The organism is Sphingopyxis sp. LARHCG72 (genome assembly GCF_052871675.1).
Map to the genome: position 1 here is coordinate 277501 of NZ_JBIXJU010000001.1, position 54551 is coordinate 332051.

Sequence of the window (54551 nt, forward strand, 5' to 3'; positions counted from 1 at the left end):
AAGCTCCGAAATGAAGCCCAGGTAAACGGCGGCCGTAACTATAACGGTCCTAAGGTAGCGAAATTCCTTGTCGGGTAAGTTCCGACCTGCACGAATGGCGTAACGACTTCCCCACTGTCTCCAGGAGATGCTCAGCGAAATTGAATTCTCCGTGAAGATGCGGAGTACCCGCGGTTAGACGGAAAGACCCCGTGCACCTTTACTGCAGCTTCAGAGTGGCATTAGGAAAGAACTGTGTAGCATAGGTGGGAGGCTTTGAAGCACTGGCGCCAGCCGGTGTGGAGCCATAGGTGAAATACCACCCTGTTGTTTTCTGATGTCTAACCTCGATCCATGAAACTGGATCAGGGACCCTCTGTGGCGGGTAGTTTGACTGGGGCGGTCGCCTCCTAAAGAGTAACGGAGGCGCGCGATGGTAGGCTCAGGACGGTTGGAAACCGTCTGTTAGAGTGCAATGGCATAAGCCTGCCTGACTGCGAGACTGACGAGTCGAGCAGAGACGAAAGTCGGTCATAGTGATCCGGTGGTCCCGAGTGGAAGGGCCATCGCTCAACGGATAAAAGGTACGCCGGGGATAACAGGCTGATGATTCCCAAGAGCTCATATCGACGGAATCGTTTGGCACCTCGATGTCGGCTCATCACATCCTGGGGCTGGAGCAGGTCCCAAGGGTTTGGCTGTTCGCCAATTAAAGTGGTACGTGAGCTGGGTTCAGAACGTCGTGAGACAGTTTGGTCCCTATCTGCCGTGGGCGTCGAAATTTGAGAGGAGTTGACCCTAGTACGAGAGGACCGGGTTGAACATACCTCTGGTGTACCTGTCGTGGCGCCAGCCGCGCAGCAGGGTAGCTATGTATGGACGGGATAACCGCTGAAAGCATCTAAGCGGGAAGCCTCCCTCAAGATAAGATTTCTTAGAGCCGTGGAAGACCACCACGTTGATAGATCGGATGTAGAAGCGCGGTAACGCGTGGAGCTAACCGATACTAATTGCTCTATTCGCACTTAAGAGTCCCGCCATCAACGACAAGCCTGACCGGTTTGTCCGCGAATGACGGATGATTGATCAGACAAATATTGCACGGACATCGATTGAAACCCTTTTTGACCCTACGCCGGCTTCATTGCTTGGTGACCATGGCGTCAGTGACCCACCCGATCCCATCTCGAACTCGGCCGTGAAACCTGACAGCGCCGATGGTACTACCGCTTAAGCGTTGGAAGAGTAGGACGTCGCCAGGCATTGCAGCCGACGTAAGGTCGAAACGGAAACCCATTCACAAAGTTAGAGGCCGGCAGCGATGCCGGCCTTTTGCTGTTTCGGCGGTCCCTATGGCGATCGCCGTTGGTTGGCGCGGGATGGAGCAGCCCGGTAGCTCGTCAGGCTCATAACCTGAAGGTCGTAGGTTCAAATCCTACTCCCGCAACCATCAAAAAGCCCGCCTTCCCTATGGGATGGCGGGCTTTTTGCTGTCTTGAAGCTGTGGCGGGCGGAGTGTTCGGGTTAGCGGGCCGGAAGGGGCGCCTCCACAAAGTCCAGGCTCCATCCTTTCCGGTTCCCTCCCAACGCAGACCCATCGTCGGGAGCGACAAATCGGACGGCCGCAGTGCTCATGGGTGTTTCAACCGCGAGTGTCGCTCGCTTGCCATCCCAGCTGGCTATCTTGACGCGTGCGCCGGCCAAACTGATCGTCCGCGGGAGGCTTCCGGGATCGACGGCCTCCGCCGGGCCAAAATCGAACGTGGAAGCGAGCCCCGTGTAAGCGAGAATTCGAAACTCGAGTTTTCCACCGACCAGATCGTAGGAAAGATATACCTCGGGCAGCCTGTAGGTGCCGCTTCTCGCCGGCTTTCGTTCGCGGGGGATGTAGCGATATGCGATGGCAGGGATCGTATCGAACTTGAGGAAGCGGTCGGGCTGGTCGGGGTCCAATGTCGTGAGCTGATCGAACGCGCCGTTCCCATCGGAATCCCGCAGGCATTTTTCAGTGCCAAAGCGCGATCGCCTCACGCAATATAGCCATCCTCTATGGTGAAAACGTCCATCCTTGGCCGAGACGCCAATCCACTCGGTCAAAGAGAAATTGTCACTCATATCCATGTCATATTTGCGTCGCGCTTCCTTCTCCTGCTCCCGATCCGCAAATTCGAGAAAGCCGTCGAATGTGATTTGCTGTGCATAGAAGGGCCGGCCAGGTTTGACGGGGCGTTCACCGGGAAGCCCGTTCTCCGCAAGCACCTGGACCCGAAGCAAGCGGTCCGATACGAAATCCTGCGGCGGAAGCGCTGACGCAGCGGCAGCAAAAGCAAGCGCGAACATCCAAATAGTCCCTCCCGCGACCCGATTTTCATATAATCAAATGGCTGTCTAGATCAGCTCCCGCCAAACGCCAAGCATCCGCCACCGGCCGAGCCGGGCGTCGGCTTCCCAAAACAAAGGGGGCGAAAACGCCCCCTTTGCCTCCCCGGTATCATTCGCCTATTCGGTCGGAAAACCGCGCTTTTTCAGCAGCGCCTTCACGTCGGGATCGCGGCCGCGGAAGGCGCGGTACGCCTCGGCGCGGTCGGTCTCGTTGCCCGTCATCAGCAGGATCGTGCGGAACTTGTCGGCGACGCTGCGATCCCACGGGCCGCCCGCTTCGGTGAACGCCGCCCAGGTGTCGGCGTCCATCGTTTCCGACCAGAGGTAGGAATAATAGCCTGCCGAATAGGCGTCCGAACTGAACAGGTGCCCGAACTGCGGCAGGCGGTGCCGCATAACGATTTCCTTCGGCATGCCGATTGCGGCGAGCGTTTCGCGCTCGAACTTGTCGACGTCGGCGGGCGGCGTCTTGCGGTCGTGCAGCTTCATGTCGACGATCGCGCTCGAGAGATATTCGACCGTGGAAAAGCCCTGGTTGAACTTGTCCGAGGCGAGGATCTTGTCGACCAGCGCCTGCGGCATCGGCTGACCCGTCTTGTAGTGCGTCGCATATTTCGACAACACTTCGGGGGTCATCAGCCAATTCTCGTTCACCTGGCTCGGATATTCGACGAAGTCGCGCGGCACCCCGGCGAGCGCCGGGTAATAGATATGCTGCAGCATATAATGGATGCCGTGGCCGAATTCGTGGAACAGCGTCGTCGCGTCGTCGAGGCTGATCAGCGTCGGCTCGCCCTTCGCGGCTTCGGTGAAATTATTGTTGTTCGACGCGAGGACATTGCGTTCGCCGCCGAGCGTCTGCTGGCTGCGATAGGTCGTCATCCACGCACCCGAGCGCTTTCCGTCGCGCGCGAAATTGTCGAGGTAGAAGACGCCGACATTTTCGTTCGTCTTGAGATTATAGACCTCGAAGGTCCGGACCTTGGGGTCGAAGACGGGGATCGTGCCGGTATTTTCACGGAAGCCGAGGTCGTAGAGCTGGCCCGCCGACCAGAACATGCCGTCGACGAGCTTGTCGAGCTGGAGATAAGGCTTCACCTCGCTTTCATCGAGGTCGTATTTCGCCTTGCGGACCTTCTCGGCGTAGAAGCGATAGTCCCACGGCTCGATGGTGATCTTCGGACCCTTGCCAGCTTTCGCTTCGGCATCGGCGATCGCCTGCATGTCGGCGACCTCTTCCTTCACGCGCGCGACCGCGGCGGGCCAGACCTTCATCATCAGCCCCATCGCCGCCTCGGGGGTCTTCGCCATCGTGTCGGCCATGCGGTAATTGGCGTGGGTTGCGAAACCGAGCAGCTCGGCGCGCTGCTGGCGCAGCTTCAATATCTCGACGATCGTCGCATTGGTGTCGTTCGCGTCGCCATTGTCGCCACGGCTGACGAACGCCTTGTAAACGCGTTCGCGAAGCGCGCGGTTGGTCGCGCCCTGCATCACCGGCTGCGCCGACGAGCGGGTGTTCTTGATCGCCCACTGGCCGGGCTTGCCATTGGCTTCGGCGGCGGCGGCGAGCGAGGCGATGAAGCCGGGTTCGAGACCCGCGAGTTCGCCCTTGTCGGTGACGAAGGTGTAGAGCTTTTCGTCGCCGAGCAGTTTCGACGAGAAGGCGGAGAACAGGCCTTCGAGCTTCGAGTTCATCGCGACGAGCTTTGCCTTGTCGGCGGGCGACAGGTTCGCGCCGTCGCGGACCATTTCGTCATAGCTGCGCTCGACGATGCGGATCTGCTGCGCATTGAGCCCGCTCGAATGGCGCTTGTCATACACCGCCTTGTAGCGTGCGAAGAGCTTCGGCTCGAGGAACAGCTCGGTGTAGAAGGTGGTGAGCTTGGGGCTCCATTCGGCGTCGATGTCCTCAACGCGATCGTTCGACTTGTTCGACGTCTGCACGCCCCACAGCGCATAGACGCGGTCCATCATGTCGCCGGCAAGCTGCATCGGAACATGCGTATTCTCGAAGGTCGGCGCCGCGGGATTGTCGATCACCGCCTGCACCTGCGCCTTAACTTCGGCCATGCCTTTGGTGAAGGCGTCGGGGAAAAGTTCGGGGTCCATCTTGTCCCACGGCGGCACCCCTTCATAGGGGCCGGTCCACGGCGCGGTCATCGGGTTTGCGCCCGTGGGGGCGGGGGCGGCCGGCTTCGCGGCAGCGGTGGGTTCGGCGGCGGTTGCGGTGGTCATCTGGCTATAACCCACGATCATCGCGGTGGATGCAAGCATGATCGACAAATGACGGGCAAAAGGCTGCGCGGCGCGCGACATCGATTAATCTCCCCGGAGGATAAGGTTTCGGACGAAACCATGTCGAGGGCCGTCTTAACCAGATATGACAGGGGGGTGCAAGCCGCGGTCGGGCCAGAAATGCGGGCAGAGAGGCTCAAAAAGCGTCGCAGTAGAGGCGTTCGTTGTGCACCAGCCAATATTGGACGGGCAGGGCCAGGAGCGAGAGTGCGAGCACGACCACGTACGGAAGGCGCAGACGCCGCCACATGATCGCGAGCAGGCCCGACAGGAAAAGTCCGGCATAAACGAAATGAATCCACCCGAAGGCGTCCAGCGCAGGATCGCGGGTTGCGGTGCAGAAGATGCTGATCGCCCAAACGCCATTGAAACTGAGGATCGCGAGCAGCGCCTGCAAGGAAAGCAGGAGGATGACCCCCAATCGCTGCTCCGCTTCCGTCATCCCGCAAAGGCCGGCTGGGTCAATCCCGGCACGTCGACCTGGAATGTGAACACGCCGCCCGCGTGCGGCTGCGCTTTGCGCTCTTCGTCGGTCAGGTTCTTGCCCGCGCTGGTAACGAAGGCGGTCTGGAGGTCGGCGCCGCCAAAGGCGAGCATCGTCGGGCGCTGCACCGGAAGTTCGACCGTCTGGAGCAATTCACCCGCGGGCGAGAAGCGCACGATGCGCCAGCCGTCCCACATCGCCGACCAGTAGCAGCCCTCGGCATCGACCGCTGCGCCGTCGGGGCGGCCATTGCCGAATTCGAACTGGTGGAAGATGCGGCCATTGCTCAGCGTGCCTGCGGCCGGGTCGACGTCATAGGCGCGGATCGCGTGGGTCGGCGTGTCGGCGTGGTAAAAGGTGCGGCCGTCGGGGCTGAAGGCGGCGCCGTTGCTCGTCGTAAGCCCCCCCAAAATCTCGGTCAGGGAGCCGTCGGGATCGAGGCGATAGAGCGTCGCGGCAGGATTCGCCTTGTCGCTCGTCAGGCTGCCGACCCACAGGCGCCCTGCGGCGTCGACGCGGCCATCGTTGAAGCGCTGTTCGGGCTTGTCCGCGAGCACCGCCGGGCCGAAGGGGCGCGGCGCGGCGCCCCAGCCGTCGATCAGCGCACAACCATTCTCGAGCGCGGCGACGAGACCGCCCCCCGCGCGTGGCGCGATGCAGCCGACCTGCTCGGCGAGGTCCATCGTCTCGTCGGTACCCGTAGCGGGATCGGTGCGATGGATTTTACGGCCCTCGATATCGACCCAATAAAGACGGGCTTCGGCTGCATGCCAGAAGGGCGATTCGCCGAGCAAGGCGCCGGCATCGAGAAGCAGTTGGACCATGCGCCAAGCCTTAGCGCGGCCCGTCGATGCTGCCCAGCGGCTGCAAACCTATTCGCTGTGCCGCCGCTCCGCGCGTGTTTGACGCATCTTCGCTGCCGTAGCGGCATTTCTACTTGACGTGGACGTAAACGTAAGGTCATTTGGCCGGGAAAGATGCGGCCGACTCCCCGCTTGCGTTCGGCTGTTCTCAGGGAAAGGAACAATATGTCGCTCGATAATCTGTCGCGCTCCGCCTACTCCGAAGACCATGAGGCGTTTCGCGCCACGGTGCGCCAGTTCCTCGAAAAGGAAGTCGCCCCCAATGCGGCGAAATGGGCTGAGGACGGCATCGTGCCCAAGGACATCTGGCCGAAGGCGGGCGAGCTCGGCATGCTGTGCCCGACGGTGCCCGAGGAATACGGCGGGCTCGGCCTCGACTTCGGCTATAATGCCGTCGTCGACGAAGAAAGCGCCTATTATGGCCGCGCGACGACGGGCTTCTCGCTCCAGTCGGACATCGTCACCAGCTATATCGTCAAATATGGCAGCGAGGAGCAGAAGAAGCACTGGCTGCCCAAGATGGTGTCGGGCGAGGTGATCACCGCGATCGCGATGACCGAACCGGGCACCGGCAGCGACCTTCAGGGCATGCGTACGACCGCGAAGAAGGATGGCAATCACTATGTCATTAACGGGTCGAAAACCTATATCACCAACGGCCAGAACGCCGACCTGATCCTCGTCTGCGTCAAGACCGACACCGAGGTCCAGCCGGCGTGGAAGGGCGTGTCGATCGTGCTCGTCGAAGCCGACCGCGAAGGCTATGAGCGCGGGCGCAACCTCGACAAGATCGGACAGGACGAGGCCGATACGTCGGAAATGTTCTTCAACGATGTCCGCGTGCCGATCACCAACTGTCTCGGCGAAGAGGGGCAGGGGTTCATCTATCTGATGAGCGAGCTTCCGCAGGAGCGGCTGTCGATCGCGGTGTCGGCGCAGGCGTCGGCGCAGCGCGCGTTCGACGATACGGTCGAGTTCACCCGCGACCGCAAGGCGTTCGGCAAGCCGATCCTCGATTTCCAGAACACGCGCTTCGTGCTCGCGGATTTGAAGGCCAAGCTGCAGGTCGGCTGGGCGCACCTAGACTGGGCGCTGAACCGTCACATGAAGAAGGAGCTGACCCCCGAAGAAGGCGCTGCGGCGAAGCTGTGGCACACCGACCTTCAATGGGAAGTCATGGACAAATGCCTCCAGCTTCACGGCGGCGCGGGCTATATGAACGAATATCCGATCGCCCGCGCCTGGCGCGCCGCGCGCGTGACGCGCATCTTCGGCGGCACGAACGAGATCATGAAGGAACTGATCGGGCGCAAGCTCTGATCGCTTGAACCAGCAGGAAAGGAATTCTCCCATGGCTACTGCTTATATCGTCGACGCTGTCCGCACCGCGGGCGGCAAGCGCGGCGGCCGGCTCGCGGGCGTCCATCCCGTCGACCTCGGCGCCGCGGTGTTCGACGCGATTGCCGACCGCAATGATTTCGACACCAAGGCGATCGACGATGTCATCACCGGCTGCGTCAGCCAGGGCGGCCAGCAGACGATGGACCTCGGCCGCAACGCCGTGCTCGCGTCGAACCTGCCCGACTCGATCCCCGCAGTGACGATCGACCGCCAGTGCGGGTCGTCGCAGCAGGCGATCCAGTTCGCCGCGCAGGCGGTGATGTCGGGGACGCAGGACATCGTGCTCGCGAGCGGGATCGAAAGCATGACGCGCGTGCCGATGGGCGCCGTCGCGACGCTCTTCATGAAGGAAGGGCTCGGCCATTATAAGTCCGAGCGGCTCGAGGAAAAATATCCCGGCATCATGTTCAGCCAGTTCATGGGCGCCGAGATGATCGTCAAGAAACATGGCTTCACCAAGGACGACCTCGACGCCTATGCGCTCGAAAGCCATCGCCGCGGTGCCGCCGCGACCGAAGCGGGCCATTTCAAGCGCGAGATCGTCGGGGTCGAGATCGATACGCCGGAGGGCCGTCAGACGCACCTGATCGACGAAGGCATCCGCTTCGATGCGACGCTTGAAGGCATTGCCGGGGTCAAATTGCTCCAGGAAGGCGGCGCGATCACCGCGGCGTCGGCGAGCCAGATCTGCGACGGCGCGTCCGCAGCACTTGTTGTTTCGGAACAGGCGTTGAAGGATCATAATCTGACCCCGCGCGCGCGCATCCATCACATCTCGGTCACCGCGGGCGACCCCGTGATCATGCTCGAAGAACCGCTGTTCGCGACCGAACGCGCGCTGAAGAAGGCGGGCATGACGATCGGCGACATCGACGCCTATGAAGTCAACGAGGCGTTCGCGCCCGTGCCGCTCGCCTGGCTCAAATATCTCGGCGCCGATCCCGCGCGGATCAACCAGCATGGCGGCGCGATCGCGCTCGGCCACCCGCTCGGCGCCTCGGGTACCAAGCTGATGGCGACGTTGCTCGGCGTGCTCGACGCGACCGGCGGCAAGTACGGCCTGCAGACGATGTGCGAAGGCGGCGGCCAGGCCAACGTCACGATCATCGAGCGGCTGTAGTCAATCCGGCGTCGCCCCAGCAAAAGCCGGGGCCGCTATCCAACTGGGCGCTTCGTCGCCTGCGATCCCAGCTTTCACTGGGATGACGAACATTAGAGAGGACAATAAATGAAACTCGATTCCACCGTATCCGCCGTCGTCACCGGCGGTGCCTCGGGCCTTGGCGCCGCTACCGCGCGCGCGCTTGCCGCCAAGGGCGTCAAGGTCGCGATCTTCGACCTGCAGGAAGAAAAGGGCACGGCGCTCGCGGCCGAACTTGGCGGCGTTTTCTGCGAATGCAACGTCACCGACGACGCCTCGGTCGATGCCGCCTTCGAAAAGGCGCGCGCAGCGATCGGACAGGAGCGCATCCTCGTCAATTGCGCGGGCACCGGCAACGCGATCAAGACCGCGAGCCGCTCGAAAGAAGACGGCAGCATCAAGCATTTCCCGCTCGATGCGTTCAACTGGATCATCCAGATCAATCTCGTCGGCACCTTCCGCTGTATCGCCAAGTCGGCGGCGGGCATGATGACGCTCGACCCGATGGAAGACGGCGAACGCGGTGCGATCGTCAACACCGCCAGCGTCGCGGCCGAGGACGGCCAGATCGGCCAGGCGGCTTATTCGGCGTCGAAGGGCGGCGTCGTCGGCATGACGCTCCCCATCGCGCGCGACCTCGGCAACGAGAATATCCGCGTCAACACGATCCTGCCGGGCATCTTCGACACCCCGCTTCTCGCGGGTGCGCCTCAGAATGTCCGCGATGCGCTCGGTGCCTCGGTGCTCAACCCGAAGCGCCTCGGCAATCCGGTCGAATACGCCAATCTTGCGATGTGCATGATCGAGAATGGCTATTTCAACGGCGAGGACGTCCGCCTCGACGGCGGCATCCGTATGGCGCCGCGCTGACATGCCGAAACCGGAAAGCTGGCGGCTCGATGCCGCCAGCTACCCCGTTTGCATCGAGTTGCAGACGCGTTTTCAGGACATGGACATCAACGGCCACCTCAACAATGTGGCCTTTGCCGCCTTGTTCGAGAGCGGCCGCGTGCTGCTGAACCGGCAGGTGCGCCCGCTCGACGAGCGGCCCTCGAACGAGCGGACGATGGTTGCGGCGGTCGAGATCAACTATCTCGCCGAGGGCAATTTTCCCGACCCCGTGCAGATTGCGACCGGCATCGGCCGGCTCGGCACGTCGAGCTGGACGATCGTGCAGGCGATGTTCCAGAACGGCCGCGCGATCGCGACCTGCGATACCGTCGTCGTATGCCGCACCGACGGGCAGGCCAAACCGCTCCGCGCCGAAATGGTCACGGAGCTGACGGCGAATCTGGTGAAGCCGGTCTGATTTCCTTCTCCCTCGATGGGAGAAGGATACGGAGCCTTGTGCCGGAGGCGCTAGGCGCAGTTGGATGAGGGTGATGGTGCGACATGGCACCGTCGTTTCAGCCCGAAACCGCACCCCCACCGCTGCGACTAGCCAGCAAGCCGGCAAGTCTCGCTGCCTCCCCCATTAAGGGGGAGGACTCGAAAATCAGAGATTCTTGTCGGCGTCGGGGACCGAGCGGATCAGGTCGCGCGCGAAGCCGATCAGCCCGATCTGGCGGCGACGCTTGAGCCGCTCGGCGCGCAGGATCGCGCGGACCTCGTCGAAGCAACCTTCGACATGGTCGTTGATCAGCACATAGTCATAGCCGTCCCAGTGGCTGATTTCATTCGCGGCGCGCTCCATGCGCGCGGCGATGACCTCGTCGCTGTCGGTGTTACGCGAGCGCAGCCGCCGTTCGAGCTCCTCCATCGTCGGCGGCAGGACGAAGACGCGCACGACGTCGGGGCCGGCCTCCTGATAGAGTTGCTGCGCGCCTTGCCAGTCGATGTCGAACAGCACATCCTTGCCCGCGGCAAGCATCGCCTCGACCGGCGCGCGCGGCGTGCCGTAACGATGGCCGAAGACATGCGCCCATTCGAGGAATTCGCCGTCGGCCGCCATCTTCTTGAAGGTCTCGGTGTCGACGAAATGATAATGGACGCCGTCGATTTCGCCCGGGCGCGGCGGGCGCGTCGTTGCGGAGATCGACAGCGCGATATCCTTGTCGGCCTCGAGCATCATCCTCGAGATGGTGGTCTTGCCGGCGCCCGAGGGCGAGGAGAGGACGAACAACACGCCGCGGCGGTTCAGGTGGACGCTTTCAGCCATGGGCGCTATTCGCCTGACGAGGGGCGGCGGTCAAGGGGGCTCGGATGGCGGGAATTTCACGTACGGGCTGGCTGGTCGCCGCAGGACTGCTCGCGGTCTTCGCTGCCATCCTCTTTGCGATGGGGCGCCCGCCGATCTGCCCTTGCGGCGCCGTCAGCCTGTGGCACGGCGTGGTGCAGTCGAACCAGAACAGCCAGCAGATTTCGGACTGGTACAGCTTCAGCCACATCATCCACGGTTTCATATTCTTCGGCCTGTCACGCTGGCTGATCCCGCGCCAGCCGCTGTGGATTGCGCTCGCGCTGGCGATCGGGATCGAGGCCGCGTGGGAGATACTCGAAAACTCGCCCGTCATCATCGACCGCTATCGCGAGGTGACGATGGCGTATGGCTATTCGGGCGATTCGATCCTCAATTCGGTGAGCGACGCGCTGTTCATGATCCTCGGCTTCCTTGCCGCGAGCAAAATGCGCTGGTGGGTGACCGTGACCATCGCGATCGCGTTCGAGCTGTTCACCCTGTGGACGATCCGCGACAATCTGACGCTCAATGTGTTGATGCTGGTATCGCCGGTCGAGGCGATCAAGGAGTGGCAGGCGGGCGGCTGACCGGGCGGAGCGCTTACAGGCCTTTGCGGCCAAAGCTGCCGGGTTTCGTGGCCGGCAGATCGCCCGTGTCGGCGCCCGTGCGATTGGTCATATAGCGGGCAAGCGCAGCGTCGGGATCGAAATTCGTCTCGTCGGGATAGATATCGGCATATCCGGGCGTCGTGTCGGACGCCGCCTTCGTTTTGCGCGGCCCGCCCGGCTTGCCAAAGAACATCAGCTTGAGCGCCCAGATGAAGCAGGCGGCGGCCGCGATGAGCACGACGAGCGCGGACAGATGGTTGAAGAGGCGAACACCCGGATCGCCGGCGAGGTCGCCCGCGCGTTCGAGGATATTGCTGAGCGTCTTCAGCCCGAAGCCGAGCGCGAGCAGCATGACGGTGCGAAAGCCGGGCGGGTTGAAGGTCATGACCCGGCGATAGCGGGTCAGGGTGAGAATCGGGTTAATCCGGCGAAAGCGATATCAGTGCAGCGCGCCGCTGCGTCCGTTGGCGTCGAGCGGGATCGCGGGTGGCAGGGCGTCGCCCATCGTCTGCCCGTCGGGCGGCACGCCGGCGGTTCCGGCATAGCTGTCGACGACGCCCGCATTCACCAACGCGGGGTCGAGCGCATGTGCCTCCGCCGCGGCCTTGCGGGCCTCGGCGCGTTCGGCCCATTTCTTGGTGAGGTAGCCCGCCGCGACCGTCGCCGCGAGCACTGCGTAGCGTTGTGGGAACAGGCGCCGCGCCGCGAAGAGCGTGCCGGCGCCGATGACGGCGCCCGCGACGGGATGATTGCCCTTTGTGCGTCCGATGGCGCTGCCGAGAACGCCGCCTACGATACGACCGATCATCTTCCTCTCTCCTTCCCTTCAATAATCCCCGGAAGGCCCCGCGGGTTCCCCCTCAGCTCTCGGGCCCAAGCATCGTGCGCGGATCGACGACGCGATCGAAGGTCGCGGCATCGACATAGCCGAGATCGAGCGCGGCTTCCTTCAGCGTGCTGCCGGTTTCGTGCGCATGTTTGGCGATCTTGGCGGCCTTGTCGTACCCGATTTCGGGGGCGAGCGCGGTGACGAGCATCAGCGAACGGTTCATCAGCTCGTCGATGCGGCTGCGATTGGGCTCGATGCCGACGACGCAATGCTCGGTGAAACCCGCCATGCCGATGGCGAGTAGTTCGATTGAGCGCAGCACGTTCGACCCGATCAGCGGCTTGAAGACGTTGAGTTCGAGATGGCCCTGCAAACCGCCCACCGTCACCGCCTGATGATTGCCGATGACCTGCGCGGCGACCATCGTCAGCATCTCGCATTGGGTCGGGTTGACCTTGCCCGGCATGATCGAGCTGCCGGGCTCGTTCGCGGGCAGGTCGAGCTCGCCGAGTCCCGCGCGCGGGCCCGATCCGAGCAGGCGGATATCGTTCGCGATCTTGGTCAGCGCGACCGCAAGCGTATTCAGCGCGCCCGAAAAGAAGACGAGGCCGTCGTTCGACGCGAGCGCCTCGAACTTGTTTGGTGCTGGTTCAAAGGCGATGCCGGTGTTTTTCGACAGTTCGGCGGCGATCGCGGCGTCGAAACCCGCGGGGGCATTGAGCCCGGTGCCGACCGCGGTGCCGCCCTGTGCGAGCTTGCAGATATCGTCCGCCAGCGCGCCCTCGATCCGCGCACGACACGCGACCAGTTGCCGGACATAGCCCGAGAATTCCTGACCGAGGGTGAGCGGGGTCGCGTCCTGCAAATGGGTGCGGCCGATCTTGACGATATCGTCCCACGCCGCAGCCTTGGCGGCGAGCGCATCGGTGAGGGTGGTGAGCGAGGGCAGCAGGCGCTCGGTCGTCTCGACCGCGACCGCGACATGCAGCGCGGTCGGGAAACTGTCGTTCGACGACTGGCCCATGTTCACATGGTCGTTGGGGTGCACGGGCGACTTGCCGCCGCGCGTGCCCGCGAGCGCCTCGTTGGCGAGTCCCGCGATCACCTCATTGGCGTTCATGTTCGACTGGGTACCGCTGCCGGTCTGCCAGATCGCGAGCGGGAACTGGTTGTCGTGGCGGCCGGCGACGACCGCGTCGGCGGCCGCGGCAATCGCATCGGCGAGGCGGCTGTCGAGGCCATGCGCGCGGTTCACGCGCGCCGCCGCGCCCTTGATCCGCGCAAGCGCATGGACGATCGGGATCGGCATCCGCTCATGCGCCGGGAAGGCAAAATTGTGGCGGCTGCGTTCGGTCTGTGCCCCCCAATAGGCGTCGGAGGCGACCTCGATCTCGCCGATACTGTCGCTTTCGATCCGCGTGCTCATACCACCAGCATCCTTGTCACCAGCACCGACCCGGCCCAGATCATCGCGACGAGGCCAAGCAGCTGCCAAAATCCGCCTTCCCCGACGCGACGGCGCAGCCATGCCGCGGCGATCCACACGACGACGAGCGCCGGGGTCAGAATCAGCACGCTGAAGCGCAGCAGCCCGTCGGCAATCTGTCCGCGCGGAGTGGCGCTTTGCGCAAGGGCATAGCCTTCGACACCCCACCAGAAGGCGGCGGTGAGCACGAGCATGCCTGCGAGAGCCCAATATTGCCAGAAACGGCTGGGGGGCCAGAGTGGGCCGCCCATAGCGTCAGCGCTTCTTGCCGAAGTCCACCGTGACGACGTTCGACCCGTCCTCGCTGGTCACGTCGGGGCGGTCGTTGTCAGCCTCGTCATGTGGTTCGGGCTGCGCCGCGTCATCGTCGCTGACCTGGAACTGCAGCCCGAAATCGACCGACGGGTCGACGAAGGCGGTGATCGCGGCATAGGGGATCGTCAGCATCGACGGCGTCTGGTTGAACGACAGGCCGACGCTGAAATGATCGTCCGCGACGCTGAGATCCCAGAAACGGTTCTGCAGCACGATCGTCATTTCATCGGGAAATTTGGCGATCAGATGTGCGGGGATATCAACCCCCGGGGCCTGCGTCTTGAAGGTGATATAGAAATGATGCTCGCCCGGCAGGCTGTCATAGCCCTCGATCTGGCTCAGCACGCGGCCGACTACGGCGCGCAGCGCGTCCTGCACGATTTCGTCATAGGGAATCAGGCTGTCGCGGACATCGTCACTCATGCGCGACGGGATGAACGCGCGCCGCACGCCGGTCAAGGGGGGAGAGTCTCCTTGCGCCGCGAAAAAATGGCTCTATGGGGTCGGCCATGCGAACCGCCACTGTCCAGCGCACGACCAAGGAAACGGATATCGCGATCGCCGTCAATCTTGACGGAACGGGCGATTATTCGGTGTCCACCGGCATCGGTTTCCTCGACCATATGGTCGAACAATTGTCGCGCCACTCGCTGATCGACATCTCGATGCAGGTGAAGGGCGACCTTCATATCGACCAGCACCATACCGTCGAGGACAGCGCGCTCGCGCTCGGCGAAGCGGTTGCCAAGGCGCTCGGCGACAAGCGCGGCATCGCGCGCTACGGCGAGGCGCATGCGCCGATGGACGAAACGCTGACGCGTTGTGTTCTCGATATTTCGGGGCGCCCGCACTGCGTCTACAAGTCGAGCTTCTCGCAGCCGCGGCTCGGCGAGATGGACACCGAGATGTTCCCGCACTGGTTTCACAGTTTCGCGCAGGCGGCGGGGATCACGCTGCACATCGAGATGCTGTACGGCGAGAACAACCATCACATCGCCGAAAGCATGTATAAGGCGCTTGCCAGAGCGTTGCGCCAGGCGGTCGAGATCGACCCGCGCAAGGGCGATGCGATCCCCTCGACCAAGGGCGTTCTCTAGAGGCTGTTCATGAGCGTTGTTGCCCTGATCGACTATGGCGCGGGCAATCTTCGCTCGGTGCATAATGCGCTCGTCGCGGCGGGCGCGGACAATGTCGCCGTCACCGCCGACCCCGATGTCGTGGCACGGGCCGACCGGATCGTCCTTCCGGGCGTGGGAGCCTTCGCCGCGTGCATGAACGGGCTTTCCGCCATCGACGGGCTGGTCGAGGCGATGGAGCGGCGCGTGCGGAGCGACGGCACCCCCTTCCTCGGCATCTGCGTCGGCATGCAATTGCTCGCCGATGCGGGTGAGGAGCATGGGCGGCACGCGGGGCTCGGCTGGATCGGCGGCACGGTGCGCGCGTTCGACCCGCAGCCCGGCCTGCGCATCCCGCACATGGGCTGGAACGACGTCGTGCCCGCCTTCGCGCATCCGGTGATCGCCGCGGGCGAGGCCTATTATCTCCACGGCTATCATTTCGCCGATGCGGTCGATGTCGCCGCGACCAGCAGCCATGGCGCGACCTTCACCGCTGCGGTCGCGAAGGACAATATCGTCGGCGTCCAATATCACCCCGAAAAAAGCCAGGCCTATGGCCTCGCGACGCTCGAAAGGTTTCTCCATTGGCGTCCCTGACCATCTTCCCCGCGATCGATCTCAAGCGCGGACAGGTCGTACGGCTGGCCGAGGGCGATATGGCGCGTGCGACCGTCTATGGCGATGACCCGGCGGCGCAGGCGCGCCTCTTCGCCGATGCGGGCGCCTCGCACCTGCACGTCGTCGACCTCGACGGCGCCTTTGCGGGTGCAAGCGTCAATGGCGCGGCGGTCGAGAGCATCATCGCGGCCTTTCCGGGCAAGGTGCAGGTCGGCGGCGGTATCCGCGACCGCGCGGGCGTCGATCGCTGGCTGGCGCTCGGCGTCGAGCGCGTGATCATCGGCACCGCAGCGCTGAAGGATCCCGAATTCGTCAAATCGGCCGCGCGCGACCTGCCCGGCCGGATTGTCGTCGGCGTCGACGCGCGCGACGGCATGGTTGCGACCGAAGGCTGGGCCGATGTCTCCGACGTGCGCGTCGAGGATCTCGCGCGGCGCTTCGAGGATGCCGGGGTCGCGGCTTTGCTGTTTACCGATGTAGGCCGCGACGGGCTGCTCAAGGGCTGCAATGTCGAAGCGACGGTCGCGCTGGCGCAGGCGGTCGCCATTCCCGTGATCGCGTCGGGCGGCGTTGCCGATATCGGCGACATCCACGCGCTGCGCCCGCATGTTGCGAACGGCATCGAGGGCGTGATTACGGGACGCGCGCTCTACGACGGCCGGCTCGACCTTGCCGAAGCGATCGCGGCGGGGGCGGCGTGACGGTCCGCGTCCGCGTCATCCCTTGCCTCGACGTCGCCGACGGGCGCGTCGTGAAGGGGGTCAATTTCGTCGACCTCCGCGATGCCGGCGATCCGGTCGAAGCCGCGCGCGCCTATGACGCCGCGGGCGCCGACGAGCTTTGCTTCCTCGACATTTCGGCGAGCCACCAGGGCCGCGGCACCCTGCTCGACATGGTGAGCCGCACCGCCGAAGTCTGTTTCATGCCGCTCACCGTCGGCGGCGGAGTGCGCAGCGCCGACGATGCACGCGCGCTGCTGCTCGCGGGCGCCGACAAGGTCGCGGTCAACAGCGCTGCGGTGGCGCGTCCCGAACTCGTCGCCGATATCGCCGACCGCTTCGGCAGCCAGTGTGCGGTGGGCAGCATCGACGCACGGCGCGTGACAGACGGTCGCTGGGAAATCTTCACGCATGGCGGCCGCAAGCCCACCGGGATCGACGCGCTCGACCATGCCGTCCGCCTCGCCGAACTCGGCGCGGGCGAGTTGCTCGTCACCTCGATGGACCGCGACGGCACCAAGGATGGCTACGACCTCGCGCTCACGCGCGCGATCGCCGATGCGGTCAGCGTGCCTGTGATCGCGAGCGGCGGGGTGGGCGACCTCGACCATCTCGTCGCCGGGGTGATCGAAGGCGGCGCGAGCGCGGTGCTGGCGGCAAGCATCTTCCATTTCGGCGAGGCGACGATCGCCGAAGCCCATGCGCGGCTTGCCAAGGCCGGATTGCCCGTTCGCGCACATTAATCGTCGCGCGGGGTAGTCATGCGGAAAGCGGGCTGCAATAGAAGCGCATGACCTCCAAACTCCGCCTCGCCGACCGCACCAACGATCTCTTTCCGATCCTCGGCTTCCTCGCCGCGATGGCGAGCCTCGCGATGCCGCTCAATGCCTGGCTGGTCGCTTTCATCCTTGCGGGCGCGGTCGTCGCCGCGGTCCACCATGCCGAGGTGATCGCGCACCGCGTCGGTGAGCCGTTCGGCACGCTGATCCTCGCGCTCGCGGTCACGGTGATCGAGGTCGGGCTGATCCTGACGCTGATGCAGGCCGAGCCCGAAAAGGCGCAGTCGCTGGCGCGCGATACGGTGTTCGCGGCGGTGATGGTGATCCTGAACCTGCTGATGGGGCTATGCTTGCTGAGCGGGGCGATCCGGCACCACGAGCAACGCTTCCAGCGTACCGGGATCGGCGCCGCGCTCGCGACGTTGACGGTGCTCACGGTGGTGACGCTGGTTCTTCCCAATTTTACGTCGAGCATCCCGGGTCCCTTCTATTCGGCGACGCAGCTCGGTTTCGTCGCCGTGGTGTCGCTGATCCTCTACGCGACCTTTGCGCTGGTGCAGACGGTGCGGCACCGCGACTATTTCCTTCCCGATGGTGATGCGCAGGACGAACCCGACGCGCACGCCGCACCGCCAAGCATCCAGCGCACCGCGATTTCGGGCGCACTGCTGCTCGCAAGCCTCGTCGCGGTCGTCCTGCTCGCGAAGAATCTGTCGCCGATCATGGGGGCGCTGCTCGCCGACTGGGGCGCGCCGCCCGCAGTGCTCGGCGTGTTGATCGCCGCGCTGATCCTCGCGCCCGAAGGTTTGGCCGCCGTGCGCGCGGCGAAGGCCGACCGCCTGCAGACCAGCCTCAACCTAGCGCTCGGCTCGGCGCTTGCGACCATCGGCCTCACCATTCCGGCGGTCGCGATCCTGTCGATCATGACCGACCTGCCGATCAGCCTCGGCCTCGACGCCAAGTCGACCGTGCTGCTCTTCCTGTCGCTGATCGTCTCGGTTCAGACGCTCGCGAACGGGCGCACGACGGTGCTGCAGGGTGTGATCCACCTGATGCTGTTCGCGATCTACCTGTTCACGACGTTCGTGCCCTGAGCGTCGTCCCTGCGAAAGCAGGGCCGCAGTCGGCATGGCGCAAGGCTTCCAGCGGCCCCTGCGTCCGCAGGGGCGACGGCTAAAATCTCACGTCTTGCGAACGAACACCGTCCCCGCCGAATAGCCCGCGCCAAACGAACAGATGAGGCCGGTGTCGCCCGCCGCCATATCCTCATGGTTGAGGTGGAAGGCGATGATCGAACCCGCGCTCGACGTATTGCCATAGGTGTCGAGCACCGTCGGACTTTCGTCCTCGCTCGCCTCGTGCCCCAGCACGCGCTGCGCGATCAGGCGGTTCATATTGGTGTTCGCCTGATGCAGCCACAGCCGGCGCATGTCGCCGCCTTCGAGCCCCAACAGCTCCATCTGCTCGACGATCATGTTCGCGACCATCGGCACGACTTCCTTGAACACCTTGCGGCCTTCCTGGACGAAAAGCTTGTCGCTCTTCGGTCCCGACTGGTCGATCCCGCCGTGGCCGCGGTTGAGGAAACCGAAATTGTTGCGGATGTTGTTGCTGAACTGCGTCTTGAGCTTCGTGCCGAGAATATCCCAATGCCCCGCCGGCGCGATGGCCTTGTCCTCGACGAGGATCGCGGTGGCGACGTCGCCGAAGATGAAATGGCTGTCGCGGTCGCGCCAGTTGAGGTGCCCCGAACAGATTTCGGGGTTCACGACGAGCACGCTCTTCGCGTGGCCCGCGCGGATATAGTCGGCGGCGGTCTGGATGCCGAAGGTCGCTGACGAGCAGGCGACGTTCATGTCGAAACCGAAGCCGTCGATGCCGAGCGCGTCCTGGATTTCGACCGCCATCGCGGGATAGGGGCGCTGCATATTCGACGCGGCGCACAGCACGGCGTCGACGTCGCCCGCCTCGCGGCCGGCGCGGGAAAGCGCCTCCTTTGCGGCCAGAACGCCGATTTCGGCAAGGATCGACAGTTCGTCGTTGCTCCGCTCGGCGATGCGTGGCGCCATATGTTCGGGGTCGAGAATGCCCGCCTTGTCGACGACGAACCGCGATCCGATGCCGCTCGCCTTCTCGATGAATTCGACACTCGATTCAGTCAGTTCTGCGATTTCTCCCGCCGCGATCGCCGCTGCATTTTTACTATTGTGCAGCGCAACATACGCGTTAAAACTCGCGACAAGTTCTTCGTTGGAGATGCGTTCGGCGGGGGTGAAGAGGCCGGTTGCGGAAATGACCGGCTGCGGTGAATGCGACATGGTGGCTCTCGTGTGTCTTACAGATTCAAGACACGCTGATTAGGCTCCGTCGCGGCGCCGCGCAACGCCCCACCGCTTGCTGAACAATCGCCGACGACATGGTTAACCCGCCACTAACCATTTTGGTGGCAGACTGTTTGATGCAGGCCTCCGGGGGGATGGCTCCCCGGGCGCCGTGCGGGAGCATGACCATGGCGACGCGTTCGGGACCGGCAGCAGGCGACCTGTCGATATCGGAAATCAAGGAATTCGCGAGCTTCCCTGCGGCGACGCAGCGCTATATCCGCCGCTCGCTCGACATCGGGCTCGAGCGCGACGATGCGATCGCGCGCTGGTCGCGCGACATGGTCGAGGAAACCGCGATCCGCGTCCAGGCGCGCGTCTATCAGCGGCTCGTCGACGTACGCGCGCACATCCCCGACGACAGCGGCCTCGACGCGCTCGAACATTTCATGGCGCCGCTGATCGCGGTGTCGGCCTTCGACCTCGGGCAGGACCGGCTGCATGCGTTCGCGCCCTATCGCTTCCTCTACGAACGGCTGCTCGGCGCACATGCGCGGCCGTGGCTGCCCGGCGCCTTCTGTGCCGCGGCGTCGCTCCCTCACCTGCACCCCGACAAGCGCCGGGTGCTGCTCCAGTCGATCAGCGAAGCCGCCGCGACCGCGCCCGGCTGGTCGGCGCGCGAGCCGAGCTTCTATCCCGAATGGGTCGACAAGATCGACGAGACCCGGCCGGCGAATTAGGAGCCTCCGGCGCCAGCCTGAAAGATTCAGGTCAGCGCGCGATACAGGCCGAAGGCGCTGGTGGCGATCAGCACGATGCCGACCATGACGAGCATGACCTTCGGCGAGAAACGTTTCGCCATCATCGCGCCGAGCGGGGCTGCTGCGACGCCGCCGATGATCAGGCCGAGCGTCGGGCCAAGCACATCGTCGAGGCCGAGATGCCAGATGAAGGTCGCCGAGACTGCGATCGCCAGAAAGAATTCGACGCTGTTGACGGTGCCGACGACCTTGCGCGGTTCGCCGCCCTGGACGAGCAGGTTCGAGGTGACGACCGGGCCCCAGCCGCCGCCGCCGGCGGCGTCGAGGAAGCCGCCGACCAGCCCGAGCGGTGCTATGACCGTCGGCTTGCGGATCTTCGGCGGGTAAAGCAGCCCGCGCACGAGCAGCCAGATGCCGATGAGGACCAGATAGGCGAGGACGAAGGGTTTGACGGCTTCGGCGTGCAGCGACGCGAGGACGGTGGCGCCGAGGACGCCGCCGATCACGCCGGGGATGAGCAGCCGGAAGAAGAGCGGCCAGTCGATGTTCCGGTGAAACAGGTGGCTCAGCCCCGATGCCGCGGTGGTAAAGACTTCGACGACGTGGATACGCGACGACGCGGTCGCGGGCGGGACGCCGAGCACCGCGACGAGCAAGGTGTTACAGATAACGCCGAACGCCATGCCGAGCGCGCCGTCGACCAGCTGCGCCGCGAAACCGATGACGATGAAGGGCAGCAGGGACGCAAAGTCGATAGCCGCAAAATCGATCATAATTCATCCCAAGTCTTTTGATTGACAACCTGCTGCCGGGATTCACGGTGCTGCGCCAGCCCAATTTTTCTGCGCGCGGCAAAGGGATTTGTTTCTGCGCCTGATCGAACCGCCATCAACCGGTGATTTCGTCGGGTAGATATTCGCGCACATAATCGATGAAGGCGCGCAGCTTGGGCATCACCTGCTTGCGGCCGGGATAATAGAGGAAGAGGCCCGACGTTGCGGCGGCATAGTCGGTCAGCACCAGTTCGAGCTCGCCCGTCTCGACCATCGTCTTGGCCATCGGTTCGGCCATCATGCTGAGGGCAACGCCCGCCCGCATCGCGACGAACGCTGCGATCCAGTCGTTGACGATCACCGGCCCGGTGACGCCGACGTCGAACTCGCGATTTCCCCGCTCGAAGGTCCACGGCATCAGCGCGCCGGTGGCGAGGCGAAAGCGGATGCAGCGATGATCGCGCAAATCCTCGGGCGTTTCGGGGCGGCCATATTTGTCGAGATAGGAAGGCGCGGCGGCGACGACGAAACGGAAGGGGCCGGTCAGCCGCACCGCGATGACGTCGGCGTCGAGCGATTCGCCCATCCGCACCCCGGCGTCGAATCCGCCGGCGCTGAGGTCGGCGAGCGCGTCGTCGGCGTAAATCTCGAGCTCGATGTCGGGATAGGTTTCGCAAAAGCCGGCGATGATCGGTTCGAACAGCGGCTGGACCGCGCCGCGCATCAGGTTGATGCGAAGCCGGCCGGCGGGGCGGTTGCCGAGGTTGCGCGCCGCTTCATAGGCATCGGCCAGCCCGGTGTAGGCGGGCGCCGCGCGTTCGAGGAACATTTCGCCCGCCTGCGTCAGGCCGACGCTGCGCGTCGTACGCATGAACAGCGGCGCGCCGACGCGCGCTTCGAGGGCTTTGACGGTCTGGCTGATCGCCGAGGGCGAGACGCCGAGGTCGGCGGCGGCGGCGGAAAAGCTCCGCCTTTCCGCGACACGCAGGAAGGCTTCGATCCCGTCGAGCGCCCCATGAGGGATTGTTAAATCCTGCTTCAAAGCACTTGCAGATTATAGAGGATTATCTATCTGCGCAACCGCGCCTAAAAAGGTTGCACAAAGAAACGAAAGGAACTCTCTCCCATGGCCTATCAGCTCTCCTCTTATCGCCGTTTTCCTGCCGCTTTTGCCATCGTCGCCGCCTCGGCGCTCGCCTTCACCGGCCTCATCGCGACGGCGAGCCCCGCTTATGCCCAGTCGGGTAGCGACTATCGCTGCGCCGGCCTCGCCGAACAGGCTCATGTCGCCGCCAACGGCGCCGAAGCCGGCAAGCAGTCGAGCGCCAAGCGCTTCGTTTCGACCGGCAAGAAGCTGTGCGAAGCCGGCAACGAACGCGCCGCTGCCAAGCAGTTCCGCGCCGCGCTGAAGATCGCCGGCGTCGCCGAAGTCGAAACCGACAGCCAGATGGCGTCGCGCTAAGACAGACTGACACCAATCTCCGGACCGTCCTCTCCCTCTCCCCGACGGATCCACCAAACTGGGGCGGCACTCGCAAAGAGGCCGCCCCATTTGTTTGTGCGCCGTGTGTGTGTCAGGATGAGCTCCGACATGTCCGGCAAACCGCCCCGCCGCGAAACGCCCTCCGATCGCCCGGCCGCGAAGGCCGCGGTGCCGCTTTGCCGGTACGAAGAGCTGGCGATGCGCGAAAACAGGCTGCGGAAAGAGCAGCGCGCCGCCAAGCGCGAGACCGGAACAGACTAGCGCCGCCGGTAGCGGAAATACCAGACCTCGTGCCCCTGCGCGCGCGCCTTGGCTTCGTAGCGCGTTTCGGGCCAGCCGGCGGGGCGGACGAGGAAATCCTGTGCATCCTTTGCCAGCCATTCGAACTGATGGCGGTGGCGGCGCATCACCATCAGCGCGTGCGCGAGGTAGATCGGGTGGTCGGTGCCGAAGCGGAATTCGCCGCCGGGTTTCAGCTTTGCCGCGATCAGGTCGAGCGGGCCGTCGTTCATCATCCGCCGCTTCGCATGGCGCGCCTTGGGCCAGGGGTCGGGGTGGAGCAGATAGGCGAAGCTCAGCGCGCCGTCGGGAATGCGCCGCAGCACTTCCAGCGCGTCGCCATGGTGGATGCGGACATTGCCGAGCGGAAGGCTCGCACCATGATCGCCCGCGACATGGACGAGCGCCTGCGCGACGCCGTTGATGAAAGGTTCGGCGCCGATGAAGCCATGATCGGGCAACATGTCGGCGCGCCCCGCCATATGCTCGCCGCCGCCAAAGCCGATTTCGAAATGCAGCGGGCGGTCGTAACCAAACAGGCGCGTCGCGGTGACCTCGCCGTCGAGCGGTACCGCGATCTGCGGCAGTAGCGTATCGACGAGATCCTGCTGGCCCGCGCGCAGGGGCTTGCCCTTCGAGCGGCCATAGAGGCGGTTGATCGTCGTCGGATCGCCGGGCTTGTGCGCTGTCATGCCGCGCGCGTTAGCGCCGCGGCCCCGCCGCCGCAAGGCGGCACGTAGTAAAGGAGGCGCGTGGTCAAAGCGCGTCGCTGTTGACGCTGATCGACTTGCTGTTGCCCCATGTCGGAACGGTGGTGACGCGGCGGTTAGCCTTGACGATCTCGATGACCCGCTGCGGCGACGGCAGCCGGTCCTGCGCGACGAAGCCGACGTTCTGCGCAGCCGTGATGAGCGTGATCGAATAGCGCGGCGTCGCCGGAGCCTCCTTGTCGGCCATCGCTATGACCTTGGCACCCGGATCGGGACCGACCCAGATGCCGTTGCCATTGTCCCCCATCGCAAGCAGGTAATTTTCGGTGTCGGCGTTCTGACGATAGAGGGCCGCGTTGCCGCCGATATCCGGATCGCGGCACCAGTGCACCGCGGCGAGCGCTTTCGTCGATTCGGGCGTGGGTTTGGCCTTGGCCTTGCTTTGTGCCGTCGCCATGCCGAGCAGGCCCGACATCAGGTCGGCGCCGCCGTTTTTCGGGGCATCCTTTGCGGCTACCGGAAAAGCGAGCGGGGCGGGGCAATCGGTCACCGGCGCCGCCTCGGGCGCCGCCGGGATTTTTCGCGGCCATTGAACCTCGGCCAGCGCGGCGTCCATCCACTGCGCCAATTCGGCAGGCGAGCGGGTCTGCGACGAGGCGCGCAGCTTCACATACCAGCCCCCGACCGGAAGCATCATCACCCCCGAACTGCGATAGGGGCCGCTCTTCGGTTCATAGACGACTTTTAGCCCCGATGCGCTCGATTGCCCCGGCGGGACGAAGGCTTGCGGCCCGACGGCAATTGCCGGACGCCCGAATGTATTGCGGTTCTCTATCCCCCATTGCGCCTGCGCAAACCACACGGGCACCGCGCCGTTGGTGTTGCGAAAGATGTAGAAGGTGAGCGATTCGGCGGCATCACCGACCGTATAGGAGAGGCCGACGTCGAGGTCGTCGGCGGCATAGGCCATGCCGCGGTCGCGCGGCGCGCCGCCGAGCGTCGCGGGGACGCCGATACCGCTATGCTTGTGTTTCCACGCCTTGCCCGCCTTGAGCGGGAGCGGCTGTTGCGCCGCCGCCGGCGTGCCGGCAACCATTATCGCTGCCATGGCCCCCAAAAGGACCTTCAACCAATGGCTTGCCATGTGCGACATCCCCCCGATCCGCAGCCGAGGCTGTCAGATCGGGGCGATGTTGGCAAGCGCGGGTTGGCGCCTCAGGCGGCGATCGCGGCCTTCAGCTTGTCGACGAGGTCGGTGCGTTCCCACGGGAAGGCTTCGCCCGTCGCGGTGCGGCCGAAATGGCCATAGGCCGCGGTCTGCTTGTAGATCGGCTTGTTGAGGCCGAGGTGGGTGCGGATGCCCTTGGGCGTCAGGCGCACGAGCTGCGGGATCGCCTGTTCGATCGCCGCTTCGGTGACGCCCTCGGCCGCCGTGCCGTGCAGGTCGACATAGATCGACAGCGGTTCGGCGACGCCGATCGCGTAGCTGAGCTGGATCGTGCAGCGGCGCGCGAGGCCCGCGGCGACGATATTCTTGGCGAGATAGCGGGTGATATATGCGGCCGAACGGTCGACCTTCGTCGGGTCCTTGCCGCTGAACGCGCCGCCGCCGTGCGGGCTGGCGCCGCCATAGGTGTCGACGATGATCTTGCGGCCGGTCACCCCGGCGTCGCCGTCGGGCCCGCCGATCTCGAAACGCCCGGTCGGGTTGATGTGATAGACGGTGTTCGCGGTGAGCAGCTCGGCGGGCAGCACGTCGGCGATCACGCCAAGCACATATTTGCGCAGCTCGGTGTATTTCGCTTCGTCGCCTTCGCCATTGTGGAAATAATAGCCCGGTGCATGCTGCGTCGACACAACGATCGCGGTCGCCTCGACCGGGCGCTCATTGGCGTAGCGCAGCGTGACCTGGCTCTTGGTGTCGGGCTCGAGGAAGGGGGCGGTGCCCGCCTTGCGGTCGGCGGCCATGCGCTCGAGTATCTTGTGGCTGTAATCGAGCGTCGCGGGCATCAGGTCGGGGGTCTCGTCCGACGCATAGCCGAACATGATCCCCTGGTCGCCGGCGCCTTCGTCCTTGTCGCCGCTTTCGTCGACGCCCTGTGCAATGTGCGCCGACTGGGCGTGGAGGTTATTCTCGAAGCGGAAGCTTTCCCAGTGGAAGCCGTCCTGCTCGTAACCGATTTCGCGCACCGTGTTGCGCACGGTGGCTTCGATCTCTTCGAGCGCGCCCGGTGCCCATTCGTCATTTTCGAACACGCCCTTGCAGCGGATTTCACCGGCAAGGACGACGAGCTGGGTCGTGGTGAGCGTTTCACATGCGACGCGGGCTTCGGGATCCTTCGACAGGAACAGGTCGACGATCGAATCGCTGATCTGGTCGGCCACCTTGTCGGGATGTCCTTCGGACACGCTTTCGGAGGTGAAGAGGAAGCTGTTGCGCATGGAGAGCCTTCTGTGAACGGATATAAAGGAAGCTTTATGTGGGTGCGCTGTTAACGCCAGCGCCGACGAAAGGCAATGGCCAGCGCTAACAGCAGCAACGCAAACCCGACGGGCAGCATATTGCCGAACCGGGCGAAGAGGGTGGGGGCATGGGCGGGCGGCAGCACCGTGTCGATGCGTCCGGCCGTGTGCATGGGCAGCGACTCGAGCAGCCGGCCATCGGCGCCGATCACCGCGCTGATCCCTGTCGGCGTCGCGCGCACCACGGGCAGGCCTTCCTCGATCGCGCGCAGCCGTGCCTGCGCCAGATGCTGCGGCGGACCCCACGCGCCGAACCACGCGTCGTTCGACGGGTTGAAGATGAAATCGGGGCGATGGGCGCGGTCGACCACCTGTCCCGAAAAGATGATTTCGTAACAGATTTGCAGTCCTGCTCGCCCGAAGGCGCCGAGGTCGAGCGTGTGCGGACCCGGGCCGGGCCAGAAATCGATGTCTCCGGGGGCGAGCCGCGACAGGCCGATCGCCGACAGGACCGGCCGCATCGGGAGATATTCGCCGTAGGGGACGAGGTGCGCCTTGTCGTAGCGCGGGCCGAGCGTGCCGTCGGCGTGCACCGTCATCACCGCGTTGCGCGCGCCCACGACGTCGCCGGCCTTGTCGAGTTCGAGCTTGAGCGCGCCGAGCAGCATCAGGTCCTGCGGGTTCATCAGCCGGACCAGCCGCGCGCGCGCTTCGGCGGGTGTGCGGTCGTAATAGGGGAGCGGATAACCCGTTTCGAGATAGTCGGGCACCGCCGCTTCGGGCCACAGGATCAGACGCGGGGTGGCGTCCTTCGGCGCGGTCAGCCGCGCGAGCTTGGCGAAATTGGCGTCGGCCTTGCTGCCTTCCCACTTGTCCTGCTGGCCGACATTGGGCTGGACGACGGTGATCGGGACCCCGCGCGCGCCCTTCGAGCGGACCGCGGCGTCGGCGCTGCTCGTCATCTGCACCAGCGTTGCCGCACCCCAGAGCAGCAGCACCGAGGCGAACAGCCCGCCTGCGGCCCTGGGGCGACGCAGCCAAGCCAGCAGGAGGACGGCGGCAAGCAGGACGATCAGGCCGCTCATACCATAGGTGCCGATCCACCGCGCGGGTGCCGCAACATGGGGCACTGCGATCACCCCCAGCGGATTCCATGCAAAGCCGGTGAACACCCAGCTCCGCAGCCATTCGGTGAGCGTCCACAGCGCCGCAAAGGCGAGAAGGAAGGAGAGCGTCGTTGCGGGCGCGGTGCGCTGTGCAGTCCGGCCGACCAGCCAGGCACCCCACGCCGCGAGCGCGGGATAGACCGCGAGATAGAGCGACAGCAACACGACAGCGATCCACCCGAGCCATGCCGGCATCGCGGCCTGATAGGTGAAAGCGGTCGCGATCCAGCCCAGCCCGACGACGAAATGGCCGACGCCGAAGGACCAGCCGAGCCCGAAGGCGCGCCAGCCGCGCGGGCTCTGCGCCACGAGCGCCATCCACCCGCCAAGCGCGAGCAAGGTCAGCGGCCAGAGGTGAAGCGGCGCGAAGCCGGTCGCCGAAACAGCGCCCAGCAACAGGGCAAGAAGCTTTGGCCAATGGTCAGCGAAAGCGGCGATGCGGGAAGAGGTCGCGGTCACACGCGCTGCTTTAGCCGCGCGCCGCGATGGCGACAATGGCGCTTGCCAAATCCTGCGCCTTTGTCCAACTTCCGCGCCGGTCGCGCAGGGCAGGACATGGGCGGGAGACGCGTATGTGGTGGGCGATAGCGATGCTGCTGGCGGGCAGCTATTCGGACATGGTGCAGGATCCGGCGGCCGACGCCGCCGAGGCGGCGGTGGCCGATACGGACGCCGAAACCGCGGGCCATGCGATGCAGGCGCCGGGCTGGCTCGAGGCCTTGCCCGAGGCGCGTCGCCGCGAGGTGCGCTGCGTGACGCTCGCCGACCAGGTGCTGGAAGACGTCGGTGGCGGCCTTCGCAAGGACAGCCTGGGCCTGACCACCGCGAAAGCCGATATGCTCGCGGCGCGGCTGACCGAGGCGATCATGGTCGAGAATGGCTATAGCGAAGCGGGGGTGAACGCGATCTACAACGCCGATTTCGAAGTCATGTCGTGGCAGGATCAGGAGCGCAGCGCGGCGCAGCGTTCGGCCGCGATGGCGCAGGACATCGGCCGCTGCCGCGCGTTGTTCGACAGCATCGATCTTTCGGGCGGCACAGCGCGGGCACTGACCCCGGTCGCGTCGCCGAACGCCGCGCAATGCTATGCGATCGTCAATATCCTCGCCGACCGCGCCGAGCTCGCCAGCCCGGAACAGCGCAGGCTCGAGGCGGTCCGCACGCGCCTTGAAAAACGTCACTATGCCGATCGCGGCACGGGTGAAGCCGCGGATATGGAGCTGAACGACGAAGTCGTGCTTTTCAATCCCGAAGCCTTCGACGCGCTGCCCAAAACCCTTACCGAACCGCGGCGCGCGGCCTGTTTCGCGATGGCGGGCGGCTAGCCGCGATCAGAGCATATATTTCATCCTGATCGACTGGCGCATTTCGCCCGCGACCACAAAGCTCGCCGATTTGAAGCTCGGCGGGCCGACGGTGATCGTCGGGTTGCGCGAAAAGCCGAAGCCTTCCTTGGGCAGGAAGATCGCCGTATCCATCTTGTTGTTGCTATTCTCGTCGTGGACCACCGCGATCGCATAGGTGCCCGTCGCGGGCGCGTGGATCAAAAAATCGCCGGCATCGGCCGCCTTCACCGCCATGCGCACCGATCCCTTGTCCTTGCTGCAATCGGGAAAGGCCTTGCGATTGGTCGTCAGGCACACCAGCAGCTGCCCCTTCGTGCTGCGCAGTCCGGTGACGCTGACTTCAACCGTCGGCGGCGGTGCGCTGGCGGCGGCGGTGAGCAGCAGCAAAATCGCCAAGCCCGATATCGGTACCGCACGCCTTGTCCCAGAAGCGGAAATAGAGCCCATAATTCCCCCGGTAAGCGGCATGATGCTGTTCATGATGCGTCGCGGTTATCAGCCATCGCCCCGCGGGTCCATGCACCAGCGCGCGCGGGAACATCTCCCACCCCATATGATTGCCGACGCCCATGAGGGTCATGATCGCGAGCACGAGGCCGAGGACCGCGACGTGGATCGGGATGACGAAGACGAGCGCCGGGATGACGACCGCGCCGGTGACCGCTTCCAGCGGATGGAAACTCATCGCCGCCCAGGCGGTCGGCGGCCGGCTGTCGTGATGGACGCCGTGCGCGAGGCGGAACAGGCGTGGGCGGTGCATCCAGCGGTGCGTCCAGTAGAACCATGTGTCGTGGAGGAGGAGGTAAGCGAAAAGGCTGACCGGCAGATACCAGAGCGGCAGCGCGTCGATATCGACATAGATGCGCGTCCAGCCGTGCGCCTGCCACCCCCATGCGACGACGCCGGCCGGGACGCCATAGATCGCGGCGCTCGTAAGGCTCCAGCCGATCTCGCGCTTCATCTGGGGTTCGAGCCCGCGATAGAGGCCGGGATGCTTCAGCCGCGTTGCAAAGGCGAAGGCGCCGCTAGTGATCAGGTAACGCACGCCGACAATCGCGGTCATCGCGAGCGCGGAGAACAGGATCGCCCAGCCGGTCATGGCGCAAGGCTAGTCGCTCGGCGCGGCGTTGCAATGGCTTTCGCCGGGGCGGCAGGCGGGCTAGGGCAGGGGGATGGCGGGGCAAAGCATCGATAAATGCGATATCGCGATCGTCGGCGGCGGGCTTGCCGGCGGCCTCGCGGCGCTCGCGCTGGCGCGACAGCGGCCCGACCTTGACGTCCGGCTGGTCGAGCCCGGCCCTGTCGGCGGCAACCATGTCTGGTCCTTCTTCGACAGCGACATCGCGAAGAAGGATCGCTGGCTCGTCGCGCCGCTCGTGCGCTATCACTGGCCGCGCTACGACGTCACCTTCCCCGCGTATCAGCGCACCATGCGGATGGGCTACAAGAGCATCACCGGCGAGGCGCTGGCCGAGGCGGTCGCGGCGGCGCTGCCCGAAGGCCATGTCATCGTCGACAAGGCGAAGCACGTCGCGCCCGACCATCTGCTGCTGGCGCGCGGCGGGCGGCTTTCGGCAAAGCGCGTCATCGATGCGCGCGGCGCGGGCAAGTTTCCGACGCTCGACTGCGGCTGGCAGAAGTTTGTCGGGCAGGCGCTGACCGTGACCGGCGGACATGGCGTCGAACATCCGGTCGTGATGGACGCGACGGTTGAGCAGCAGGACGGTTATCGCTTCGTCTATCTGCTGCCCTTCGATGCCGAGACCCTGTTCGTCGAGGACACCTATTACAGCGACCACCCCGATCTCGATGTCCCCCTCATTCGCGAACGCATCGCGGCCTATGCTGCCGCGCAGGGCTGGGACGTCGCCGCCACGACGCGTGAGGAAAACGGCGTTCTGCCGGTAGTGATCGCGGGCGATTTCGACCGGCTGTGGCCGGCATCCGACCGCACAGCGCGGATCGGCGCACGCGCCGGGATGTTTCACGCCACCACCGGCTATTCATTGCCCGACGCCGTGCGCGCCGCCGCGGCGCTGCCGTCGCTGGTCGACCGCAGCGATTTCGCCGAGGTGCTGCGCGCCCGCGCCCGGACCTCGTGGCGGCGCCAGCGTTTCTACCGGATGCTCGGCGCGATGCTGTTTCGCGCCGCCGAACCCGATGTGCGATATCGGATCTTCGAGCGCTTCTACCGCCTGTCGCCGCACCTGATCGCGCGCTTCTATGCCGGTCGCTCGACCACCGCCGACAAGCTGCGCATCCTGTCGGGCAAGCCCCCGGTGCCGATCGGCCGCGCGCTCGCCGCGCTGGCGAAACGCGACTGGCGATGACGCGCCGCGCCATCGTCATCGGCGCAGGGTTCGGCGGGCTTGCGCTCGCGATCCGGCTCCAGTCGGCGGGGGTCGCTACGACGATCGTCGAGGCGCGCGACAAGCCCGGCGGGCGCGCCTATCATTGGGTGAAGGACGGTTTCACCTTCGACGCGGGGCCGACCGTCATCACCGATCCGCCGTGCCTGCAGGAATTGTGGGCGCTGACCGGACAGGACATGGCTACGGACGTCGACCTGGCGCCGGTCATGCCCTTCTATCGCCTCGACTGGCCCGACGGCACCAGCTTCGATTATTCGAACGACGAGGCCCTGCTCCGCGCCGAAATCGTCAAGCTTCACCCCGCCGATGTGGAGGGCTACGACCGTTTCCTCGCCTATTCGAAGGGCGTCCATGAACAGGGCTATGTGAAGCTTGGTGCGGTCGCCTTTCTCGACTTCGCGTCGATGATCAGGGCGGCGCCGGCGCTGATGAAATATCAGGCGTGGCGCAGCGTCTATTCGATGGTGTCTTCCTATGTGGAGGACGAACGGCTGCGGCAGGCCTTGTCGTTTCACACCCTGCTCGTCGGAGGCAATCCGATGACCACGAGCGCGATCTACGCGCTGATCCACACGATCGAAAAACAGGGCGGCGTCTGGTTCGCGCGCGGCGGCACCAATGCGCTGGTGTCGGGGATGGTGCGGTTGTTCGAGCGGCTGGGGGGCACGCTGCGGTTCGACGATCCGGTGACGCGTATCGAGACCACGGCCGACCGGGCCACGGGCGTGACGACGCGCAGCGGCTGGTGCGGCGATGCCGAAATGGTCGCGTGCAACGGCGACCTGATGCACAGCTATCGGGACTTGCTGGCGGGCCATCCGAGGGGCGCGAAGGCCGCGCAGAGCCTGTCGCGCAAGCGCTGGTCGCCCTCTTTGTTCGTCGTCCATTTCGGCGTGAAGGGCACTTATCCCGATATCGCGCACCACAGCATCCTGTTCGGCCCGCGCTACAGGGGGCTGCTCGACGATATCTACAGGAACGGCGTCGTGCCGGGCGATTTCTCGCTCTATCTCCACCACCCCAGCGCCACCGATCCCGGCATGGCGCCGCCCGGCCATTCGACCTTCTATGCGCTCGCTCCTGTCGCGCATCTCGGCAAGGCGCAAGCCGACTGGGACGGTGCCTTCGGGCAGCAATTTGCCGATGCGATCATCGAGGAAGTCGAGCGCCGCGTCGCGCCGGGGCTCCGCGCCAATCTCGTCACCCGCTTCCATTATACGCCCGCCGATTTCGGCCGCGACCTTTCGGCGCATCTCGGCAGCGCGTTCAGCCTCGAGCCTGTCCTCTGGCAAAGCGCGTGGTTCCGCGCCCACAACCGCGACGATGTGATTTCCAACCTTTACTTCGTCGGCGCGGGGACGCATCCGGGCGCGGGTATCCCGGGGGTCGTTGGCAGTGCCAAGGCGACCGCCAGTCTGATGTTGGAAAAATGATGAAACGCCTTGCCGTCTATTGCGGGTCCGCGACCCCCGAAGATCCGATCTATGTCGAAACCGCGCGCCACGTCGGCCGCACCTTGGCCGCGCGCGGCATTGGCGTCGTCTATGGCGGCGGCCGCCTCGGGCTGATGGGCGCGGTCGCCGACAGCGCATTGGAAGCCGACGGCGAGGTGATCGGCATCATCCCCGACGCGCTCGTCGGCGCCGAAGTCGCGCACCGCGGCTGCACCGAGTTGCACGTCGTTTCGGGCATGCACGAGCGCAAGAAGATGTTCACCGACCTCTCCGACGGTTTCCTGACCATTCCCGGCGGCGTCGGCACGATGGACGAATTGTGGGAAGCGATCAGCTGGGCGCAGCTCGGCTATCATGCCAAGCCTGTCGGGCTGCTCAACGCCGCGGGCTTCTATAACGACCTGATCGCGTTCAACCGCCATATGGTCGAGGTCGGCTTCATCCGGCCCGCGCACGCCGGGATCATGATCGTCGATGCGGGGCTCGACGACCTGCTCGACAAGATGGCCTCATACGAGCCGCACAAGACGATTTTCGCGATGAAGGCCGAAAATCTGTAATGATCGCGGCGGGGGCCTATGACGCACATGCCCTCCACGGTTTCGCGCACGACAGCATCGCGCGCGGATCGAAAAGCTTCGCACTGGCGAGCCAGCTCTTCGACCGCGAAACGCGCGAGCGAGTCTGGCTGCTTTACGCATGGTGCCGCGCCGCCGACGATCTGACCGACGGGCAGGATCATGGCGGCGCGATGAAGCCGGGTCATGATCCCGTTGCCGCGGTCGCGCATATCCGGGCGCAGACCGACAGGGCCTTTGCCGGCGAACCGACCGGCGAGATGGCGTTCGACGCGCTGGGCTTCCTGCTCACCGAGGTCGCGATCCCGCGCCTCATCATCGACGACATCATTGCGGGTTTCGAACTCGACGCGAAGGACTGGCGCCCGCGCAGCGAGGATGACCTGCTGTGCTATTCCTATCATGTCGCGGGCGCGGTCGGGGTGGCGATGGCGCTCGTCATGGGCATCGATCCCGCCGACGAAACGACGCTCGACCGCGCCTCCGATCTCGGCATCGCTTTCCAGCTCGCGAATATCGCACGCGACGTCGCCGAGGACGCCGCCGCCGACCGCTGTTACCTGCCCGTCGAATGGATGGTCGAACTCGACATCCCGCCGGGGCAGCATATGCACCCCGCCTTCCGTCCGCGCCTCGCCGTGATGGCGAAATGGCTCGCCGAAATGGCGGAGGAATATGAAGCGTCGGCGCGCTGGGGCGCGCGCAAGCTGCCCCCGCGCAGCCGCTGGGCGGTGCTCGCCGCCGCGGGCATCTATGGTGACATCGCGCGCGAGGTGCGCGCACGCGGCGACCATGCGTGGGACCACAGGGCGTCGAGTTCCTTGGGCGCGAAGCTCGGCTGGGTCGCGCGTGCCGGCTGGTCGGTGCTCCGCCGCCCGCCGCAGCGACGGATCAGCCGCGACGGCCTATGGACGCGCCCGCGCGGGCGGGCCAGCGCATGAGCTATATCGAGTGGATCGCCGCGGCGTTCGTGCTCACCAATGTCGCGCTCGTCGCGCTGCGCAGCGTGTGGAACTATCCCTTCGCGCTCGTCGCGGTGACGCTCTACGCCTTCGTCTTCTTCGAAGCGAAGCTCTACAGCGACATGCTGCTCCAGGGCTTTTTCTTCGTGCTCAACCTCTATGGCTGGGCGGCGTGGGTACGGGCGCGCGACGATAGCGGGGTTCCGGTGCGCTGGATGACCGATCGGGCGCGCCGCGGCTGGGCGGCGGCAACGATCGCCGCCTGGGCGTGCTGGAGCTTTGCGATGGATCGGTACACCGACGCCGCGGCGCCATGGATCGACGGTGCGATCGCGATGCTCAGCGTCACCGCGCAATGGCTGCTCGCGCGGCGCCGGGTCGAAAGCTGGTTCCTGTGGATCCTCGTCGACCTGATTGCGATCCCGCTGTTCGCGTCGCGCGGCCTTTATGCGACCAGCGCGGTCTATGTCGTGCTGCTCGGCCTCTCGATCGACGGGCTGATCCAGTGGCGCCGCGCCGCCGCGACGGGCAGGGCCGCGCTATGACGCGGCATATCTGTCTCCACGGTGCCGAAAGCACCGGCAAGTCGACGCTGGCGCCGCGCATCGCGCTCCGGCTCGGCGGGCTTGTCGTGCCCGAATATGGCCGCACCTATGCCGAGGCGAACGGCACCGATCTCGACGAGGCCGACCTGCTCGCGATCTTCGACGGCCACCGCGCCGCGACGCGCGCCGCGCTCGCACAACGGCCCGACTGGCTGGTTTCCGACACCGATCCACTGATGACACAGGCGTGGGCGATCATGCTCCTCGGCCGCCGCCTGCCCGAGATCGACCTGTGGGACGAGGTCGCCGACCTCTATCTCGTCCCCGCGATGGACCTTTCGTGGGAAGAGGATGGCACTCGCCTGTTCGGCAGCGAGCTCGCGCGGATGCAGTTCATGGAGGTCGCGATCGGCGAACTCGACCGGCGCAAACTCAAATGGGCGTGGGTCGAGGGCGAAGGCGACGCGCGGCTGGAGAATGCGCTGGCGGCGATAGCGGCGGAGTTGCCCTGACCGAATTTGCGGCTGGGGTCAGTGTCGGCTTTGGGGTGGAAAGCAGACGTTCCTCTAATCAACTATCTAATCGGATCAGCTCGCGATCAAAGCGATCCGCGAGTTCGAGAAATGCTCTTGCCCACCCACTACTCATACTCAGTTCTTGAAGCGGGCCGGTTGGGGCGAATAAAACAGCTATCTGCAATCTATCTGGCATCGAACCTACCCGCAGTTCCGCCCCCATCTCCGCGAGCGCATCGTTTCGGCCTTCCCAGCCGGACCAAGAGAAATCATTGTCCGGCTGAGATACAGCTGTCATCGCATCTTCAAATACTTTGACCAGCGCGGAAAAGCGTTCGGTATCCATCCTCAAGAGCTATCACAAGTTGACTGCCTTGCAACGTCCGCAATCGGTCGATTGCGGCCGATCGCTACTTGGCGTAGGCGTCGCGTAGCTCGCGCTTCAGCACCTTGCCGATCGGGCTGCGCGGCAGTTCGTCGACCACGGTGATCGCGCTCAGCCGCTGGGTCTTGCCGACCTTGGCATTGCAGTCGGCGCGCACCGCCTCGGCATCGGCGCCGGGTTTGAGCACGACGAATGCGACCGGCGTTTCGCCCCATTCCTCGCTCGGCATCCCGACCACCGCGGCTTCGACGACGCGCTCGTCGGCGATGAGAATAGCCTCGAGGTCGCTCGGGAAAATGTTGAACCCGCCCGAAATGATCATGTCCTTGGCGCGGTCCATCAGCGTCAGGAAACCATCCTCGTCGATGCGGCCGATATCGCCGTGACGATAGAAGAGATTTCCGTCGGCGTCGTACCAGTGCATCGCCTTCGTCGCGTCGGGGCGGTTGTTGTACCCCGTCATCATCGCCGGCGACCGGCCGACGACTTCGCCCACCGATCCTTGCGGCAATTCGTTGCCATCTTCGTCGATGACCTTTGCGATATGCCCGGGTGCGGGTTTGCCGACGGTGTGGAGCTTGTCGGGGAACTGATGCGCTTCGAGGATGAAGGCCGCCCCGCCCTCGGTCATGCCGTAAATTTCGACGAGCCCGCCGGGCCAGCGCCGCAGGACATCGGCTTTCAGCGCCGCCGGGAAGGGCGCCGAGGTGCAATATTTGACGACGAAGCTCGACAGGTCGAAGCTTTCGAAATCGTCGAGCGCCATGATGCGGCGGTACTGTACCGGGACCAGCATCGTGTTCGTCGCGCGCTCGCGCGCCGCGAGTTCGAGAAAGCCGTGCGCGTCGAATTTCTTCATCAGCACGACCTGCCCGCCCGACCCGACCGTCGGCATGAAGCTTGCCATCGTGGTGTTCGAATAGAGCGGGGTCGACAGGATCGTCACCGCGTCGGGGCCATAGGCGGGCGCGCCGCGGATGATATGCTGCCAGCGCATCGCATGGCTATGGACGATGCCCTTCGGTGTGCCGGTCGTGCCCGACGAATAGATGATGTTGAAGCCGTCTTCGGGCAGGATTTCGACCGGAGCCGGTTCCGTGTCCGCCGGCGAAAGCCAGGCATCGAGCGGCGTGCCGGCGTCGCTGCCGTCCATTGCGATCAGGTCGCTGGCGGCGATGGCATGGCCTTCGAGGCTCGTCTTTGCCGCGCTGTCGAGGAACAGGTGGCGCGCGCCAGTGTCGGCGATCATCGCTGCCATCTGCTCCCCCGTCGCGCTGTTGGTGACGAGCCCCGCGACGCCTCCGGCGCGCAGCGTGCCGAGGATCACCGCCATCTGCTCGACGCTGTTGAGGCCGGCGATCGCGGTGCGGTCGCCTTTTTTGAACCCGTCCTGCTGGAGTCGTGCGGCGATTCGGTCGGTTAATTGATCCAGATCGGACCAGCTCAGCCGCCGCGCCGGGTCGGCAGCCGCTACGGCATCGGGACGTTCCGCAGCATGGGCGCGGACAAGGTCGGGCAGGGTGGCAAAGTCGCCGTCAAGCATTTCGATACTGGTCATGCCTATGGACTAGCACAGCCGAAAGGCGGTGCAATGCCGGTGGGGCGGCGGGGCGACAAGATGTTGCGTCGACGACGGGGGATGCGGATGGCATCATCGGATATTGCCGGGATGGGCGACAGGAAGTTGCTGGTCGCCGTCTACCATCCGCTGACGGTGCGAACCGATGCGCTGATGGCCGCAATCGGTGCCGCCGGCCTTTCGGTGCAGTTGCTGCCGCACCATGTCGACGGGCTCCGTACATGGGTCGACAGCTGTTTCGACCTGCTTCTGGTCAATCCCTTTCTCGACTGGCAGGAGCCATTCGAGTTTGTCCGCGTGGCGCGATCGATCGCGGGCCGGCGGCCGATGCTGGTCGTATCGGATCGTGAAACGCTTGACGACCGGATGATCGCGCTCGGCGCGGGCGCGGACGATGCGGTCGGCTGGACCGACAATCTTCCCGAGGTGTTGGCGCGCATCGCCAGCCTGCTTCGCCGCAGTCGTATCGCCGCCGGCCAGCTGGGCGAAGGCGAGCTGCGCATCGACCTGATCGACCGGCGCGTCGAACGCGCGGGGCGCCTGATCCGCCTGCCACTTCGCGAGTTCGACCTGCTCGCCAATCTCGCGCGCGTACCGGATCGGCCGCTGTCGCGTGCCGCGCTTTTACGCGCGGTGTGGCGGCTGGATTTCGATCCGGGGACGAACCGCGTCGAGGTGCACATGTCGCGGTTGCGCGCAAAGGTCGATCGCGGCTTCGACTGGCCGATGCTGCACACGATCAAGGGCATGGGGTACACGCTGCGGTCGCGCCCGGACTAGCGTTGGCATCGCCCGATCTTGCGCCGCAATTTGCCGCTTCTTGATCGGGGTCCTGTCACGAGCCCCAGCTTGCTTGACCGAAAGTTTCAGGTTGCTACTGATCTTCGACATAAAGAAAGCAACGATTCCCGGAGATGATGCCCGATGCACCCCTCAGTCCACGCCCGCGCCAATCCTGACAAGCCTGCGATCATCGTAGCCGAGACCGGGGAGGCCATCAGCTATGGCGAACTCGACGCCGCCTCGAACCGGGCCGCGCAGCTCTTTCGTTCTCACGGGCTGGGGCATGAGGATGTGGTTGCCTTCATGCTGGACAATACCCCGCATTATTACGGGCTCACATGGGGGGCGCAGCGCGCGGGCCTCCGCTATGTCTGCATCTCGTCGCGGCTGACACAGGACGAAACCGACTATATCCTCGAAAATTCGGGTGCCCAGATCCTCGTCGTGTCGGCGAGTCTTGCGGGTGCCGCGCAGCAACTGACGACCGGGATCAAACGATTTGCGATGGGCGGCGATATCCCCGGCTACGAAAGCTGGGAGGATGCGGTCGCCGCGATGCCCGCAGCGCCCGTCGCCGACGAGCGCGCCGGGGTCGACATGCTCTATTCGTCGGGCACCACCGGGCGGCCGAAGGGTGTGCGCGTCCCGCTGCCCGAAGATCCCGCGATCGACGCGGTCAACAGCCTCGTCATGCTCGCCTCGGCGGTGTTCCAGATCAACGCCGACAGCATCTATCTGTCGCCCGCGCCGCTCTATCACGCGGCGCCGCTGCGCTGGTCGATGACGATCCACCGGCTTGGCGGCACCGTCGTCCTCATGAAGAAATTCGATCCCGAGGCGGCGCTGGCGCACATCGAAACATATCGCGTGAACGCCAGCCAGTGGGTGCCGACGCATTTTGTGCGGATGCTCAAGCTGCCCGAAGCGGTGCGCAGCCGCTACGACACCTCGTCATTGAAGGTTGCGATCCATGCCGCGGCGCCGTGCCCCGTCCCCGTCAAGCAGGCGATGATCGACTGGTGGGGGCCGGTCTTGTTCGAATATTATGCGGGGTCGGAGGGCAATGGCATGACCTTCATCTCCAGCCCCGACTGGCTGACGCACAAGGGCAGCGTCGGTCGCCCGATCCTCGGCACCGTGCATATCGTGGGCGAGGACAATGAGACCGAGCTGGGTCCGGACGAGGAAGGCACCGTTTTCTTTGAAAGCGAAAATGTCTTCGAATATCATGGGGATAGCGAAAAAACGGCGTCGAGCCGCAACTCGAAGGGCTGGTCGACCCTTGGCGATGTGGGCAAAGTTGATGAAGATGGCTTCCTCTATCTGACTGACCGCAAGAGCTTCATGATCATCACCGGCGGGGTGAACGTCTATCCGCAGGAGATCGAGAACCACCTCGTTACGCATCCTAAGGTCGCCGACGTCGCGGTCGTCGGGGGTCCGCACGACGAAATGGGCGAGGAGGTGATCGCGGTGATCCAGCCCGCCGACATGGCCGATGCGACCGAAGCCTTGCGCGACGAACTGATTGCCTATGCGCGAGAAAAATTGTCGGGGGTGAAGATCCCGCGCCGCATCGACTTCATGGAAGCCTTGCCGCGCCATGACACCGGCAAACTCTACAAGCGCCTGCTGCGCGACCAATATTGGGAGAAGGCGAAGGCAGAGGTCTGATCCGGTGACCGCGCGCGTAGAATTCTTCTTCGACCTCTCGTCGCCCTGGACCTGCCTTGCGTTCCATAACCTGCCGGGGATACTCGATCGCGCGGGCACGACGGCCGCCTACCGGCCCATCCTGGTCGGCGGCGTGTTCAACGCGGTGAACCCCGCGGTCTATGCGGCGCGCGAGCAGGCCGACAACCGGCGGCTGACGCATAGCTGGAAAATCTTGAAGGACTGGGCGCGGCTCGCGGGCGTGCCGATGAATTTCCCGTCGCAATGGCATCCGGCAAAGAGCATCGCCGCGATGCGTTTCTGCTGCGCGATCGAGGATGATCAGGCGGCGCTCGTGCGCTTCGCGCGCGGCGCCTTCGCGAGCTATTTCGACCGGCAGGAAAATCTCGACGACCCTGTCGTGCTCGCGTCGGTTGCCGATGCCGAAGGGCTGGATGGCGCCGCGTTGGCGGCCGCAGCAGACACCGATGCCGTCAAAGCCCGGCTGCGCGCGAATACCGATGAAGTCATCGCACGGGGCGGCTATGGTTCGCCGACCATCTTCGTCGACGGCGACGACATGTATTTTGGAAACGACCAACTGCCGCTCGTCGAGGCAGCACTTGCAAGGACTCTCCCATGAAGGACCGTATTTCGATCACCATGCTCGAGGGCGGCATCGCCGATGTCCGGCTGATCCGTGCCGACAAGATGAACGCTCTCGACCCCGCGATGTGGGAGGCGCTCGCCAAAGCGGTCGACCAGCTCAAGGCGGCCGCGGGCCTGCGCGTCGTGGTGCTGTCGGGCGAGGGGCGCGCTTTCTGCGCCGGACTCGACCTGTCGAGCCTCAGCAATGATCGCGACCCGGGCGCGAGCAGCGCGGGCGGCAACCTGTCCGACCGCACGAAGGGCATCGCGAACAACGCGCAATATGCCGCATGGGGCTGGCGCGAAATCCCGGTGCCGGTGATCGCGGCCGTCCATGGCGTGGCATTCGGCGCGGGCAGCCAGATCATGGCGGCGGCCGACATCCGCATCGTCCACCCCGACACGCGTATCGCGATCATGGAGATGCGCTGGGGCCTCGTCCCCGACGTCGCGGGCATGGCGCTGTGGCGCACGCAGGTCGCCGACGATGTGCTGCGCGAGATGATCTACACCAATCGCGAATTCAATGGGTCGGAGGCCAAGCTGCTTGGCTTTGCGACGCATGTGTCGGACGATCCGCTGGCGCGGGCGATGGAACTGGCGGCGGTGATCGCCGACAAGAATCCGCACGCGATCCGCGGCGCCAAGCGCCTCTGCAACATGCTGGCCGACGCGAGCGACGCCGAGATACTGCAGGCCGAAAGCGACGAGCAGGTGAAGGTCATCCGCACGCCGAACCAGATGGAAGCCGTGATGGCGGGGATGCAGAAGCGGAAGCCGAATTTTACCGATTAGAGCAGGGTCAGGAACTGCGCCGCATTGTCCCAGTCGCGCTTGTGTGCGGCGCGCGCTTTTTGCGCGTCGCTATCGGCGCCCCAGCGGCGTTCCTGATAGAGGTCGTCGAGGCTTACGGCGCTCCACAGGCTCTCGGCGTCGAACGCGTTCTCGATCAGTGCGAGGCCTGCGACGAGCGATCCGCCGATTGTTACCATCGGGGTCAAAGCCGTGATCCGCCATGCGTCCTGCGCAAGAACGGCGTCCTGCAGTGCGGCAATTGTCGTGACGGGCTGGTCGACAGGCAGTACGCCCTGCGCCAACGTGAATTCAATGCCGTATCGTGCCTCGGCCCAAGCCAGCAGCGGGTTCCACGCCGCCGCCTGCTCAGCCTGCAGCGCGGCATCGCGCGCATCGCGATAGCAAAGGAGGTCGCTCTCGGCATAAGCTGCGATCGGCGCCGAAAAAGCGATGAGGTCGGGAGTGGCGAGGTCGATCGCGGCGTTGGTCAGCCCCGTCATCGGCATATGCGCGGGGTCGATTGTCTCGCCAACATCGCGCCATTCGGCGGCGATCGCCTCGGCGAGTGCCGCGCTCGCGACCGCCAGCGGTGCGCGCTGCGGCGTGCGCACGGGCCGGCCATCGAGCGCGATGCCCCACCCGCCGCCTTCGTCGACGACGGCAACCTCTTTCCAGAAGCGTTTCACGAGCTTTTGGGCGAGCGCCAGCGGCGCGCGAGCAGCAGCGGCATGACCGCGAAATCGAACGCGCCGATCAGCACGACCGCAACCCCGATCCAGCGATCGGTCGGCTGCCCCGCGAGTTCCCATCCGCCGCGGATCAGCACGAAACCGAACAGCACAAAGAACGCGCCCATCAGGCGCATTGCGGTGATGGCAAAGAAGCGTTTCTTGGCGAGGCTGTCTTCGGCTTGACTCATGCGCCCTCCCTATCGCCGCCGAGGTGGCGCATCAACTGCGCGAGTGCGCCATGGCCGGTCGCCTCGATGCCCTCGATGACGCGAGCGCGCTCGTCGGCCGACTTGTTTTGCGATAGCTTGATCGTCGGACGCCACGCGGTGATGCGCATCTCGAATCCCGTGATCGCGCCAGTCATCTTGCTGAACAGCGCCGGATTCATCTTGCCGCGCGTCCATGGCGGGTTCGCGCCAACGCGTGCTTCATGGTTTGCCGACAGCGTATCGAGCTGCGCGACCAGTTCGGTGTCGTCGAGCCTCCGCGCTGTCCCCTCCATCTCGATCGCGACATAATTCCATGTCGGCACCTGGTCGGCGTCTGCATACCAGCTCGCGCTGACATAGGCGTCGGGGCCCTGCACGACGGCAAGCGCATTCGCGCCATCGAGGTGGCGCGTGAGTGCGTTGCCGCGCGCGAGGTGGAATTGCAGCGTGGTCCGGTCGTCGCTCAGCACCACCGGGGCGTGCGCGACGCGCGGGCCGTCGGGGGTGGCCGCGAAAATCGCGGCAAAGCCGATCTCGCGCACCAGCAGTTCGGCAAGATCGTCCTGTCGCGGACGGAAGGCGCTGTTGGGATGCATCAGCTCGCTTTGGGCGGACGTGCCGGATGTTTCTTCGCTGTCGGCCGTTTGCCTGCCAGTTTCTTCGGCGCGGGCTTGCCTGCTTTGGCTCCCGCTTTTGTCTTGGCCTTGGGCTTCGCCTTGCCGACGAAGTCGGTCGGCTTGCTGTCGGCGGTGCGCCCGCGCCGCTCGCCGCGCCGTGCCTTACGGATCTGCTTGCTGTGCGCCTTTGCCTGCGCCTTCAGCGCCGCTTTGGGCGGCGGCCCCTTTTCGCCCGCATCGATCCCGACTTCGCCGAGCAGTCGGTCGAAGCCCAGCGCGTCGAGGCTCGCCGCGAAATGTTCGGGCACCTCGGCGCTGATATCGATCGCGCCGCCGTCGGGATGGTCGATCCGCAGCCGGCGGCTGTGGAGGTGCATCTTGCGGCTGATTGTGCCGGTCAGGAACGCACCCTTGCCGCCATATTTTCCGTCGCCGACGATCGGGTGGCCGATCGCCGCCATATGGACGCGCAGCTGGTGGGTGCGGCCGGTGAGCGGCTGCAGTTCGACCCACGCCGCGCTGTTGCCCGCGCGTTCGATCACGCGGTAGCGTGTCTTCGACGCGAGGCCGCTGTCGTGGACGTGCATCTTTTCGCCGCCCGATCCCGGCTGTTTGGCGAGCGGCAGGTCGATCTCGCCCTGCTGGATGTCGGGCACGCCGACGATGATCGCCCAATAGGCCTTCCTTGCGCTCCGGTTCGAAAAGCTCTTGGCGAAATAAGCCGCGGCGCGCGGGGTGCGCGCGATCAGCAGCGCCCCCGATGTGTCCTTGTCGAGCCGGTGGACGAGCTTGGGGCGCGTCGGACCGTCATATTTCAGCGCGTCGAGCAGGCCGTCGACATGCTGCTCGGTTTTGGTTCCCCCCTGCGTCGCGAGGCCGGGAAGCTTGTTGAGCACGATCGCGCTCGCGTCGCGGTGGATCACCATCCCGGTCGCGAGTTCGATGTCGGCATCTGTCAGCGGGCGGCCCTTGCGCGCCGGGCGGGCCTCGGTTTCGACCGGCGGCGTCGGCATGACCAGTTTCTGGCCCGTCGCGATGCGGTCCGATACGTCGGCCTTCTTGCCGTCGAGGGTTAGCTGCCCCGAGCGCGCCCAGCGCGCAAGCAGCGCGTGTGGCGTCCCTTCGCGGTGGCGCTTGAACCAGCGGTCGAGGCGGATGCCGTCATCTTCCTCTGCGATCGTCGCGCCGTCGAGCTTTGCCTTGCCCTCGCTCATGCCGGCACCTGCCGCACGAGGAGAAGGCCAAGCCCGCAAGCGGCGATCGCGCCGATCACCGACGCAAGGACATAGGCGGCCGCCTGCGCATTTTGACCGCGTTCGAAAAGCATCCAGAATTCCATGCTGAAAGAGGAAAAGGTGGTGAAGCCGCCGAGAATCCCGACGCCGACGAACAGCCGCGCGGTTTCGCCGCCGTCGCTGCTGCGCGCGAGCAATCCGATCAGCAGACCCATCAACAGGCTGCCGACGATATTGATCGACAGCGTCCACCAGGGGAAGCCGGCGCCGAGCCGCGCGAGCATCGCCTGCCCGACCAGATGGCGGGCACCGGCACCGATCGCGCCGCCGATCATGACGGGAAACAGGCTGTTCATGACGCTCGCCCTAGCCGGAAACGGCGGCGAGGCATAGCGGCCTATGAATCGGGCGGGGCGAGTGCCGTTGCCGGGCGCTCGTGGACGGCGCGCCAGTCGGCGGGGCGGACGAAGTTGCCCTGCCAGATTCCGCGCTGGCGGGCCTGCGCTTCGGCTTCCTCGACCATATAGGCGTCGCTCGTCGCCACGGCCCAGCCCTGCCGCACCATTTCGGCGCCGAGGTCGATCCCGTCCGGAAAGGCGGCGGTGCGGCATGTGGCAAGAGTGCGACCATAGTGATCCTTCGCCGCCAGCTCGCAATGGAGCGCGCCGCGGCCGGCAAGCTTTTCCAATGCTGCGCGCGCCTCCCGGCCGCACGGCCATGGCGCACCCGTGCGCGTGCAATCCTGCCGATATTCGACCGCGTCGATTCCCGTCAGGCGGATCGTCAGCGGTGCATCCTCCTGCCGCACGGTCAGGCTGTCACCGTCGATGACATGGACGAGCGGAACGGTGGCAACAGGCGCGGGCAGCCACACCCACGCGGCAAACGCCAGCGCGGCGAGCAGGAACAGTCCGGCCAGTGATCGGGCGCGCCGTCGCCAGCGTATGCGGGCAAGGGAGGGCGGGCGAGGGGGCATCACTCGTCGACTGACCCGGATGCGCCAGCTTGGCAAGCGTGAATAAGATGTTGACGAAAAGAACAAACCATGTCCAAAATGGACCATTCCGACCCGGCCACCTTGCGCCGGCTCATGCCGCAACAGGGGGCTTGGGTCCGGATTGGCGGCAAAGAGGAACGAACAAAAGGTGAATATAGCCGAAATGAGGTGATTATCCCCTTGCGACAAGTAAGGCTTTTTGGTAGATAATCAGCATGAGCACGAAAGCCCCGACCCTTCGCCAGTTCCAAGCGCGCTTCCCCACGGAAGAAAGCTGCCTAGATCACTTGATGCGCGTCCGTTACGGTGAGCGTCACGACTGCGAAAAGTGCGGCAAGAGCGCGAAGTTCTACCGCGTTGCGAAGCGCCGCAGCTACGCTTGCGAATGGTGCGGTGCACAGGTCTACCCGACCGCTGGCACCCCCTTTGATCGAACCCGCACAAGCCTTCGCGACTGGTTTTTTGTGATGTTCCAGTTCTGCTCGTCGCGCAGCGGTGTCGCCGCTAAGGAAGTCGAGCGCCAGATCGGCGTCACCTACAAAACGGCATGGCGCATGTGCCATGAAATCCGCAAATACATGGCGATTGTGGACGGCGACGAGCCGCTGGGCGGCTTCACCAAGCAGGTCGAAGTCGATGAGACGATCATCGGCGGCTATACCGACGAAGGCCGCATGTCGAACAAGACGGTTGTGATCGGCATGATGGAACGCGGCGGCAAGGTGATGACCAAGGTTGTCCCGAACCAGCGCCGCGCAACCCTGCTCCCGATCATCAAAGAGAATGTGAAGCTGCACAGCATCGTCCACACCGACGAAGCTGGCGCATATCTGACGGTCAACGCAGAGGGCTATTATCACATGTCGGTGAACCACAGCGCGGGCCAGTATGTCGGCGCGCAGGGGACGTCGGTAAACTCGATTGAGGGCTTCTGGGCGCAGCTAAAGCGGTCGATCAACGGCACCCATATCCACGTCAGTCAGAAGCATCTTTCGAAGTATCTGGGCGAGTTTGAGTTTCGTCACAATCGCCGTCATCGCCCTTCGACGATGCTGGACGAGTTGCTGACTTCCTTTGTGCGCTAGGGGCGTCGCCCTGCGCCATTGCGCCCAGAAGGGCATCAAAGCGCCTATTGGCTTTGTCGTCTCTTCCGCTCACGATTATTGGTCCATCTCAATACGCTGGTTCATCAAGAAAACTTCTGGGGTGGAGGCGTCGCCGATCACGCGTTTTAGCATTGCGATCATCTCTTCCATCTTTGCATCCTCAATCAACCAAGCTCGCTTCTTCGCGCCATCGGCCCAAATACCGGCTTCCTCCGGCAAGATTGTATGAGTGACGCCATCGGCCGTAATTGCTTCGGTGCGCCGTTTTATCGCGTTTTCTAAACCACTTGCTTTGGCACCCAAATAAGGAAGCAATCGGGTGACCTCAGCATGTGGCCCCTTGCGCCCACCTGTGCCAATCGATGAGCCTCTCTTGGCACTATGCAGTTCCCGCGCGCGCTCAATCCCGGGTAACAGTTTGGCGGCGATTTTTGCCCTCTCGATCGCCTCAACAAAGTTCGCGGTAGATCTGATCCGAGCGATGCTACTTTGTTGGGTGTCCAGCCGGGACGATATTCCTTCTATCGCATTTGCCAAAGCCGTCATCTGCTCCCGTATATCCGAGTCATCGTATAATAACGGGCTGCCATCGGTTGCCGGCGTCTCCTCTCTTACGATTTGGCGGACACGTTCTTCGTTTAAACCGTCCGGCCCCGCCTGCGCGCTCTCGACAGTTTTTCTCGTCCCACTCCACAGAAGCCACGCGGCAACGGCGGCTGCAGCAATAAGAAGAAGGGTCGGCACAGGCCACGGCGTTGTGAATAGCCAATTCAACATGTCAGGCATGCGTTTCTTCAACGCCGCATAGTCCTCCGGTGTCGTGGACGCCCCGATAATCGTGAACGCAAAGCGGACCAAGCCGAACACTATTATGACCAAAGTGAGCAGTATGCCGCCTAGGAGTCGAAGGTAGTTCATATCTCCTCATATCATCGCCCCTCCCGGAGTCGAGGGATACTTGTCGCAAGGGGATAATCACGCGAAATGACGACATAGTTACGCCGGGGTGGAGCGATGGAAACAGGGATGGCGGCATGATGGACCAAAGGACGCAAATCGACTTCGACACATCGGCGCTTCCGGCGCGCGGTTTTCATCCGGGCGAGCTTTGGAGGGCGCCCGAAACCGGCGACACGATCGCCAAGGGCACCGCATCGCCCCTGTTGTTCATCGGGACGCAGGCCGACCTGCCCGACACGTCAATCCTTCGTGGCATACGCGTGGCCGGAACGCTCCCCGCGGAGCGGGCGGCGGCCCATATCCGGCAGACCGATACGCTCGACATCGTCTGGCTGGCGGCAGCCGATACGGTGGGTGAGGAAATGCTCGCCGATATTTTGACGGCGACAGGCGAACGGGGCTGCAACCTGATTTGCGAAACCTCGCTATCTGGGCTCGACGCGGTGGTCGCTGCGATCCCGGCGTCGCTTGGGGTTCAATTGCTCGTCGATGCCGATCCGACCGAAAGGCTCGTCGCACTCGCGGCCGCGCGGCGTACACGGCACGGCGTGGTCCATGACATCGCGCGCGACGATGCGATGGAGCGGATCGACCGGTTGCAGGAAGAGGTCGCGCGTATCTCGCGCCTTCTCGGCGACCTCGCGGGGCAGCGCGGCGGGCTCCCGGGCACGCCGACCGGCGTGGCGACGCCCTGGGATGTGGATTCGGCCGATTATGCGGAGCAGGTCCGCGCGCCGTCGCGCGATTTTGCGGCGATGCCGCGCAGCTTCGTTCCCGAAGAGCGCACGCTCGACCGGCAGCGTGCCAAACAGGTGCGGCGCATGCTGCGCCAGCGCCGGATGCGCGAGCAATATTTCCCCGCCGACCTGTTCGCCGATCCGGCGTGGGACATGCTGCTCGACCTCTATGCCGCGCGACTCGAGCGCCAGCCGGTGTCGGTGTCGAGCCTGTGCATTGCCGCCGCAGTCCCCGCGACGACGGCGCTGCGCTGGATCAAGACGATGACCGATGCCGGGCTGTTCCTGCGCGAAGCCGATCCACACGACGGGCGCCGGATCTTTATCGCGTTGGCAGAGGGAGCGTGCGATGCGCTCGCGCGCTATTTCGAGGCGCTCGACGAATAGGCTTGGTCCGGCAGGGGCGGAGCGGTTAGGCTTCGGTCCATGAAGGATGTCGAAGTGGTCGTGAACGACCGCATGCAGCAAGGATATCACTATACGCGCACCGCGCCGATGGGGAAGGCGTTCGATCCCGGTTTCGAGCCCGAACTCACTCCCGCCGAGATGCTGGCGCTGGGCGTGTTCTGCGGAAAATATATGACCGACTGCACCGCCGAATTTCCGGCGGACTGGTTCGAACATGCCAAATTCGCGTCGGGGCGTGCCGATTGTTCGCTCAATTATTTCGGCATCCGGGCGAGCGTGCCCTTGCGCATCTGGATCGAAAAAGGGTGGATCCATCCCGACGATCCGCGCGGCTGGTTCCAATGGTATTGCCGCTATTATTCGGGACGGCGAATGGCCGGAGAGGATGATAGGCAGATCGCGCGCTGGCGCGCATTCCGGCGTCACGCCGCGCAGGTGCGCAAGCATTGCGAGCCGGGCGACCCCTTTTGCCGGCCGAAGCAGCGGCAGGCGCTGCTGCAATGGGCCTATGACAGCCGCGATATCTGATCGCGCGCGTTCCCGGTGATACCCGTCACATCGCGGTTAGATGCTCTGGCCTATGTCCGCGACAAGTGACAATATCCCAATCTATTCTGTATGTTGGGTCAAAACAGGGAAACCCGCTTCATGGCCAGCCGCCGACTCCGCCTCCTCGCGCTCCTTCTCGCCGCGCCGCTATGGACCGCCGCTCCGCTCGCCTTCGGTCAGGAGGCGCCGCCGGCCGAACTCGACGGCGACCAGCAAAAGATGCTCGACCTGATCAACAGCGGGATGGAACTCGATCGGGCGGGCAAGACGCGCGAGGCGGGTGCGGTCTATCGGCGCTGGATCACCGAGGCAACGAAGCGTTACGGCGCCGATGGCCTGATCACCAGTCTGGGTTACCGCCTGCTCGCCGGCAATCTCGAGGACCAGAATCAGCCGAAGGAAGCCGAGGGCTATTGGAAGCGCCTGCTCGACATCAACCGCTCGGTTCTGGGCGAAAGGGACGACGAAACGCTGGCGGCCTATGGTTTCCTTTCGTCCAACTATATGAAGCAGGGCCGCCCTGCCGATGCGCTGCCGCTGCGCCGCGCAATTCTTGCCGCGCGCACGGCGGCCAAGGGCGAGCGCGATCCGAAGACGATCGTCGCGACGAGCAACCTTGCGTCGGTGATGGCGGAACTCGGCGACATGAAAGGGGCGGAGACACTCTATCGCAAGGCGCTTCAGACCAGCCTCGCCGTCCACGGCGAACAGCACCGCGAAACCGCGTCGGGATATGCCAATCTGGCCGTCGTGCTGCGCGGCCTCGCGCGGTACGACGAGGCCGAGCCGCTGCTCGAAAAGGCGCGAGTGATCGACGAAAGCCTGCCCGGGACGACCGGCGCCGACCTTTCGCTGCGCTATTATAACAGCGCGGTGAATTTCGGCGACATGGGGCGCTATGCCGAGGCGTCGGCGGCGGCGAACAAGGCGCTCGACCTCGCCCGCGCCGCAAAGGGCGACGACAGCACCGAGGCTGCGCTCGGATACACCGCGGTCGCGTACAGCCTGACGCTTGCGGGGCGGTTCGGCGAAGCCGACACCGCCTATCGCAAGGCGCTCGCGATCCGTTCCAAAGCGCTTGGCGGGAACCACCCGCTGACCGGTGAGGCCTACAATAATCTGGGGCTGAACATGGAGAAGCAGGGTCTGCCGCCGAGCGCGATCGAGCCGCTGGTGCGCAAGGCGCTCGACATCACCCGCCAGTCGCTCGGTGAAAGCAGCGAGCGCACAGCGACGATGTACGCGAATGTCGCGCATAATCTGAACGAGCAGGGCCGTTATTCGGAAGCCGAGCCGATGTACCGGCGCGCGCTCGAAATCCAAGAGCGCGTGGGCGGGGTCAATCACCCGGCCTATGCCACCACCCTGATCAACCTCGGCTATAATTTGCGCGACGATGGCCGTTCGGAGGCTGTCGAGCCGTTAATGCGTCAGGCACTCGGGATTTTTCAGGCGAAGTTCGGCGACGACAATCCCGAAACCGCCTGGGCTTATCTCAGCCTGGGATCGACCCTCGGCGGTCTGGGCCGTCACGCCGAAGAGGCCGAAATGACACGTAAGGCGCTCGAGATCCGTCGTCGCCTGCTCGGTGAAAATCATCCGCTCACCGCCGTTGCCTATAACAGTGTCGCGGCGGCGCTCGTCCGCGGTGGCGGTGCGAACGGCGACAAGGCCGCCGAGCCCTATTACCGTCAATCGCTTGCGATCCTGCAGCACAATGTCGGCGAGACGCATATCGACACCGCTTACGCCTACGATAATCTAGCGTCGAACCTGCTGCGGCAGGGCAAGGCGGCCGAGGCCGAGCAGGCGGCGGGGAAAGCCGTCGCGATCGTGCGGCGCCAGAACGACCAGAGTGCGGCGGGCCGCAACGCGGTCGCGCTGTCGGGCCTCGACCGGCAACAGGGCAATCCGAATCGCGGCGTCTTCACCACCTATATGAACGCGGCGTTCGGATTGATGAGCGATACGCCGGGAGCGGCAGAGCAATCGCAAATCCAGGATCGGGCGTTCCGTGCCGCGCAGGACGCGGTCAGCTCCGCCGCGGGCCGCGCGGTGCTCCAGACCGCGGCACGCGGCGCCGCGAAAACGCCGCAAATGGCCGAAGCGGTGCGTCAGGAACAGGATCTCGCGGCGCGCGCCAACCTCGTCGACAAGAATCTGCTGCGCGCGCTTGGCGATCGGAAACCGGTCGAAGCCGCCCGGCTGCGCGGCGAGTTCGACAGCGTTCAGGCCGAGCTTGCGGACGTCAGCGCGCTGATCGACAGGAAATATCCGTCGTACCGCCAACTCGTGTCGCCGCGCCCGATCGCGCTGGCCGATGCCCAAAAGGCGCTGCGACCGGGCGAAGCCTTACTGTTGATGACCGAGGCGGCGAACACCTTCCACCTTTTCGTCGTCACCCCGAACGCGGTCGGCTGGAGTCGCCCGGCGAAGGAAATCGGCATCATCCTCAAACAGATTTCGGACTTGCGCTGCGACGTCGATTTCGCGACCTGCTCGGCGGCGCGCAAGGCGGAACTCGATGCCCTCCCGGCGACGGTGAAAGAACTCGAAGGGCATCGGCGCTTCGATATCGACACCGCGCATGCACTGTACAAGGAACTGATCGAGCCGGTCGAGCCGCTGCTGAAGGACACGCAGCGCATCTATGTTGCGAGTTCGGGGAAGCTCGGCGACCTGCCGCTCGCGATGCTGTCGGCGACGCCGCTCCCCGAAGGAGCCGATCTCGCAGACCCTGACACGCTGGCCCGCGCGGGCTGGCTCGCCGATCGCTTCGCTTTCACCAGCCTCCCCTCCGTCGCGGCGCTGACCCTGCCCCGCGAAGCGCGCGCTGCCGGGCGCGACAGAAGCTTTCGCGGCTATGGCGCGCCGGTACTGCTCGGCGGCGACACGGGGTCGCGAGCTGCGGCAGGTGTGGGCGTCTTCGACGGCGTTTCTGCGGCGGGTTCGCCGCTTGCCGATCCCGATGCGCTTCGCCGGCTTGCGCCGCTCCCCGGCACCAAGGTCGAACTCGCCGCGATGGCCGATCTTTTCGGCGCGTCACCCGCCAGCCTGACGCTCGATGGTAAGGCGACCGAAGCAGCGCTCCGGCAGGACGCGACCCTGTCCACAAGCAACATCGTCGCGATCGCGACACACGGCCTGCTCCCCGACCCGGGTCTCGGTCTCGGCGAGCCGGGGCTCGTGCTGACACCGCCCGCAGCGCCCAGCGACCTCGACGACGGATTGCTGACCGCGACCGAGGCGGCGCGGCTGACACTGTCGGCCGACTGGGTCATCCTGTCGGCGTGCAACACCGCATCGGCGGAAAATTCGGGCGGCGGTGACAGCCTCTCGGCGCTCGCGCGCGGTTTTCTCTACGCTGGCGCCGACGCGCTGCTCGCAAGTCATTGGCGCGTTTCGGACGAAGCGACCGCGGTACTGACGGTAGAAACGCTGATGGCACGGCGCGCCAACCCCGACGTATCGCGGGCGCAGGCGCTTCAGTCGGGGATGAAGGCGGTGCGCAGCGGCAAGCGCACCGACGGCACAGCGGTTCCGGGGTGGAAGGCCGACTGGGCGCATCCGGCCGCATGGGCAGCCTTTACCAACGTTGCCAACCGCGACGATTGAACGCATTTCCCTTCCTCGCGGCGCGCTCTATGTAGGCGCCGCAGATCTTGGGAGTTTCCGCCGCATGCCGATTATGGCCGCCCGCCTCTATCACGACGGCAAGCTCGTCCGCGACATCGGTCCGGACGAGGAACTTCCCGAAGATTGCGACGACGGCGATTTCTTCTGGCTTGGCCTTTACGAACCCACGCCAGGGGAACTGGAGGGCATCGCCAAGCGGTTCGGCCTCCATCCGCTCGCGGTCGAGGATGCGCTGAAAGCGAACCAGTTGCCGAAGGTCGAGGCCTATGGCGACCAGCTCTTCGTCATCACCCGCACCGCGAACCTCGATGCCGATACGATCCATCCGGGTGAGACCGCCTTTTTCCTCGGGCCGCATTTTTTCGTCAGCGTCCGTCACGGGTCGGCGCGGACGCACACCGATATCCGCGCGCGGCTCGAAACGCTGCCGGCCAAGCTTGCGCACGGCCCCGACTATGTCCTCTATGCGGTGCTCGATTTCATCGTCGACGGCTATTTCCCCGTCGTCGATGCGATCGAGGACCGGATGCTGCTGGTCGAGGAAAGCGTGATGGACACGCCGCTCGATGCCGCCGAGATTCGCCATCTTTACGCCCAGCGGCACGAAATCATCCGTTTTCAGCGTCTTGTCGGGATGATGAAGGAAGTCGCGGGCCGCCTCGCAACCGAGGAGGATTTGCCCAATATCGATGCCGCGGTACGCCCCTTCTTCCGCGACATCTGGGATCATGTACAGCGTGCCGAATTTCGCCTCACCGGCCTGCGCGATATCGCTGCGTCAGTGATCGAAACCAACGGCATGCTCGAACAGCAACGTCAGGGCGTGATCACGCGCCAGCTCGCCGCGTGGGCTGCGATCCTCGCCGTGCCGACCGCGATTGCCGGCATCTATGGCATGAACTTCGAATTCATGCCCGAACTCGACTGGGCCTTTGGCTATCCGTTCGCGCTCGCCTTGATCTTCGGCGGATCGGGGCTGGTTTTCTGGCGCTTCAAGCATATTGGCTGGCTCTGACGCGCGCGTCTTGCTTGCCAGCGGGGGCGGCTTGTGGCAGGGCGCACCTCCCGCTGATGGCGACATCTGGGGGGCGCTTAGCTCAGTTGGTAGAGCATCTCGTTTACACCGAGAGGGTCGGCGGTTCGAGCCCGTCAGCGCCCACCATTTCTTCCCCTTGTTGTTTGGGGCGCGGTGGAGCTAAGGCACTTTCCAGTCGGAAAGGTCGCCCCATGAAATCTCTGTTCCTGGTCCTCGCAACGTCGCTGTTCGCCTTTGTAACCCCCGCGTTCGCGGCGCCGAAACAGGGCGACGTCATCATTCGCCATGTGACGGTGGTCGATGTCGAGGCTGCGAAGACGGTCGCGGCGCAGGCGGTGGTACTGAAAGGCGCCGATATCGTCGCGGTTGGCGCCGATGCCGCGATTGCCAAGGACTGGCGCGCCGGGCGGACGGTCGAGGGCAAGGGGCGCTATCTGATCCCGGGCCTCTGGGACATGCACGTCCATTTCGGCGGCGGCCCCGAATTGATCGAAGAGAATAAGGCGCTGCTACCGCTTTATGTCGCGAACGGCATCACGACGATCCGGGACGCATCGGGCGATTTGCCCGAACAGGTGCTTGCGTGGCGCGGCGAGATTGCCGCCGGAAAGCTCTTCGGTCCGCGCCTGCTGAGCTCGGGCGCGAAGATCGAGGGCATAGCGCCAGTGTGGAAGGGCACGATCGAGGTCGGGACAGAGTCCGATGTCGATGCCGCGCTCGACCGGCTCAAGAACAGGGACAAGGTCGATTTCGTCAAGATCACCGACAGCACGCTGAAACCTGAACTGTTCCTCTATGCACTGCGGCAGGCGAAGGCGCTCGGTATCAGGACGTCGGGGCATATCCCGATGGCGTTGACGACCGAACAGGCGGTCGATGCGGGGATCAGCTCGATCGAGCATCTCGATTATGCCTATAATGCCGGCGCGAAAGACGAGGCCGCGATCGCCGCCGATTTCGCGGCGAAGCGCATCGACCGCGCCGAGGCGAACCGGCGGCTCGACGCGGGGTTCGACCGCGATACGGCGATGGCCGCCTATCGCCGCTTTGCCGCGAAGGGTGTGTTCGTCACCCCGACGCTCAACGGCAGCCGGATCATCGCCTATCTCGATCGCGACGATCATTCGAAGGATCGGGGCGTCGCCTATATCGGACCGAAGCTGCGTAAGACCTATGACTGGCGCATCGAGCGCGCGGCAAAAGCCGACGCCGCCGCCATCGCCGCGCGGCACAAGCAGATCGAGGATGTCGCGACGATCCTGCCGATGCTCGCCGAGGCGGGCGTGCCGATCATCGCGGGGACCGACGCGGGCTTCCTCAACAGCTTCAACTATCCGGGTTTCGGACTCCACGACGAGATCGGCCTGTTCGTCGAAAAGGGCCTGACGCCGGCGCAGGCGCTCGCTTCGGCAACACGTGCCGGGCCGGCATGGTTCGGCTGGCTCGATCGCTATGGTGCGGTTCGGCCGGGCATGGTGGCCGATCTGGTGTTGCTGTCGAAAAATCCGCTCGACGATATCGCCGCGACCCGCGCCATCGATACGGTCGTGATGCGCGGCCGGG

At 64.8% G+C, this 54551-nt stretch carries 58 protein-coding genes, 2 tRNA genes and 2 rRNA genes (2 of these 62 only partly in view); 34 read left to right on the forward strand and 28 right to left on the reverse strand.

Annotation, left to right across the window (positions count from 1 at the left end; translation table 11 throughout):
* The 3 genes from ACIPPQ_RS01350 to ACIPPQ_RS01360 form a co-directional block, all read left to right on the forward strand.
* A 23S ribosomal RNA gene (locus ACIPPQ_RS01350) occupies positions 1-1008 on the forward strand (it extends 1785 nt beyond the left edge of the window).
* Between the two features lie 118 nt (positions 1009-1126).
* Positions 1127-1241 (forward strand): 5S ribosomal RNA (gene rrf / locus ACIPPQ_RS01355).
* A 111-nt stretch (positions 1242-1352) separates the two neighbouring features.
* A tRNA-Met gene (locus tag ACIPPQ_RS01360) sits at positions 1353-1429 on the forward strand.
* 74 nt (positions 1430-1503) lie between these two features.
* Here ACIPPQ_RS01360 and ACIPPQ_RS01365 read toward each other — a convergent pair.
* From ACIPPQ_RS01365 to ACIPPQ_RS01380, 4 genes are all read right to left on the reverse strand, one after another.
* Entirely contained in the window at positions 1504-2319 is an 816-nt protein-coding gene (locus ACIPPQ_RS01365) for a hypothetical protein (RefSeq protein ID WP_446542421.1), read from the reverse strand.
* Between the two features lie 159 nt (positions 2320-2478).
* On the reverse strand, positions 2479-4677 hold the full coding sequence (locus tag ACIPPQ_RS01370) for a M3 family metallopeptidase (RefSeq protein WP_446542422.1): 2199 nt from the start codon (positions 4675-4677) through the stop codon (positions 2479-2481).
* Positions 4678-4792: 115 nt separating this feature from the next.
* Positions 4793-5098 carry a hypothetical protein gene (locus ACIPPQ_RS01375; RefSeq protein WP_446542423.1) on the reverse strand — a complete coding sequence of 102 codons (306 nt, stop codon included), beginning with the start codon at positions 5096-5098 and terminating at the stop codon, positions 4793-4795.
* Positions 5095-5964 (reverse strand): SMP-30/gluconolactonase/LRE family protein, encoded by an 870-nt coding sequence (locus ACIPPQ_RS01380; protein WP_446542424.1) that lies wholly within the window; start codon positions 5962-5964, stop codon positions 5095-5097. The genes ACIPPQ_RS01375 and ACIPPQ_RS01380 overlap by 4 nt, the downstream gene beginning before the upstream one ends.
* 204 nt (positions 5965-6168) lie before the next feature.
* Here ACIPPQ_RS01380 and ACIPPQ_RS01385 point away from each other — a divergent pair, with 204 nt between their 5' ends.
* The 4 genes from ACIPPQ_RS01385 (at position 6169) to ACIPPQ_RS01400 (ending at position 9854) form a co-directional block, all read left to right on the forward strand.
* Positions 6169-7323, forward strand: a complete 1155-nt coding sequence (locus ACIPPQ_RS01385; RefSeq protein WP_037516828.1) for an acyl-CoA dehydrogenase family protein — start codon at positions 6169-6171, stop codon at positions 7321-7323.
* A gap of 31 nt (positions 7324-7354) precedes the next feature.
* Positions 7355-8524 carry an acetyl-CoA C-acetyltransferase gene (locus ACIPPQ_RS01390; RefSeq protein WP_446542425.1) on the forward strand — a complete coding sequence of 390 codons (1170 nt, stop codon included), beginning with the start codon at positions 7355-7357 and terminating at the stop codon, positions 8522-8524.
* A gap of 108 nt (positions 8525-8632) precedes the next feature.
* Positions 8633-9415 carry an SDR family NAD(P)-dependent oxidoreductase gene (locus ACIPPQ_RS01395; RefSeq protein ID WP_446542426.1) on the forward strand — a complete coding sequence of 261 codons (783 nt, stop codon included), beginning with the start codon at positions 8633-8635 and terminating at the stop codon, positions 9413-9415.
* 1 nt (position 9416) lies between these two features.
* On the forward strand, positions 9417-9854 hold the full coding sequence (locus ACIPPQ_RS01400) for an acyl-CoA thioesterase (RefSeq protein ID WP_446542427.1): 438 nt from the start codon (positions 9417-9419) through the stop codon (positions 9852-9854).
* A gap of 186 nt (positions 9855-10040) precedes the next feature.
* On the opposite strand, the gene gmk is transcribed toward ACIPPQ_RS01400, so the two are convergent.
* Positions 10041-10703, reverse strand: coding sequence for a guanylate kinase (gene gmk / locus ACIPPQ_RS01405; RefSeq protein ID WP_331134454.1), 663 nt, complete (start codon positions 10701-10703; stop codon positions 10041-10043).
* 44 nt (positions 10704-10747) lie between these two features.
* Between gmk and ACIPPQ_RS01410 the strand changes: the two genes are divergently transcribed.
* Positions 10748-11311, forward strand: a complete 564-nt coding sequence (locus ACIPPQ_RS01410; protein ID WP_446542428.1) for a DUF2585 domain-containing protein — start codon at positions 10748-10750, stop codon at positions 11309-11311.
* Between the two features lie 13 nt (positions 11312-11324).
* Here the strand turns inward: ACIPPQ_RS01410 and ACIPPQ_RS01415 are convergent, their stop codons facing one another.
* From ACIPPQ_RS01415 to ACIPPQ_RS01435, 5 genes are read right to left on the reverse strand one after another with little or no spacing between them, the layout of a single operon-like run.
* Positions 11325-11717, reverse strand: a complete 393-nt coding sequence (locus ACIPPQ_RS01415) for a hypothetical protein (protein ID WP_446542429.1) — start codon at positions 11715-11717, stop codon at positions 11325-11327.
* Positions 11718-11771: 54 nt separating this feature from the next.
* Positions 11772-12140, reverse strand: a complete 369-nt coding sequence (locus tag ACIPPQ_RS01420) for a hypothetical protein (protein WP_327451808.1) — start codon at positions 12138-12140, stop codon at positions 11772-11774.
* Positions 12141-12192: 52 nt separating this feature from the next.
* Positions 12193-13587, reverse strand: coding sequence for a class II fumarate hydratase (gene fumC, locus ACIPPQ_RS01425; RefSeq protein ID WP_446542430.1), 1395 nt, complete (start codon positions 13585-13587; stop codon positions 12193-12195).
* On the reverse strand, positions 13584-13898 hold the full coding sequence (locus ACIPPQ_RS01430; RefSeq protein WP_446542431.1) for a hypothetical protein: 315 nt from the start codon (positions 13896-13898) through the stop codon (positions 13584-13586). Before ACIPPQ_RS01430 ends, fumC begins: the two co-directional genes overlap by 4 nt.
* A gap of 4 nt (positions 13899-13902) precedes the next feature.
* Positions 13903-14385 (reverse strand): SspB family protein, encoded by a 483-nt coding sequence (locus ACIPPQ_RS01435; protein ID WP_327452291.1) that lies wholly within the window; start codon positions 14383-14385, stop codon positions 13903-13905.
* 86 nt (positions 14386-14471) lie between these two features.
* Between ACIPPQ_RS01435 and hisB the strand changes: the two genes are divergently transcribed.
* Genes hisB through ACIPPQ_RS01460 form a run of 5 tightly spaced genes read left to right on the forward strand, consistent with a single transcriptional unit; the run spans position 14472 to position 18290 of the window.
* On the forward strand, positions 14472-15059 hold the full coding sequence (gene hisB / locus ACIPPQ_RS01440; RefSeq protein WP_179498457.1) for an imidazoleglycerol-phosphate dehydratase HisB: 588 nt from the start codon (positions 14472-14474) through the stop codon (positions 15057-15059).
* A 9-nt stretch (positions 15060-15068) separates the two neighbouring features.
* Positions 15069-15677, forward strand: a complete 609-nt coding sequence (hisH, locus tag ACIPPQ_RS01445) for an imidazole glycerol phosphate synthase subunit HisH (RefSeq protein WP_446542432.1) — start codon at positions 15069-15071, stop codon at positions 15675-15677.
* Positions 15665-16399 (forward strand): 1-(5-phosphoribosyl)-5-[(5-phosphoribosylamino)methylideneamino]imidazole-4-carboxamide isomerase, encoded by a 735-nt coding sequence (hisA, locus tag ACIPPQ_RS01450; RefSeq protein WP_446542433.1) that lies wholly within the window; start codon positions 15665-15667, stop codon positions 16397-16399. The genes hisH and hisA overlap by 13 nt, the downstream gene beginning before the upstream one ends.
* Positions 16396-17160: an imidazole glycerol phosphate synthase subunit HisF gene (gene hisF, locus ACIPPQ_RS01455; RefSeq protein ID WP_446542434.1), complete on the forward strand. Its 765-nt coding sequence runs from the start codon at positions 16396-16398 to the stop codon at positions 17158-17160. Before hisA ends, hisF begins: the two co-directional genes overlap by 4 nt.
* Before the next feature lie 47 nt (positions 17161-17207).
* Positions 17208-18290, forward strand: coding sequence for a calcium:proton antiporter (locus ACIPPQ_RS01460; RefSeq protein WP_446542435.1), 1083 nt, complete (start codon positions 17208-17210; stop codon positions 18288-18290).
* A gap of 87 nt (positions 18291-18377) precedes the next feature.
* Here ACIPPQ_RS01460 and ACIPPQ_RS01465 read toward each other — a convergent pair whose 3' ends face one another.
* Positions 18378-19514, reverse strand: a complete 1137-nt coding sequence (locus ACIPPQ_RS01465) for a beta-ketoacyl-ACP synthase III (RefSeq protein ID WP_446542436.1) — start codon at positions 19512-19514, stop codon at positions 18378-18380.
* A gap of 191 nt (positions 19515-19705) precedes the next feature.
* Here ACIPPQ_RS01465 and ACIPPQ_RS01470 point away from each other — a divergent pair, with 191 nt between their 5' ends.
* Positions 19706-20257, forward strand: coding sequence for a hypothetical protein (locus ACIPPQ_RS01470; protein WP_446542437.1), 552 nt, complete (start codon positions 19706-19708; stop codon positions 20255-20257).
* A gap of 26 nt (positions 20258-20283) precedes the next feature.
* Here the strand turns inward: ACIPPQ_RS01470 and ACIPPQ_RS01475 are convergent, their stop codons facing one another.
* Together ACIPPQ_RS01475 and ACIPPQ_RS01480 are read right to left on the reverse strand one after the other, a co-directional pair.
* The gene (locus ACIPPQ_RS01475; protein WP_446542438.1) at positions 20284-21051 is read right to left on the reverse strand and encodes a sulfite exporter TauE/SafE family protein; all 768 of its coding nucleotides are present in this window, start codon (positions 21049-21051) and stop codon (positions 20284-20286) included.
* Between the two features lie 115 nt (positions 21052-21166).
* The gene (locus tag ACIPPQ_RS01480) at positions 21167-22093 is read right to left on the reverse strand and encodes a LysR family transcriptional regulator (RefSeq protein WP_446542439.1); all 927 of its coding nucleotides are present in this window, start codon (positions 22091-22093) and stop codon (positions 21167-21169) included.
* Between the two features lie 84 nt (positions 22094-22177).
* Here ACIPPQ_RS01480 and ACIPPQ_RS01485 point away from each other — a divergent pair, with 84 nt between their 5' ends.
* Both ACIPPQ_RS01485 and ACIPPQ_RS01490 read left to right on the forward strand, forming a co-directional pair.
* Positions 22178-22513, forward strand: coding sequence for a hypothetical protein (locus tag ACIPPQ_RS01485; protein ID WP_446542440.1), 336 nt, complete (start codon positions 22178-22180; stop codon positions 22511-22513).
* Between the two features lie 129 nt (positions 22514-22642).
* Positions 22643-22795, forward strand: a complete 153-nt coding sequence (locus ACIPPQ_RS01490; RefSeq protein ID WP_446542441.1) for a hypothetical protein — start codon at positions 22643-22645, stop codon at positions 22793-22795.
* Here ACIPPQ_RS01490 and trmB read toward each other — a convergent pair.
* From trmB to lnt, 4 genes are all read right to left on the reverse strand, one after another.
* Complete coding sequence (trmB, locus tag ACIPPQ_RS01495; RefSeq protein WP_327451777.1) at positions 22792-23505, reverse strand: tRNA (guanine(46)-N(7))-methyltransferase TrmB; 714 nt, start codon at positions 23503-23505, stop codon at positions 22792-22794. The genes ACIPPQ_RS01490 and trmB overlap by 4 nt on opposite strands.
* Positions 23506-23569: 64 nt before the next feature.
* A complete protein-coding gene (locus ACIPPQ_RS01500) occupies positions 23570-24619 on the reverse strand; it encodes a hypothetical protein (RefSeq protein ID WP_446542442.1) in 1050 nt (349 codons plus the stop codon).
* Positions 24620-24738: 119 nt separating this feature from the next.
* On the reverse strand, positions 24739-25965 hold the full coding sequence (gene metK / locus ACIPPQ_RS01505; RefSeq protein ID WP_446542443.1) for a methionine adenosyltransferase: 1227 nt from the start codon (positions 25963-25965) through the stop codon (positions 24739-24741).
* A 50-nt stretch (positions 25966-26015) separates the two neighbouring features.
* The gene (gene lnt / locus ACIPPQ_RS01510; protein WP_446542444.1) at positions 26016-27611 is read right to left on the reverse strand and encodes an apolipoprotein N-acyltransferase; all 1596 of its coding nucleotides are present in this window, start codon (positions 27609-27611) and stop codon (positions 26016-26018) included.
* A gap of 113 nt (positions 27612-27724) precedes the next feature.
* Here lnt and ACIPPQ_RS01515 point away from each other — a divergent pair, with 113 nt between their 5' ends.
* The gene (locus tag ACIPPQ_RS01515) at positions 27725-28477 is read left to right on the forward strand and encodes a hypothetical protein (protein ID WP_446542445.1); all 753 of its coding nucleotides are present in this window, start codon (positions 27725-27727) and stop codon (positions 28475-28477) included.
* A 6-nt stretch (positions 28478-28483) separates the two neighbouring features.
* Here the strand turns inward: ACIPPQ_RS01515 and ACIPPQ_RS01520 are convergent, their stop codons facing one another.
* Together ACIPPQ_RS01520 and ACIPPQ_RS01525 are read right to left on the reverse strand one after the other, a co-directional pair.
* The gene (locus tag ACIPPQ_RS01520; RefSeq protein ID WP_446542446.1) at positions 28484-28894 is read right to left on the reverse strand and encodes a DUF2141 domain-containing protein; all 411 of its coding nucleotides are present in this window, start codon (positions 28892-28894) and stop codon (positions 28484-28486) included.
* A complete protein-coding gene (locus tag ACIPPQ_RS01525; RefSeq protein ID WP_446542447.1) occupies positions 28839-29597 on the reverse strand; it encodes a sterol desaturase family protein in 759 nt (252 codons plus the stop codon). The genes ACIPPQ_RS01520 and ACIPPQ_RS01525 overlap by 56 nt, the downstream gene beginning before the upstream one ends.
* A gap of 73 nt (positions 29598-29670) precedes the next feature.
* On the opposite strand from ACIPPQ_RS01525, the gene crtY reads away from it, so the two are divergent.
* From crtY to ACIPPQ_RS01555, 6 genes are read left to right on the forward strand one after another with little or no spacing between them, the layout of a single operon-like run.
* Positions 29671-30828 carry a lycopene beta-cyclase CrtY gene (gene crtY / locus ACIPPQ_RS01530; RefSeq protein ID WP_446542448.1) on the forward strand — a complete coding sequence of 386 codons (1158 nt, stop codon included), beginning with the start codon at positions 29671-29673 and terminating at the stop codon, positions 30826-30828.
* Positions 30825-32303 (forward strand): phytoene desaturase, encoded by a 1479-nt coding sequence (locus ACIPPQ_RS01535; RefSeq protein ID WP_446542449.1) that lies wholly within the window; start codon positions 30825-30827, stop codon positions 32301-32303. The genes crtY and ACIPPQ_RS01535 overlap by 4 nt, the downstream gene beginning before the upstream one ends.
* Positions 32303-32884: an LOG family protein gene (locus ACIPPQ_RS01540; RefSeq protein WP_446542450.1), complete on the forward strand. Its 582-nt coding sequence runs from the start codon at positions 32303-32305 to the stop codon at positions 32882-32884. The genes ACIPPQ_RS01535 and ACIPPQ_RS01540 overlap by 1 nt, the downstream gene beginning before the upstream one ends.
* Positions 32884-33843 carry a phytoene/squalene synthase family protein gene (locus ACIPPQ_RS01545; RefSeq protein WP_446542451.1) on the forward strand — a complete coding sequence of 320 codons (960 nt, stop codon included), beginning with the start codon at positions 32884-32886 and terminating at the stop codon, positions 33841-33843. The genes ACIPPQ_RS01540 and ACIPPQ_RS01545 overlap by 1 nt, the downstream gene beginning before the upstream one ends.
* Positions 33840-34409 (forward strand): nicotinamide riboside transporter PnuC, encoded by a 570-nt coding sequence (gene pnuC / locus ACIPPQ_RS01550; protein ID WP_446542452.1) that lies wholly within the window; start codon positions 33840-33842, stop codon positions 34407-34409. The genes ACIPPQ_RS01545 and pnuC overlap by 4 nt, the downstream gene beginning before the upstream one ends.
* On the forward strand, positions 34406-34921 hold the full coding sequence (locus ACIPPQ_RS01555) for an AAA family ATPase (protein ID WP_446542453.1): 516 nt from the start codon (positions 34406-34408) through the stop codon (positions 34919-34921). Before pnuC ends, ACIPPQ_RS01555 begins: the two co-directional genes overlap by 4 nt.
* 58 nt (positions 34922-34979) lie before the next feature.
* Here ACIPPQ_RS01555 and ACIPPQ_RS01560 read toward each other — a convergent pair whose 3' ends face one another.
* Both ACIPPQ_RS01560 and ACIPPQ_RS01565 read right to left on the reverse strand, forming a co-directional pair.
* A complete protein-coding gene (locus ACIPPQ_RS01560; protein ID WP_446542454.1) occupies positions 34980-35270 on the reverse strand; it encodes a hypothetical protein in 291 nt (96 codons plus the stop codon).
* 64 nt (positions 35271-35334) lie between these two features.
* Positions 35335-36867 carry a class I adenylate-forming enzyme family protein gene (locus ACIPPQ_RS01565; RefSeq protein WP_446542455.1) on the reverse strand — a complete coding sequence of 511 codons (1533 nt, stop codon included), beginning with the start codon at positions 36865-36867 and terminating at the stop codon, positions 35335-35337.
* Positions 36868-36954: 87 nt separating this feature from the next.
* On the opposite strand from ACIPPQ_RS01565, the gene ACIPPQ_RS01570 reads away from it, so the two are divergent.
* From ACIPPQ_RS01570 to ACIPPQ_RS01585, 4 genes are all read left to right on the forward strand, one after another.
* The gene (locus ACIPPQ_RS01570) at positions 36955-37668 is read left to right on the forward strand and encodes a response regulator transcription factor (RefSeq protein ID WP_446542456.1); all 714 of its coding nucleotides are present in this window, start codon (positions 36955-36957) and stop codon (positions 37666-37668) included.
* A gap of 144 nt (positions 37669-37812) precedes the next feature.
* A complete protein-coding gene (locus tag ACIPPQ_RS01575) occupies positions 37813-39345 on the forward strand; it encodes an acyl-CoA synthetase (RefSeq protein ID WP_446542457.1) in 1533 nt (510 codons plus the stop codon).
* A 4-nt stretch (positions 39346-39349) separates the two neighbouring features.
* On the forward strand, positions 39350-39967 hold the full coding sequence (locus ACIPPQ_RS01580) for a 2-hydroxychromene-2-carboxylate isomerase (protein WP_446542458.1): 618 nt from the start codon (positions 39350-39352) through the stop codon (positions 39965-39967).
* Positions 39964-40767 carry a crotonase/enoyl-CoA hydratase family protein gene (locus ACIPPQ_RS01585; protein ID WP_446542459.1) on the forward strand — a complete coding sequence of 268 codons (804 nt, stop codon included), beginning with the start codon at positions 39964-39966 and terminating at the stop codon, positions 40765-40767. The genes ACIPPQ_RS01580 and ACIPPQ_RS01585 overlap by 4 nt, the downstream gene beginning before the upstream one ends.
* Here ACIPPQ_RS01585 and ACIPPQ_RS01590 read toward each other — a convergent pair.
* The 6 genes from ACIPPQ_RS01590 to ACIPPQ_RS01615 are packed head-to-tail and all read right to left on the reverse strand — an operon-like array spanning position 40764 to position 44535.
* Positions 40764-41453: an ATP12 family chaperone protein gene (locus tag ACIPPQ_RS01590; protein WP_446542460.1), complete on the reverse strand. Its 690-nt coding sequence runs from the start codon at positions 41451-41453 to the stop codon at positions 40764-40766. The genes ACIPPQ_RS01585 and ACIPPQ_RS01590 overlap by 4 nt on opposite strands.
* The gene (locus ACIPPQ_RS01595) at positions 41450-41686 is read right to left on the reverse strand and encodes a hypothetical protein (protein ID WP_446542461.1); all 237 of its coding nucleotides are present in this window, start codon (positions 41684-41686) and stop codon (positions 41450-41452) included. Before ACIPPQ_RS01595 ends, ACIPPQ_RS01590 begins: the two co-directional genes overlap by 4 nt.
* The gene (locus ACIPPQ_RS01600; RefSeq protein ID WP_446542462.1) at positions 41683-42303 is read right to left on the reverse strand and encodes an FMN-binding negative transcriptional regulator; all 621 of its coding nucleotides are present in this window, start codon (positions 42301-42303) and stop codon (positions 41683-41685) included. The genes ACIPPQ_RS01595 and ACIPPQ_RS01600 overlap by 4 nt, the downstream gene beginning before the upstream one ends.
* Complete coding sequence (locus ACIPPQ_RS01605; protein WP_446542463.1) at positions 42303-43538, reverse strand: RluA family pseudouridine synthase; 1236 nt, start codon at positions 43536-43538, stop codon at positions 42303-42305. The genes ACIPPQ_RS01600 and ACIPPQ_RS01605 overlap by 1 nt, the downstream gene beginning before the upstream one ends.
* On the reverse strand, positions 43535-43915 hold the full coding sequence (gene crcB / locus ACIPPQ_RS01610; RefSeq protein WP_446542464.1) for a fluoride efflux transporter CrcB: 381 nt from the start codon (positions 43913-43915) through the stop codon (positions 43535-43537). Before crcB ends, ACIPPQ_RS01605 begins: the two co-directional genes overlap by 4 nt.
* A gap of 41 nt (positions 43916-43956) precedes the next feature.
* A complete protein-coding gene (locus ACIPPQ_RS01615) occupies positions 43957-44535 on the reverse strand; it encodes a thermonuclease family protein (protein ID WP_446542465.1) in 579 nt (192 codons plus the stop codon).
* A 236-nt stretch (positions 44536-44771) separates the two neighbouring features.
* Between ACIPPQ_RS01615 and ACIPPQ_RS01620 the strand changes: the two genes are divergently transcribed.
* Positions 44772-45641: an IS1595 family transposase gene (locus tag ACIPPQ_RS01620; protein WP_446542466.1), complete on the forward strand. Its 870-nt coding sequence runs from the start codon at positions 44772-44774 to the stop codon at positions 45639-45641.
* Between the two features lie 75 nt (positions 45642-45716).
* Here ACIPPQ_RS01620 and ACIPPQ_RS01625 read toward each other — a convergent pair whose 3' ends face one another.
* Positions 45717-46580 (reverse strand): hypothetical protein, encoded by an 864-nt coding sequence (locus ACIPPQ_RS01625; protein ID WP_446542467.1) that lies wholly within the window; start codon positions 46578-46580, stop codon positions 45717-45719.
* Positions 46581-46696: 116 nt separating this feature from the next.
* Here ACIPPQ_RS01625 and ACIPPQ_RS01630 point away from each other — a divergent pair, with 116 nt between their 5' ends.
* The 6 genes from ACIPPQ_RS01630 to ACIPPQ_RS01655 all read left to right on the forward strand — a co-directional run.
* Positions 46697-47746, forward strand: a complete 1050-nt coding sequence (locus ACIPPQ_RS01630; protein WP_446542468.1) for a MarR family transcriptional regulator — start codon at positions 46697-46699, stop codon at positions 47744-47746.
* A gap of 39 nt (positions 47747-47785) precedes the next feature.
* Entirely contained in the window at positions 47786-48295 is a 510-nt protein-coding gene (locus ACIPPQ_RS01635) for a hypothetical protein (protein ID WP_446542469.1), read from the forward strand.
* A gap of 120 nt (positions 48296-48415) precedes the next feature.
* Positions 48416-51931 (forward strand): tetratricopeptide repeat protein, encoded by a 3516-nt coding sequence (locus ACIPPQ_RS01640; protein ID WP_446542470.1) that lies wholly within the window; start codon positions 48416-48418, stop codon positions 51929-51931.
* Positions 51932-51995: 64 nt separating this feature from the next.
* On the forward strand, positions 51996-52967 hold the full coding sequence (locus tag ACIPPQ_RS01645) for a magnesium and cobalt transport protein CorA (RefSeq protein ID WP_446542471.1): 972 nt from the start codon (positions 51996-51998) through the stop codon (positions 52965-52967).
* Positions 52968-53038: 71 nt separating this feature from the next.
* A tRNA-Val gene (locus ACIPPQ_RS01650) sits at positions 53039-53114 on the forward strand.
* Positions 53115-53179: 65 nt separating this feature from the next.
* Positions 53180-54551 carry the 5' portion of an amidohydrolase family protein gene (locus ACIPPQ_RS01655; protein WP_446542472.1) on the forward strand. It continues 86 nt past the right edge of the window, so only the first 1372 of its 1458 coding nucleotides appear in the window; it begins with the start codon at positions 53180-53182; the stop codon falls past the right edge of the window.

Coding starts and splice junctions, on each gene's coding strand:
- ACIPPQ_RS01365 (WP_446542421.1), bottom strand. CDS start 2,319: ATGTTCGCGCTTGCTTTTGCTGCCGCTGCGTCAGCGCTTCCGCCGCAG.
- ACIPPQ_RS01370 (WP_446542422.1), bottom strand. CDS start 4,677: ATGTCGCGCGCCGCGCAGCCTTTTGCCCGTCATTTGTCGATCATGCTT.
- ACIPPQ_RS01375 (WP_446542423.1), bottom strand. CDS start 5,098: ATGACGGAAGCGGAGCAGCGATTGGGGGTCATCCTCCTGCTTTCCTTG.
- ACIPPQ_RS01380 (WP_446542424.1), bottom strand. CDS start 5,964: ATGGTCCAACTGCTTCTCGATGCCGGCGCCTTGCTCGGCGAATCGCCC.
- ACIPPQ_RS01385 (WP_037516828.1), top strand. CDS start 6,169: ATGTCGCTCGATAATCTGTCGCGCTCCGCCTACTCCGAAGACCATGAG.
- ACIPPQ_RS01390 (WP_446542425.1), top strand. CDS start 7,355: ATGGCTACTGCTTATATCGTCGACGCTGTCCGCACCGCGGGCGGCAAG.
- ACIPPQ_RS01395 (WP_446542426.1), top strand. CDS start 8,633: ATGAAACTCGATTCCACCGTATCCGCCGTCGTCACCGGCGGTGCCTCG.
- ACIPPQ_RS01400 (WP_446542427.1), top strand. CDS start 9,417: ATGCCGAAACCGGAAAGCTGGCGGCTCGATGCCGCCAGCTACCCCGTT.
- gmk (WP_331134454.1), bottom strand. CDS start 10,703: ATGGCTGAAAGCGTCCACCTGAACCGCCGCGGCGTGTTGTTCGTCCTC.
- ACIPPQ_RS01410 (WP_446542428.1), top strand. CDS start 10,748: ATGGCGGGAATTTCACGTACGGGCTGGCTGGTCGCCGCAGGACTGCTC.
- ACIPPQ_RS01415 (WP_446542429.1), bottom strand. CDS start 11,717: ATGACCTTCAACCCGCCCGGCTTTCGCACCGTCATGCTGCTCGCGCTC.
- ACIPPQ_RS01420 (WP_327451808.1), bottom strand. CDS start 12,140: ATGATCGGTCGTATCGTAGGCGGCGTTCTCGGCAGCGCCATCGGACGC.
- fumC (WP_446542430.1), bottom strand. CDS start 13,587: ATGAGCACGCGGATCGAAAGCGACAGTATCGGCGAGATCGAGGTCGCC.
- ACIPPQ_RS01430 (WP_446542431.1), bottom strand. CDS start 13,898: ATGGGCGGCCCACTCTGGCCCCCCAGCCGTTTCTGGCAATATTGGGCT.
- ACIPPQ_RS01435 (WP_327452291.1), bottom strand. CDS start 14,385: ATGAGTGACGATGTCCGCGACAGCCTGATTCCCTATGACGAAATCGTG.
- hisB (WP_179498457.1), top strand. CDS start 14,472: ATGCGAACCGCCACTGTCCAGCGCACGACCAAGGAAACGGATATCGCG.
- hisH (WP_446542432.1), top strand. CDS start 15,069: ATGAGCGTTGTTGCCCTGATCGACTATGGCGCGGGCAATCTTCGCTCG.
- ACIPPQ_RS01460 (WP_446542435.1), top strand. CDS start 17,208: ATGACCTCCAAACTCCGCCTCGCCGACCGCACCAACGATCTCTTTCCG.
- ACIPPQ_RS01465 (WP_446542436.1), bottom strand. CDS start 19,514: ATGTCGCATTCACCGCAGCCGGTCATTTCCGCAACCGGCCTCTTCACC.
- ACIPPQ_RS01470 (WP_446542437.1), top strand. CDS start 19,706: ATGGCGACGCGTTCGGGACCGGCAGCAGGCGACCTGTCGATATCGGAA.
- ACIPPQ_RS01475 (WP_446542438.1), bottom strand. CDS start 21,051: ATGATCGATTTTGCGGCTATCGACTTTGCGTCCCTGCTGCCCTTCATC.
- ACIPPQ_RS01485 (WP_446542440.1), top strand. CDS start 22,178: ATGGCCTATCAGCTCTCCTCTTATCGCCGTTTTCCTGCCGCTTTTGCC.
- ACIPPQ_RS01490 (WP_446542441.1), top strand. CDS start 22,643: ATGTCCGGCAAACCGCCCCGCCGCGAAACGCCCTCCGATCGCCCGGCC.
- trmB (WP_327451777.1), bottom strand. CDS start 23,505: ATGACAGCGCACAAGCCCGGCGATCCGACGACGATCAACCGCCTCTAT.
- ACIPPQ_RS01500 (WP_446542442.1), bottom strand. CDS start 24,619: ATGGTTGCCGGCACGCCGGCGGCGGCGCAACAGCCGCTCCCGCTCAAG.
- metK (WP_446542443.1), bottom strand. CDS start 25,965: ATGCGCAACAGCTTCCTCTTCACCTCCGAAAGCGTGTCCGAAGGACAT.
- ACIPPQ_RS01515 (WP_446542445.1), top strand. CDS start 27,725: ATGTGGTGGGCGATAGCGATGCTGCTGGCGGGCAGCTATTCGGACATG.
- ACIPPQ_RS01525 (WP_446542447.1), bottom strand. CDS start 29,597: ATGACCGGCTGGGCGATCCTGTTCTCCGCGCTCGCGATGACCGCGATT.
- crtY (WP_446542448.1), top strand. CDS start 29,671: ATGGCGGGGCAAAGCATCGATAAATGCGATATCGCGATCGTCGGCGGC.
- ACIPPQ_RS01535 (WP_446542449.1), top strand. CDS start 30,825: ATGACGCGCCGCGCCATCGTCATCGGCGCAGGGTTCGGCGGGCTTGCG.
- ACIPPQ_RS01540 (WP_446542450.1), top strand. CDS start 32,303: ATGAAACGCCTTGCCGTCTATTGCGGGTCCGCGACCCCCGAAGATCCG.
- ACIPPQ_RS01545 (WP_446542451.1), top strand. CDS start 32,884: ATGATCGCGGCGGGGGCCTATGACGCACATGCCCTCCACGGTTTCGCG.
- pnuC (WP_446542452.1), top strand. CDS start 33,840: ATGAGCTATATCGAGTGGATCGCCGCGGCGTTCGTGCTCACCAATGTC.
- ACIPPQ_RS01555 (WP_446542453.1), top strand. CDS start 34,406: ATGACGCGGCATATCTGTCTCCACGGTGCCGAAAGCACCGGCAAGTCG.
- ACIPPQ_RS01560 (WP_446542454.1), bottom strand. CDS start 35,270: ATGGATACCGAACGCTTTTCCGCGCTGGTCAAAGTATTTGAAGATGCG.
- ACIPPQ_RS01565 (WP_446542455.1), bottom strand. CDS start 36,867: ATGACCAGTATCGAAATGCTTGACGGCGACTTTGCCACCCTGCCCGAC.
- ACIPPQ_RS01570 (WP_446542456.1), top strand. CDS start 36,955: ATGGCATCATCGGATATTGCCGGGATGGGCGACAGGAAGTTGCTGGTC.
- ACIPPQ_RS01575 (WP_446542457.1), top strand. CDS start 37,813: ATGCACCCCTCAGTCCACGCCCGCGCCAATCCTGACAAGCCTGCGATC.
- ACIPPQ_RS01585 (WP_446542459.1), top strand. CDS start 39,964: ATGAAGGACCGTATTTCGATCACCATGCTCGAGGGCGGCATCGCCGAT.
- ACIPPQ_RS01595 (WP_446542461.1), bottom strand. CDS start 41,686: ATGAGTCAAGCCGAAGACAGCCTCGCCAAGAAACGCTTCTTTGCCATC.
- ACIPPQ_RS01600 (WP_446542462.1), bottom strand. CDS start 42,303: ATGCATCCCAACAGCGCCTTCCGTCCGCGACAGGACGATCTTGCCGAA.
- ACIPPQ_RS01605 (WP_446542463.1), bottom strand. CDS start 43,538: ATGAGCGAGGGCAAGGCAAAGCTCGACGGCGCGACGATCGCAGAGGAA.
- crcB (WP_446542464.1), bottom strand. CDS start 43,915: ATGAACAGCCTGTTTCCCGTCATGATCGGCGGCGCGATCGGTGCCGGT.
- ACIPPQ_RS01615 (WP_446542465.1), bottom strand. CDS start 44,535: ATGCCCCCTCGCCCGCCCTCCCTTGCCCGCATACGCTGGCGACGGCGC.
- ACIPPQ_RS01620 (WP_446542466.1), top strand. CDS start 44,772: ATGAGCACGAAAGCCCCGACCCTTCGCCAGTTCCAAGCGCGCTTCCCC.
- ACIPPQ_RS01625 (WP_446542467.1), bottom strand. CDS start 46,580: ATGAACTACCTTCGACTCCTAGGCGGCATACTGCTCACTTTGGTCATA.
- ACIPPQ_RS01630 (WP_446542468.1), top strand. CDS start 46,697: ATGATGGACCAAAGGACGCAAATCGACTTCGACACATCGGCGCTTCCG.
- ACIPPQ_RS01635 (WP_446542469.1), top strand. CDS start 47,786: ATGAAGGATGTCGAAGTGGTCGTGAACGACCGCATGCAGCAAGGATAT.
- ACIPPQ_RS01640 (WP_446542470.1), top strand. CDS start 48,416: ATGGCCAGCCGCCGACTCCGCCTCCTCGCGCTCCTTCTCGCCGCGCCG.
- ACIPPQ_RS01645 (WP_446542471.1), top strand. CDS start 51,996: ATGCCGATTATGGCCGCCCGCCTCTATCACGACGGCAAGCTCGTCCGC.